Below are 56,328 nucleotides of genomic sequence, written 5' to 3'. Positions count from 1 at the left end.
TATACTAGTATAGTTAGATGAAAAATTCTGAAAATTTAAGAATAGAAAAGAGAACAAATCTTATGGCAAAAGATATTCGTGTCTTACTTTACTACCTTTACACTCCAATTGAAAATGCAGAGCAATTTGCTGCAGACCACTTGGCTTTCTGTAAATCAATCGGCCTTAAAGGCCGTATCCTAGTCGCTGACGAGGGCATTAACGGAACAGTTTCAGGGGATTATGAAACAACTCAAAAATACATGGACTACGTTCACAGCCTCCCAGGCATGGAAGACCTCTGGTTCAAGATTGACGAAGAAAGTGAACAAGCCTTCAAGAAGATGTTTGTTCGCTACAAGAAAGAGATTGTCCACCTTGGTTTGGAAGACAACGACTTTGACAACGACATCAACCCACTTGAAACAACAGGTGCTTACTTGTCTCCAAAAGAGTTTAAGGAAGCTCTTCTTGACGAAGATACCGTTGTCCTTGACACACGTAACGACTATGAGTATGACCTAGGACATTTCCGTGGAGCTATCCGCCCAGACATCCGCAACTTCCGTGAGTTACCACAATGGGTCCGTGACAACAAGGAAAAATTCATGGACAAACGTGTCGTAGTTTATTGTACAGGTGGCGTTCGCTGTGAGAAATTCTCAGGTTGGATGGTCCGTGAAGGCTACAAAGATGTCGGCCAATTGCACGGAGGAATTGCAACTTACGGTAAAGACCCAGAAGTCCAAGGTGAACTTTGGGATGGGAAAATGTACGTCTTTGACGAGCGTATCGCCGTTGATGTCAACCATGTCAACCCAACCATCGTAGGGAAAGACTGGTTTGACGGAACACCATGTGAACGTTATGTCAACTGTGGAAATCCATTCTGTAACCGTCGTATCTTGACATCAGAAGAAAATGAAGACAAGTACCTTCGTGGATGCTCACACGAGTGCCGTGTTCACCCGCGTAACCGCTATGTTTTAGAAAATGAATTGACACAAGCAGAAGTTGTCGAGCGCCTAGCCGCTATTGGTGAAATCTTGGATCAAGCAGTTACTGTATAATATCAAACAGTCCTCAGGGGCTGTTTTTCTATGCTTTGTACTCAAAAATCTAAAGTTTGTTTCTGTATCTTTCAGAAAAATAAGGTATACTGTATGTAAACGATTTCAAATGAGTCCAGTTATGGCGAAAACATTTTTTATTCCAAATAAACAGAGCGTTTTAGGAGAACAGGAGATTTTGACTGCCAAGTCAATCTTGGCCTTGGTAGATGGTTTGGAGTCGCATAGTTATGATGCAGTCTATCTTCGTCAGCCTCTTAACCGTCTTGAGTATATCGAGTGTGCGATAGTGGGGCAATCACAATTTCTTTTTAAGGTTAGTTATGCTGATGGTCAAAAGGCTTACCGTGTCGATCTTCCTGAGCTACTAACAAAGACAGACTGGCAGATTATCAAAGCATTTTTAGATGCCCTGCTTGCTTATACAGGGACTGATATTGAAGGACTAGATGGCTTTGACTTTGAAGCTTATTTCCAAGCAAGTATTCAAGCCTATCTGACAGACACTGCAGCCCGTTTTACGATTTGCCAAGGAATTTTTAATCCTGTTTTCTTTAGTCATGAGGACTTAAAAAGCTTTTTAGAGGAAGACGGCTTGGCTCAATTTGAAGCGTGTGTGCGTGCGGTTCAAGAGACAGACGCCTACTTTGCAAGAGTTTCCTTCTATCAGGATGGAGAAGGAAAAGTGCATGGCGTTTACCATCTGGCTCAAGGAGTCAAGACTATTTTGCCGAGAGAACCGTTTGTTCCTGCAGTCTATATGGAGCAATTGGTGGATAAGGAAGTGCAGTGGGAGATTGACTTGGTTCAAATTACAGGAGATGGCTCTAAACCAGAAGACTATGAAGCCATTGCCCGCTTGGACTATGCAAAATTCCTAGAGTCACTACCATCAGCATCTTACCACCAACTAGATGCCAATCAATTAGAAGTGCAACCCATCTTAGACAAATATTTTAAAGCATTAGCACAAGAAAAGTAAAGCAGAAGCAGGTCAATCGACTTGCTTTTTTGGCATAGAAAAATCCTGCCATGAAAGACAGGATTGCTACTCAATGAAAATCAAAGAGCAAACTAGGAAGCTAGCCGCAGGCTGCTCAAAACACTGTTTTGAGGTTGTAGATAAGACTGACAAAGTCAGGAACATATATCTACGGTAAGGCGAAGCTGACGTGGTTTGAAGAGATTTTCGAAGAGTATGAAGTTTAAAGAAGGGCCAAGATACGAAGGTAATCTCCAATCAGTGCCACTTCAGCTACAAAGAAGAGGAGGATAATGACTCCGTTCACAAGGACAGATAAGAATAACTGATAGAAGGAGTCGGTTTCACTTGCTTGACTAGGTCTCGTAATGATATGGAGGCTAGCGAGCAGAATGATTCCAATGCTAATCACACACAAGAGGGCTGAAAATCGTAGGCTGTCAAAGAAGGCAAAGAAACTAGCAATAGCAGTTAGGAAGATTGGAATTGCCAAGAGTTGACTATATTGTTGGAGAACCTTTTCCAGCGTCCAGTCCTTTTCTTGGTAGATAAATCGTCTCACGACGAAACTACCCAAGAGGAATGAAAAGAAGAAGAGTGTTGTCGCTACTAGGATAGAGATGATAGAAAAGAGAGTTAAAGGTGCTAGTTGCTCAGGGAAGTGGCTGTTTATAGTTGCTATATGTCCATAGTAAGCATGTTTGATGTGGTAGATACTAAAGAAAAAGGAAGACGCAGAAAATAGAATGAGCAAGAGAAAGGCTGTGTAGCTGTGTGTGCTACTTGTTTCAAGCTTGCTTGTAGGAGATTTGATTGCTTCCACTAGCCAAGACCAAAAATCAAGCACTTGCTCTTTCCATTTATCCGTCGATTTTGGAGCTTGGTCGGGGATATAGGGACTTTCTAAGGATTTACTGAGAAGAAGCGGCTCTTTCATGGTTGTTTTTTGCTGAGGAAGAGCTTCTTGGCTTTCTTCAGCCATAGTGACTTTTTCTGTTTCTTTAGGAAGGTCTGGCTCTTCTTCAGTAGAATTAGATGCCTTCTTTTCTTCTATTTCTGTTCTCGCTTCACCGTCTTCAGGAGTTTCAATTTTTTCTTCTTGCTGGCTTTCCAATTCGACTGCAGCTTGAGAGACTTCCTCCTCTACTTGAGTATTTTTTTCAATTGGTGTATCGAGATCAGCTATCATTTCTTCAGTCTTGTCTGCAACCTCTTGAGCTTGCTCTTCAGGCTTGTTCTTGCTTGTTGTTTTTACAAAATCATTACTTTCAAACCATTCTTGTTTCATGGTAGAACCTCCTTTTGGTTAGATAAATATGCTTCTATAGTAGCAGATGTAAGCGCTTTTGTCAACGTCTGCTTGGTGTGGATATTAGCTCAATATCATCATCAGATCTCGCAATGAGTTGATCCTTGACATCGGTTTTTTCAGTTTTGTAAGGGTTGCTTAATTCCGTACCTCTTGATTCAGGCTCTTCTCTTGTGAATTGGAAGATAGACCCATAGTTACTTGAGACATCCCAATTAATTCGTTGGCTCTCTTTCTGGTCTAGGATGATTCGGAGATAATCTTTGGCAGTCAGTTCAACCTTACCATGGACTTGGATATTTTCAGCGTGGAAGTGATGTTCTGTTGACTCTAGCTGACTATCTGTAAGGTCTGTATCAAAGATATTGACGATATTGGGAGTTGTGAGTTTACTGTTTTTGATACGACTTCCTTCAATTCGGAGGATATAGCCGTTTGTATTGAGGGTCGCATTTTCAAGGCTAGCATTTATGATGGTGGTTTGTCCGCGATTGGCTGAGATGTTGATCCCTTTTAGAGTTCTCCCTTTCGGTAGTCCGATGATGACATCATTAAAACGATTAGATGAACTACTTACAATATGGAGAATCCCATCAATTCCAGAAGAGATAAATGGACTTTCAGATAGTTTCTTATCAGTGAGACTCAGAGTTCTATCGTTCTGATTGGTGATAAGATCATGGTGAGCAGAAAGTGATGGATGATAGGAAATGTGGATTTGATCATCGAAAGAGTCTGTGATGGTCAGCGCGTGTTGGTGGAGAGTAATTTCTAGGTTTTCGACTTCCTTGCCAAAGGTTAGCTCTTCCGTACGGCTATCATAGACAGGTTCTTTGGACATGGAAAGTAGGCTCTTAATCCCATCAGATTGGATACCTACAAAGAGCAGGATAAAGCCGATAACGGTAGTCACCACACCAAAAATGAGAAATCCTTTTGTCAATTTACGCATGCTGGTCACCTCTCTTTCCTTTTTTAAGAACAAATTGCACCAAGCGAACAATGAGTAGACCGAAGAAGCGAGCTACATAGGAAATGCCTAGTAAAACTAGCGAAGAAGCACCGATGGCTAGTAAACCAGAACCGAAAATCAAGATAAAGGCTGATTTGGCTTGGGCTAGGACAGTGAAACTTTCAACTAAAAATAGGAATCCGCCGATGATACCAAGTATGGAAACCGCAAAGAAAGCCAAGATGACAGTCAAGGCTGCCACAAGGATTGCGAACAGGGTCACTAGGATGGCGATTCCCAGAGGAATACCGATGGGTGCTGCAAGGAGGGCTAACAAGGCGATATGTAAAATTTGTCGGTTATTTTTTTGAGCAGGTGCTTCATTGATTTTTTTATCGAGAAGATTGGAGAGAACCTCGTGGGCTGCTTCTTTGGGAGTTCCCAAACTAGCGATGAGTTCTTCTTCTCCTTCGACTCCAGCATCGTCAAAGAGCTCTCTGAAATAGTCCATGGCTTCGATACGGTCAGCTTCAGGTAGTTTCTTGAGATAGAGTTCTAGCTGAGTCAGGTATTCAGTTCTTGTCATGGCGGATACTCCCTTCTATGATGCCATTGATGGTGTCTGTATAGAGTGCCCATTCATCTTTTAGGGTCAAGAGCTGTTCTATACCACCATTTGTCAAGGAGTAGTATTTGCGCATGCGACCTTGGAACTCTCTAGAATAGGTTGTCAGAAAGCTATTGCCTTCCAATTTTTTGAGAATGGGATAGAGTGTGGATTCTTTGATATTAGCGATCAGCTTAATGGTTTGGCTAATCTCATAACCATAAGAATCCCCTTTTTCCAGTACGGCCAAGATGAGAAATTCAATCAAGGCAGAGGATGTTGGAAAGTACATGGGAAACCTCCTTTTCTAATGTGTAGGATTTTTATATATAATTTTTCTACACATATATTGTACATCTAAAAGAAAGCCCTGTCAAGAGAAATGTGTAAAATTTTTATATATAAAAAAACTTCTAGGAAAAACTAGAAGTTTAGAGAATTTTATCAGCTCTGTCTACTGTAAAGAGGGCTACAGTCATCAGAATATCGACGAGCAAGAGGGCAGCTACAGCTGGTACCCAAGAGTGGAAAAGGTCAAAACTGTAACCAAAGAGGGTTGGCCCAAAGGCTGCTAGGATATAGCCTCCTGTTTGAGATAGGCCGGACAATTGGGCTGTCTTTTCAGGAGCGCTTGTCTTGAGTGAAAAGTTGACCATGAGATAAGGGAAGAGGGCGCTGGTTGCGGTTCCGATGAGGAGATGGATGGCAAGCCAGTAAATGAAATGATTGATTGGGAAAAAGAGCATGGAAATGCCGACCACGCCAGCTAGTGAGACCAAAGTGAGCATGAGCTGACGGTTGCGAGTTGACAAGCTTGTTGTCAGGCTTGGGATGGTCATTGAAAAAGGAATGCTAATCAGAGAGAAGATAGAAGTCAGCAAGCCAGCTTCGTGACTGGATAGGCCTGCATGGATGGCCATGGTAGGTAGCCAGGTCATAGCGGTGTAAAAGAGCAAGGATTGAAAACCGGCAAAGACAATCACTGCCCAGACCTGTTTATTATGCATGACCTTTGTTTTGCTTTTTTGTTTGGTTTGCGGAGCCAGTCTGTGATTATAGCGGTGATTTGGGAGCCAGAGCAAAAAAGTTGCTAGGCAGAGCAGGGTGAGGAGGATGATAAGTCCTTTCCAAGAACTGGCCTGTGTAATAGGCACAGCCAGATAGGAGGCCAGAGCCGTTGCAATCCCCATAGAGGTTACATATAAGGTGGTCAGAAAACTAATCTTCTTTGGTTGATTGGCTTGGATAAGACTAGGAAGCAGCACATTGATGACTGCGATACTTGCCCCAACCATCAAGGTTCCTAGATAGAGCAGGGGCAGATTGATTAGTCGAATAAGTGAGCCAATGGTCAAGAAGAAGAGGCTGTAGGTGAAGAGATGCTCCAAGCCGATTTTCTGAGCCAGTCGGGTAGAAAATGGTGAAAAGAGGGTAAACATAAGGAGAGGCAGGCTGGTCAAGACACCAAGCGAACTAACTTCTACCCCCAGACCTTGCGAAATATCTCCCAAAATAATGGGTAAAACAGTAAAAGGAGTCCGTAAGGAAACACCAATCAGGATAATACCTGGAACAAAAAAGAGTGATTGCTTTTTCATAAAATACCTCTTCTAGCTGATTTTAATAACAGCTTATTTTAAGGCTTTTTCACTATAATGTCAAGTAAGGTTTCTGGCTTTCAAGATAAAAATGGGAAAGTCTTGAAAATTATGATAAAATAGTGGAAGGAAATCTATACATTGGAGAAAAACTGTGTCTGAAAAGCAAAAAATCAGCGTATTGATGTCGGTCTATATCAAGGAAAATCCGACATTTTTAAAGGATGCTATTGAGAGTGTTCAAAATCAGACCCTGAAACCGAGCGAATTGGTTCTGGTTGAGGATGGGCCTTTGACACCTGAGCTCTATCAGGTATTAGACCAGCTTGAAGCTGAGTCTGATATTCCAGTGAAACGTTGCCCCTTAGAAGAAAATCAAGGTTTGGGTCTGGCTCTTCGATACGGTGTTTTACAGTGCCAGTATGATATTATTGCCCGTATGGATACGGATGATATAGCTGTTCCAGATCGTTTTGAGAAACAGGTTCAGTTAATGGAGAAGGACAATCTTGACCTATTAGGTGGCCATATTGCAGAATTTATTGATAATCCTGATGAGATTGTTTCTTACCGTCGTGTTCCAACCCAGCATGCAGATATTGTAGCTTATCAAAGGATGAGAAGTGCCTTTAACCACATGACTGTTATGTTCAAGAAGAATATGGTTCTCAAGGCAGGCAATTATGAAGATGGCCTTTATATGGAGGATGACCTCCTCTGGCTCAACATGATTGCTGCAGGAGCCAAGACTGGAAATCTGGATCAAATCTTGTGTAAGGTTCGTGTCGGAGCAGGGATGTTTGAGCGTCGTGGGGGACTGCGTTACCTCAAACTCTATCGTCAGGCTCGTCAACGGATGCTGAAGAGAGGACAAATTTCTTACATGGAATATGCCAAGAGTGTTGCCATTCAGATGATTGTTGCCCTTTGTCCAGGATTTGTCAGACAGTTTATTTTTATGAAACTGTTAAGAAAAAGCAATTAAAAGATTGTAGCAAATCGTAAACTAGAGAAAAAGTGTTATAATAACAATATAATGCTCTTCGAAAATCAAATTCAAACCGCGTCAACGTCGCCTTGCCGTACTCAAGTACAGCCTGCGGCTAGTTTCCTAGTTTGCTCTTTGATTTTCATTGAGCATAATCATCCGGCTCTTTTAAGGAGGAGTAAATTTCTATGAATAAAAAACTCACAGATTATGTGATTGATCTGGTGGAAATTTTAAATAAACAACAAAAACAGGTTTTCTGGGGAATATTTGATATTTTCAGTATGGTGGTTTCCATCATTGTATCTTATATCTTATTCTACGGATTGATTAATCCAGCACCTGTTGACTACATTATCTATACGAGTTTGGCCTTCCTGTTCTATCAATTGATGATTGCATTTTGGGGATTGAATGCGAGTATTAGTCGTTACAGCAAGATTACGGATTTCATGAAAATCTTTTTTGGTGTGACTGCGAGCAGTGTCTTGTCATATAGTATCTGCTATGCCTTCTTGCCACTCTTCTCCATCCGTTTTATCATTCTCTTTATCTTGTTGAGTACCTTCTTGATTTTATTGCCACGGATTACTTGGCAGTTAATCTACTCCAGACGCAAAAAAGGAAGTGGTGATGGAGAACACCGCCGTACTTTCTTGATTGGTGCCGGTGATGGTGGAGCTCTCTTTATGGATAGTTACCAACATCCAACTAGTGAATTAGAACTTGTCGGTATTTTGGACAAGGATGCTAAGAAAAAGGGCCAAAAACTTGGTGGAATCCCTGTTTTGGGTTCATATGATGATCTGCCTGAATTAGCTAAACGTCATCAAATCGAGCGTGTTATCGTTGCGATTCCGTCACTTGATCCGTCAGAATATGAGCGTATCTTGCAGATGTGTAATAAGCTGGATGTCAAATGTTACAAGATGCCTAATGTTGAAACTGTTGTTCAAGGACTTCACCAAGCAGGTACTGGGTTCCAAAAAATTGATATCATAGACCTTTTGGGCCGTCAGGAAATTCGTCTTGACGAATCGCGTCTGGGAGCAGAACTGACAGGTAAGACAATCTTGGTTACAGGTGCTGGTGGCTCAATCGGTTCTGAAATCTGTCGCCAAGTTAGCCGTTTCAATCCTGAACGCATTGTCTTGCTCGGTCACGGGGAAAATTCAATCTACCTTGTGTATCATGAATTGATTCGTAAGTTCCAAGGGATTGATTATGTGCCAGTTATCGCAGATATTCAAGACTACGACCGTCTGTTGCAAGTCTTTAAGCAGTACAAGCCAGCTATTGTTTATCATGCAGCTGCCCACAAGCACGTTCCTATGATGGAGCGCAATCCAAAAGAAGCCTTCAAAAACAATATCCGTGGAACTTACAACGTTGCTAAGGCTGTTGATGAAGCCAAAGTACCTAAGATGGTTATGATTTCGACAGATAAGGCGGTTAATCCACCAAATGTTATGGGAGCAACCAAGCGCGTGGCTGAGTTGATTGTCACTGGCTTTAACCAACGTAGCCAATCAACCTACTGTGCAGTTCGTTTTGGGAATGTTCTTGGTAGCCGTGGTAGTGTCATTCCAGTCTTTGAACGCCAGATTGCTGAAGGCGGGCCTGTAACGGTCACAGACTTCCGCATGACTCGTTACTTTATGACCATTCCAGAAGCTAGCCGTTTGGTTATTCACGCTGGTGCTTATGCCAAGGATGGGGAAGTCTTTATCCTTGATATGGGCAAACCAGTCAAGATTTATGACTTGGCCAAGAAAATGGTCCTTCTAAGTGGACATACCGAAAGCGAAATTCCAATCGTTGAAGTTGGAATCCGCCCAGGTGAAAAACTCTACGAAGAACTCTTGGTGTCAACAGAACTGGTTGATAATCAGGTTATGGATAAGATTTTCGTTGGTAAGGTTAATGTCATGCCTCTAGAAGCCATCGATCAAAAGATTGAAGAGTTCCGCACTCTCAGTGGAGATGAGTTGAAGCAAGCCATTATCGCCTTTGCCAATCAAACCACCCACGTTGAATAAAAAAGAAAAGCGCATATTATCAAGTTGTTCATAAGAACCTTGGTAATATGCGTTTTGTTATGTAGAGACTTGCTCCATTTTCTTCTGAAATAGAGTCGTTACCCAGTCTATGTTATTGAAAATACTCTAAAACCTCTAAGGGGGTATGGGCGATATAATCAGGCTGATAGTTTAGTAGATCTGCTTGTTCTCCAAATCCCCAAGTGACGGCCAACTTCTGAATGCCTGTTTCTTGAGCTCCAAGCATATCAAACTTGGTATCTCCGATGATGATGGCTTGTTCTGGTGCTAGTTGATGTGTCTGCAAGGCTTGGCGAATGACATCTGCCTTATGGGGTGCTTCAGGGCTGGAACCATAAATGCCATCAAAGAAATGATAGATTCCCAAGTTCTTAGTCATGTCTTGAGCGGTTGGGGTGTTTTTTGTAGTGGTGATGTAGAGAGGGTAATTCTTAGATAGTTCTTGAAGCAATTCTACAATTTGAGGGAAAAGTTGAGCTTCATGGATGCCTTTTGACTTGTAGTAAGAACGGTATATCTGCACGGCTTCAGAAATTTGTTCTTTAGGCAGGCAGGTCGCAAAACTACTTTCGAGGGGCGGTCCCATAAAACCACGAATAGTTCTGGCATCAGGACTAGGCACCCCCAGTTCCTTAAAGGTATGGGTAAAGGCATTGTGAATCCCGATAGAACTGTCAACGAGGGTTCCATCCAGATCGAAAAAAATCGCTGTGATAGAGGTCATGGTTTCTCCTATTTGATAAGCTTATTCTCCGAAAATTTCTTTTTGGAGGCGACGACCAGTAGGGGTGGTAGCGAGTCCACCTTCAGCTGTTTCACGAAAGGCAGTTGGCATGCTTGAACCCACTTGGTACATGGCATCGATAACTTCATCCACAGGGATTTTAGATTCGATACCTGCCAAGGCCATGTCTGCTGCGATAAATGCAAAGCTAGCTCCCATGGCATTGCGTTTGACACAGGGAACTTCGACCAAACCTGCAACAGGGTCACAGATGAGGCCCAGCATATTTTTAATGACAAAGGCAATGGCCTGACTGGCCTGATAAGGTGTTCCACCGGCAGCCAGAGTCAAAGCTGCAGCACTCATAGCAGAGGCAGAGCCGACTTCGGCCTGGCAACCGCCCTCAGCACCTGAGATAGAGGCATTGTTTGCGATGACTAGTCCAAAGGCACCGGCAGCAAAGAGGAAATCCAGCTGTTGCTCGTGGCTGAGGTCTAATTTTTCAATAGCAGCAGTGAGAACGGAAGGGAGACAGCCAGCACTTCCTGCGGTCGGAGTAGCGCAGACCAAGCCCATTTTGGCATTGTGTTCATTGACAGCGATAGCATTGCGGGCAGCAGAGAGAATTGTATAATCTGATAAAGTTTTTCCGTTTTTGATGTAGTGATCCAGCTTGGCAGCATCTCCACCTGTCAGGCCACTACGAGATTTATTTTCATTGAGGCCAAGTTGGACAGAGGCTTTCATGACTTCCAGATTGCGTTCCATGAGAAGGAGGACTTCTTCACGTTCGCGACCGGTCAATTCAAACTCAGTTGTAATCATAAGTTCTGCGACATTTCCTTGAAAGTCCAGATCTGCTTGCTCGACCAATTCTTTGATAAAATAAAACATGCTTCCTCCTATTTAAAGAAATTGACATTGTGGAGATGAGGGATTTTTCGAATTTCTTCGATAGCCTCATCACAGTTGCGACTGTCAACTTCGATAATCATAATGGCTTTTTCACCAGCTTTTTCACGAGTAACATTCATCTGGGCGATATTGATACCATAGCGTGAAAGAGCCTCTGTTACGAGGGCAATCATACCTGGAATATCTTGATGAACGATAATGATAGTCGGTGTATTCATATTGAGAGAGACGGCAAAGCCATTGAGTTCGGTGACCTGAATATTCCCTCCACCGATAGAAATACCAGTTACGCTGATGGTCTTGTGAGCATTTTTGACGGTAATTTTAGTGGTGTTTGGGTGAGGAGCATTGCTGTCTTTCTGAATGGTCCAGACAATCTTGATGCCACGCTTGTGGGCAATTTCCAGGCTGTTTGGGATTTCAGGATCATCTGTATCCATGCCCAAAATACCTGCAACAAGGGCTAGGTCTGTTCCGTGACCACGATAGGTTTTGGCAAATGAGTTAAATAGTTGGAATTCGACTTCTGTCGGAGTATCATCAAAAATGGAAGAGACAATCTTCCCAATACGAACAGCACCAGCTGTATGGCTACTAGATGGGCCAATCATAACTGGTCCGATGATATCAAAGACAGATTGAAAACGAAGTGATTTCATCAGTTTCCCCTTATAAAAATTCTTATCTCTATTATATCAAAGAATAAAGGTCTTGACTTTAATTGTGGATGAAAACCTTTCTAATACCTCAAATAGCATAAAAATAGTATCTTTTATGACAAAAAACACATTATTTAGGGAAATAAAAAATAATTTTGTAATATTTCTACATAAAAGTGTCAAGAAACGGTAATATTTAAAGGGTATGATAGAACTATAGAAAGAAGGAGAATTTTCAAATATGAAATCAACAACTAAAAAGATTAAAACAACTCTTGCAGGAGTAGCTGCCTTGTTTGCAGTATTTGCTCCATCATTTGTATCTGCTCAAGAATCATCAACTTACACTGTTAAAGAAGGTGATACACTTTCAGAAATCGCTGAAACTCACAACACAACAGTTGAGAAATTGGCAGAAAACAACCACATTGACAACATCCATATGATTTATGTTGGTCAAGAGTTGGTTATCGATGGTCCAGCAGCGCCAGTAGCATCAGCTTCAACGACTTATGAAGCTCCAGCTGCCCAAGATGAGGCTGTTTCAGCTCCAGTAGCAGAAACTACAGAGGTAGAGGAGGAAACTCCAGTAGCAAGCGAAACAGTAGCAGAAGAAACTGTTGCTTCAACTGTAGGCGGATCTGAAGCAGAAGCCAAAGAATGGATCGCTCAAAAAGAATCAGGTGGTAGCTATACAGCTACAAACGGACGTTATATCGGACGTTACCAATTGACAGATTCATACTTGAACGGTGACTACTCAGCTGAAAACCAAGAACGTGTAGCAGATGCCTATGTTGCAGGACGTTACGGTTCATGGACAGCCGCTAAAAACTTCTGGCTTAATAACGGCTGGTATTAAGAAATAACGAACAGAATAATATGAAAAGGTCGAGGAAATCCCTCGACTTTTTATATTTCTTTCGGTTGATAATAGGTCTCCACTTCTTTTTTGAGATGAGACAGCATAGAAGTTTCCTCGATCAGCTCTAGAAGTGAGAAACCTTTTTGAATAAGTTTAGCATCATCCCTACAAATTCCAATACGGACATAGCAGATAGCAAGCCTATCGTAGCTTTTCTTGTTCTTGGCGTCCTCTAGTAAAGTATAGCAGATTTGTTGACACATGTTTTTGTCTTGATGGTATAAGTAAATGGTGGACAGATTGAGTAGGATTGCCATTCGTAAGTCATATAAATGTTGGTAGTTTTTATAGACTTCCAAGCGTTGCAAGATTTTTCCAGTGATGAGATGGAGGTGTTCAATAGGAAAGCTGAAAAGGATGGTATTGAGGATTTTTAGGTCATTTTCATACCATGTATCTTGTTTTTCAATTTTTTCCCAAAGTTTTTTGACAATCTGTTTCACTTGGTCTGACAGTTGCTCTGTACCATGTTGACGGATATGAATGACAATTTCCAGCATATCCCTTATTTCTTCTATAGGCAGGTCGTGGTGGGTCTTGAGGTAGTCTTGGCATGTTTCAAAAAAATCAACTAGACTACTGCTGCCAATGATAGAGCTCATATTGAGATAGGTTTGCATGATTTCTGTTCGTTGGCTCGGTTGATAGAGGTGGCAGATATAGTCAAACTCTTCAAAACTCATATTGATTTGCCGGAGAAGAAACTCCATATTTTCATATTTGGGAGTTGCTTTACCACTTTCAATTTTTGATAAGCTGGTTCTTGAGAGAACCTCCCCACAGACCTCTTCTTGGGTCAATCCTTTTGATTCACGTATTTCTTTATAGACTTTTCCGAAATCATAACGCATGGGTTTTCTCCTTTTTGTGAAAAAAGTTAACAAATAATAAAATTCAATTAAAAATATTGTATCATAGTAATATAAAAAGTAGAAAATAAAAGTAAAATAAGCTTGATGTAATTTTAGAATGAGCTTAATGACTATAATGATGTAGCTAGAAAAGGGGTGGAAAAATGTTTAAAAATAAGGAACTTTTTCGAGTAGTCATGATATTTGTGATAGGAATTATCCTAATTTTAATGACACCCGTCTTATTTAAAGTTGTTATGGAACTATTTTCAAAATAGATAGGCCTCTGTTTTAGGCGGAAAAGTTAATCAGGAGGTTAAGTAATGAACTACAATTTAAAATATCTTTTATCAGGAATATTTGTCCTAGCCTTTATAAGCTTCCTAGTATGGATGCGTTATTTTAATCAGAGGAAGGAAGAAGAGCATTCGGATGTGTCTTTTGAAGCGAGATTAGACAGTGAGGTCAAGACATTATATAAACAACTAGGATTGGGTGAGGAGCCTCACTATTTCTTAGCTTATCGCTACCTACATCCCTGGTTTAATTTGGCGATTTTACCACCAACAGTTGAAATTTTCTTAACTAAAATAGCGCTGGTGATGGTAACTCCAGATGAACTGCTGATAAGAAATCTTGGGAATGGGATGACTTTCACAAGTGAGCATCATCGTGATTTGCGGCAAGGACTTATCCGCATTCCAAAATCAGAGATGAAAGAATTTGAGATTCGTAACTGGAAAAAATTTTTTGTATTTGGCGATTTTTTGACAATTAAAACAAGCCAACATAGCTATTATTTGCAGGTTAGAGATGATGGACTTCAAAAAGGAAGTCTTTCTACCAAACATTTCTCAGACCTAAAGAGACAAGATTTTCTCGGATTATTGACAGATAAACGGACATTTTGATTGACAATTGCCCTAGTTGTTTATTGTAAACTTTACAAATGAGCTGTAAACACTAGAATCCATTCAGAAAGGCAATTCCTATGAAAAATAAAATTTTAATCATTGTTTATATTTTAGCCTCGCTGTTCATCAGTTTTATAATCTTTTCACTTTTGCATATTGATTTTAAATGGTGGACAACTTTGGCTATAAGTGCAGGATTTATTTACACCTATTTAAAATTTAGTAAAAAATAAAAAGTACCTGCACCTATCTCGCTTTCGTCTCTTCACGGGAGGTATCTCTATGAAAAAAATCAGTCATCTTTGTATGCTCCTGCTTTTGCTGTGTACTACGTTTTTTGTCCTGAATGTAAATGTTACACGTGAAATAGTGCGGATTCAGGAGATGGGCAAGACAACTTATTCATTTGACTTGTACTTGAAAGATGTCATTAAACCGACAGAAACGATTCTCCAGTTTTTTGAAGAGGTTGCAAGCCAAGACAAGGTCTCTATTATCAAAGTAGATAATGGCGATGAAGCCGTCAAGGCTGGTGTTTTTAATAAGGAAACCTTCCCCTATCAGGAGTTCGGTCTGACTTCTCTTGATTTTTCAAAGAATGAGAAGGGGGTCTACAGCAACCAGGATCTTCCCAATAATCTAGGAACCATTCCCACCTTGTTAAAGGTGAAACTCATTCGACTCCAGACCTTCCAATCCTATATTGAGGATAAATCCCATACTGTAAATGGGCGCTACATGATTACCTCCAGCAAAGAGATAGATCGCGATACCATTCTACAAAAGTGGAGTGATTTTTTCCAGATAGATAAGACGATTTTATTAGAACCCACTTACCGAAGTCAGGTTGGAGTGCTAAATCAAGAGTTGTTACTATCTATCATTATCTTTATCTTGGCAATCTTGTTTGTGATTTTAATGACAGTTTATCAGCCGATGATGGAGATGAAACGAGTGGGGGTTCAAAAGTTACTTGGTTTCCAAAGCAGGGCGATTTTAGCTGGTTTTGTAAAGACTAATTTTTATCTTCTCTTGGGTGGAAGTCTTATCATTGACTTGGGACTATTTTTAGTGCTGGACTACAGACCAAAACTTCTGTTCCCAAGTTTACTCTTATCCCAATTTCTACTTTTACAGTTGTATTTGTTCATCAGTTGGCTGACCTACCTGATGATTCAGAAAATGACAGTCAGTTCCATGTTGAAAGGTTTTTCATCTGTCAAACTTGGTCTCATCTTCAATTATGTGATGAAAATAGGGACAACTATTTTACTGACGGCCTTACTGATTGGGGTGGGCAGAAGTTTAGAACAAGAAAACAAAGAACTTGCTTATCAGCAACAGTGGGTAAGCCAAGGTAATTACCTGACCTTAGAAACCTTCAAACTCAATGATAATCTGTGGCAAGAAGAGCTAGCAGGGTCAGGGAAATCTACAGATTATTTCTACCAATTTTATCAAGACTTGCTAGCAAAAACACAAGTAAACTATGTGCGAAGTGCGAGTCTTCCCATCAAACCAGTCATCAAAGCTGAACAAGTGCAGAACTACCAACTGCCTGATAAGGTAGATGTTTACTATGCTAATAGCAATTTTCTAAAGAGCAAGGGATTCAAGTTACCAGATACCGGTACTAAAAAGGTGATTTTGTTGCCAGCCAGTGACAAAGGACAAGAAGTCAAGAATCAGTTCTTGGGAAAATCCATCGCCTATCTTTCTATGAGGTATGAAGATCAGCAAAAGCAAAGGGTAGAAGATATGGATGTAGAAATTGCCTACTATGAAGGAGATTGGTCTTTCTTCCCTTATAATAATGAGCGAAAGGAAAATCTCCACAATCCAATCATTAGTCTGGTAAATGATCAAGACATGATGTGGGAAGAAAAGACTCACTTGTCAACGACAGGTTTAAACAATCCGATGAAAGTTGAAAATACAGAACAAAATCAAAAAGTGATTACGGAGTTAGTCGATAACTTATCTGATGGTAGCTATTTAAAATTTTCATCGATTCAAGCAATTCAAGAGGAGATAGTTGATACCTATCGGGATTCTGTTCGTAATTTTAACGTTCTTTTTGCCTTATTTGCTCTTCTCAGTATGATTGTCTCCTACTTTTTACTCGTTACCACTTTCCTGTTGAAGCGCAGGGATATCATTACCAAGAAGTTTATGGGGTGGAAACTGGTCGATCGCTACCGTCCTCTCCTCGTTCTGCTCTTGCTGGGCTATAGTCTGCCTCTTCTAGTCTTGATTTTCTTTGCCCGTGCGCTCCTGCCACTTCTACTGTTTGCAGGTTTTACATGTTTAGATATACTATTTGTGTTAGCCTTGGCTTCTAGGATGGAGAAAAAAAGTCTAGTAGAGTTATTGAAAGGGGGCATCTTATGATTGAGTTGAAAAATATTACCAAAACCATTGGGGGAAAAGTGATTTTGGATCACTTGTCTCTCAGGATTGATCAGGGAGATTTGGTTGCCATCGTTGGAAAAAGTGGTAGTGGTAAGTCGACCTTGTTAAATTTATTAGGTTTAATAGATGGTGAATATAGCGGACGGTATGAGATTTTTGGTCAGACAAATCTAGCAGTCAATTCTGCTAAGTCACAAACAATAATCCGTGAACATATCTCTTATCTTTTTCAAAATTTTGCCCTGATTGATGATGAAACGGTCGAGTACAATCTCATGCTGGCACTGAAATATGTGAAATTGTCCAAGAAAGACAAGCTCAAAAAGGTGGAAGAGATTTTAGAGAGAGTAGGTTTGTCAGCTACTTTGCATCAAAAGGTTTCCGAGTTGTCTGGTGGGGAGCAACAACGAATTGCAGTTGCTAGAGCCATCTTAAAACCCAGCCAGCTGATTTTAGCCGATGAACCAACAGGTTCTCTGGATCCTGAAAATAGAGATTTGGTCTTGAAGTTTCTCTTAGAGATGAATCGCGAGGGGAAAACAGTTATTATTGTGACCCACGATGCTTATGTAGCCCAACAATGTCATCGTATCATTGAATTGGGCGAGGGGAAATGAGTTCGTTCGGCTTCTTTTGACTGGCTGAATACTCATGTTTTCCAGAGAGAAATAGCATAAATACGCCTAGGAATGACATTTTTATGTAGTATTTCTAGGTTTTTTTGTTTCAAATTGAAAATTTTTTCAATTTAGGCTTGACAAACGATGAGTATAGGAGTATTATTTATACAACAAAAAAGAATAAACATAAAGGAGGCTTTGTTATGAATAAGATGAAGAAGGTGTTGATGACGATGTTTGGTTTAGTGATGCTCCCCCTACTATTTGCTTGTAGTAACAATCAATCGGCTGGAATTGAAGCCATCAAGTCCAAAGGAAAATTGGTTGTAGCCCTCAATCCAGATTTTGCTCCATTTGAATACCAAAAAGTGGTTGATGGGAAAAATCAGATTGTGGGTTCAGATATCGAATTAGCCAAGGCTATCGCAACAGAACTAGGTGTCGAATTGGAACTATCTCCCATGAGTTTTGACAATGTACTGGCTAGTGTTCAATCAGGAAAAGCCGATCTTGCCATATCTGGTGTTTCTAAGACAGATGAACGGAGCAAGGTGTTTGACTTTTCCATTCCCTACTATACTTCAAAAAATAAGCTCATTGTCAAAAAATCTGACTTGGCTACTTATCAGTCTGTAAACGACTTGGCGCAGAAAAAGGTCGGAGCGCAGAAAGGTTCGATTCAAGAGACAATGGCGAAAGATTTGCTACAAAATTCTTCCCTCGTATCTCTGCCTAAAAATGGGAATTTAATCACAGATTTAAAATCAGGGCAAGTGGATGCCGTTATTTTTGAAGAACCAGTTGCCAAGGGATTTGTGGAAAATAATCCTGATTTAGCAATCGCAGACCTCAATTTTGAAAAAGAGCAAGATGATTCCTACGCGGTCGCCATGAAAAAAGATAGTAAGGAATTGAAAGAGGCAGTCGATAAAACCATTCAAAAGTTGAAGGAGTCTGGGGAATTAGACAAACTCATTGAGGATGCCTTTAAAGCATCCATTGAAAAATAGAAAGAAGGAAAAGAATATGAGTAAAGAAAAAGTAATTTTGGCCTATTCTGGCGGTTTGGACACATCAGTTGCTATTACATGGTTAAAGAAAGATTATGATGTTGTTGCAGTTTGTATGGATGTGGGTGAAGGGAAAGACTTAGATTTCATCCATGATAAGGCTCTCAAGGTTGGGGCAGTCGAATCTTATGTCATTGATGTTAAGGACGAATTTGCTACAGATTATGTGCTAGTGGCTCTTCAGTCACATGCCTACTATGAACAAAAGTACCCCTTGGTATCTGCCTTGAGCCGCCCTCTGATTTCTAAAAAATTGGTTGAAATAGCGCATCAGACAGGAGCGACTACAATTGCTCATGGTTGTACAGGTAAGGGGAATGACCAAGTGCGTTTTGAAGTATCGATTGCAGCCTTGGATCCCAATTTAAAAGTGGTTGCGCCAGTTCGTGAATGGAAATGGTCTCGGGAGGAAGAAATTCATTATGCTAAGGAAAATGGGGTACCTGTTCCTGCTAACCTTGACAATCCCTACTCTGTCGACCAAAATCTTTGGGGACGTGCCAATGAGTGTGGTATTTTGGAAAATCCATGGAATCAGGCTCCAGAAGAAGCCTTTGGCATCACAACTTCTCCAGAGCAAGCTCCAGATACGCCAGAATACATTGAGATTGAGTTTAGTGAAGGTGTTCCAGTTTCCCTCAATGGAGAAGAGATAAAATTGGCAGATTTAATTCAAAAACTCAATGAAATAGCTGGAAAACATGGGGTCGGACGGATTGACCACGTGGAAAATCGTTTGGTTGGGATTAAATCAAGAGAGATCTATGAGTGTCCAGGTGCAGTGACCTTGCTGACAGCTCATAAGGAAATTGAGGATTTGACGCTTGTGAGAGAAGTGGCTCATTTTAAACCAATTATAGAAAATGAATTATCAAATCTCATTTATAATGCTTTGTGGTTTAGTCCGGCTACGCAAGCCTTGATTGCTTATATTAAAGAGACTCAAAAAGTTGTCAATGGGACTGCAAAAGTTAAACTCTATAAGGGAAGCGCTCAGGTCGTGGCTCGGAAATCACCAAATTCTCTTTACGATGAAAATTTGGCGACGTATACTAGTGCGGATACCTTTGACCAAGATGCGGCTGTTGGCTTTATTAAGTTGTGGGGACTTCCAACCAAGGTTCATTCTGAGGTTCAAAAAAGCGCCAAATAGGGCGATTGACTAGAGAGGTGGATGTGATATGGCTAAGAATACAAAATTATGGGGTGGTCGCTTTGAAGGTACTGTCGAAGACTGGGTAGAGCGCTTTGGTGCGAGTATATCTTTTGACCAGAAATTAGCTAAATTTGATGTGATTGGTTCCTTAGCCCACGTTCAGATGTTGGGTCAGACGGGTATTTTGAGTTTGAATGAGTCAGAAAAGATTCAAGAAGGTTTGAAAGAGCTTTTAGAAGAGCTAGAGGCAGGCCAACTTGACTTTGATATCGCAAACGAAGATATTCATATGAATATGGAAGTGTTGTTGACAGAAAAAATTGGTCCCCTTGCAGGGAAGCTACATACAGCTCGTTCTCGAAATGACCAAGTTGCGACAGATATGCACTTATATCTCAAGGAACAACTAGGTCATGTCCTAGATAAACTAGCTCATCTCAAAGGTGTTTTATTAGACTTGGCGGAAAATCATGTGGAGACAATCATGCCGGGCTATACCCATCTGCAACATGCCCAACCTATTAGTTTTGCCCACCACCTGATGGCTTACTACAATATGTTTCAAAGAGACAGTGAACGTTTTGGATTTAACCAGAAGCATACAGACCTATGCCCTCTAGGTGCGGCGGCTTTGGCGGGAACGACTTTCCCCATTGATCGCCAATTGTCTAGCGATTTGCTGGAGTTTAAGCAACCTTATACAAATTCTTTGGATGCTGTTAGTGACCGCGATTTTATCTTAGAATTTCTATCCAACGCCAGCATACTCATGATGCATATGAGCCGTTTTTGCGAAGAAATGATCAATTGGTGTAGTTTTGAGTACCAATTCATTACCTTGTCAGATACGTTTACAACAGGTTCCTCTATTATGCCACAAAAGAAAAATCCAGATATGGCTGAGTTGATTCGAGGAAAGACTGGTAGAGTTTATGGGAATCTGTTTGGACTATTGACAGTCATGAAGTCCTTGCCTTTAGCTTATAATAAGGATTTGCAAGAGGATAAGGAAGGAATGTTTGACACGGTCGAAACGATTTTAAATTCCCTTGATGTGTTGGCAGGTATGTTATCTAGCTTGCAGGTAAATAAGGAAAAAATGCAAGAGTCTACAGAGAAGGATTTTTCAAATGCGACTGAGTTGGCAGATTATTTGGCAGGAAAAGGCTTGCCATTTAGAGAAGCTCATGAGGTTGTAGGAAGATTAGTGCTAGACTCTATCAAGTCTGCTAAAAATATTCAAGATTGGACTTTGGAGGAATTGCAAACCTATCATTCCCTCATTGCCGAGGATATCTATGTCTACTTGCAACCTAAAACTGCTGTTCAAAGACGAAATTCCTTGGGAGGTACAGGATTTGACCAAGTGAAATACCAGATTGCAGTTGCTAAGAAAGCGAATGAAGCTAGAAAGTGATAGATTGATAGGTTCAGAATAAGAGGTTGGTCGATTGACAGCCTCTTTCTTATCGTTAAAAAAGTGAGAGATATTGACTTTTGAAAAAAGATGTCATAATTGAGTTGGGATAAACGTAAAAGTCATACTTTCTCGTTAAATCGTTCGGCGATTCATGGTGACATGGACACATAGTAGTAAGCACACCATGTGGCTTGGCAGAGCTAAAAACTTCTGGCTTAACAACGGATGGTATTAAGAAATAACGAACAGAATAATATGAAAAGGTCGAGGAACCCCCTCGACTTTTTTATAATTTCTTTGGTTGATAATAGGTCTCTACTTCTTTTTTGAGATGAGACAGCATAGAAGTTTCCTCGGTCAGCTCTAGAAGTGAGAAACCTTTTTGGATAAGTTTAGCATCATCCGTACAAATCCCGATACGGACATAGCAGATAGCAAGCCTATCGTAGCTTTTCTTGTTCTTGGCATCTTCTAGTAAAGTGTAGCAGATTTGCTTACACATGTTTTTGTCTTGATTGTATAAGTAAATGGTGGAAAGGTTGAGTAGGATTGCCATTCGTAAGTCATATAAATGTTGGTAGTTTTTATAGACTTCCAAGCGTTGCAGGATTTTTCCAGTAATGAGATGGAGGTGATCAATGGAAAAACTGAAAAGAATGGTGTTGAGGATTTTCAGATCACTCTCATACCATGTATCTTGTTTTTCAATTTTCCTCCAAAGTTTCTTGACAACCTGTTCTGCGTGATCTGATAGTTCCCCTGTCCCGTGTTGACGGATATAAATGACAACTTCAAGCATGTCTCTGATTTCTTCTACAGGGAGATCGTGGTGGGTCTTGAGGTAGTCTTGGCATTTTTGAATTAAATTGACAAGATCGCTGGTCCCGATAATGGAACGCATATTGAGATAGGTTTGCATAATCTCTGTGCGTTGACTTGGTTGATAAAGTTGACAGATATATTCAAACTCTTCAAAACTCATATTGATTTGACGGAGAAGAAATTCCATATTTTCATATTTTGGGGTTGTCTTGCCACTTTCGATTTTTGATAAGCTAGTTCTTGAGAGAACACCCCCACAGACCTCTTCTTGGGTCAGCCCCTTTGACTCACGTATTTCTTTATAGACCTTTCCGAAATCATAACGCATGATTTACTCCTTTTCGTGAAAAAAGTTAACAAATAATAAAATCCTATTAAAAATATTGTATCATAGCAATGTAAAAAGTAAAAAAGAAAGTCGAAATAAATTCGTGAAAAAGGTTGACATAGTTTAAAAATGGAACCAAGGATAAGAGGAAGAAGCATGAGTAATCTAGAGTCAATTCGTAAAGCGCATATCATCGTGTGGGGGGCCTATCTATTTTTATCATTAAGGGCGCCGCTAATTAGCAGCACTGAGTATTTCTTGCTTATTTTTTTAGCGTTTCTCTATGCGATAGTATCGCTCCCTATATATTCAGTGAAAAATAAAATAGTATCTATCTGTCTAGCCATAAACTCAATTCTGTTAATGATTTTCCCGATTTTAATCAATAAATATTTCCCAGGAAAGGTTTCTACTTATATCGTATTAATCAGTATTTTTATCCTGGAGTTCTTAATCTTTAATATAATTGGTAAAGATTTTGATACTAGATTAGCTAGCGAGTATAGGAAAATCAGTCAGTTTAAAAGTAAGATGTCTCAATCTCCTTGGATAAAATATTTAGAGATTTCTAGTTTTATATTAACTATATTTCCATTTATTCTTCATGGTACAGTTGATAATCGTGTATTGGCTCTTATCTTTTTGATAAAAATTTGTGTAGATACTACGATAAAGCTTCTATTAAACGGAATTTTTAAGACAAGTAAGGTAATGAAAAGGAGGATATTTTCTCTTTTTGTACTAGATTTGATTATCTATATATTTTTAGGTTATGTTTTAGTGATACAAAAAGACGAATATCTGTTTTCAATTCTACTAATTTTTTCTAATTTCTCACTTCCCTTTATCAGAGAAAAAGAGTACGAATTATTTAAAAATAAGAAATGAGATAGATATGGTATCTTTATTAAAACTGAGAATAAATTTTGGGAAATACTTTTATTTATATTAGGTGTATTGCTAATTGGAATTGCGTTACTAAGTCCCCCAAAAATGAAATTTTGGAAATAGAGTTAGTGAGAAGGACAGGATAATAGTATTATGATGGTTGTTTTAATTGCAGTGGTTGTGGCATTTCTGTATTATGTAATTACAGAGTATTTTCAGAATAGTTATATTGACTGTATACTATTTCTAACATTGCTGATTTCTCATTTGATATGGGATTACTATTTTTTGCCTATTGAAATTTTAGTGGCATTAAGTGGAGCAAATTTGCTATCAAGATTTTTCAAAAAAAAGAGAAGTCAATAGAGTTGTTAATGGATTATTAAGACGAAAGGTAAAATTGGGATATTTAAAATGAAACATTTTTTTGCAGGAATTGGTGAAATTCATTTTTTGTTATTTTTATTATATCTAAGCATGTCTACTAGTCCAATTATTGGACTAGTGATTGGATATACTAAAATAAATCTAATAAATTCTATTATTATAGCTCTTGGTATGATATTGGCATTAATTTTGGTATTATCAAGAGTGTATAGAAAATATTTTTATAGAGACGATGATGACTAAAGTTTTTATCAATAAAAACCAGTGGTTCGTTGATTATCACCCTCTTTCTTGTCTTCTCTAATCAAGCATGTTATAATGAATACTGCTCAAGCGACCTTCAATCGTGAAGCACACACGACCTTCAATCGTGAATAAACGAATAGATGGGAGACTTACCATGAGTGATAACTCTAAAACACGTGTTGTCGTGGGGATGAGTGGTGGTGTTGATTCGTCGGTGACGGCTCTTCTTCTCAAGGAGCAGGGCTACGATGTGATCGGTATCTTCATGAAGAACTGGGATGACACAGATGAAAACGGCGTCTGTACGGCGACCGAAGATTACAAGGATGTGGCTGCGGTGGCAGACCAGATTGGCATTCCTTACTACTCTGTCAATTTTGAAAAAGAGTACTGGGACCGCGTTTTCGAGTATTTCCTAGCGGAATACCGTGCAGGACGTACGCCAAATCCAGATGTTATGTGTAACAAGGAAATCAAGTTTAAGGCCTTTTTGGACTATGCCATGACCTTGGGGGCAGACTATGTAGCGACTGGGCATTATGCCCGAGTGGCGCGTGATGAGGATGGAACAGTTCACATGCTTCGTGGTGTGGACAATGGCAAGGACCAGACCTATTTCCTTAGCCAACTTTCGCAAGAACAACTCCAAAAAACCATGTTCCCACTGGGGCATTTGGAAAAGCCTGAAGTTCGCAGACTAGCAGAAGAAGCAGGCCTTGCGACTGCTAAGAAGAAAGACTCGACAGGGATTTGCTTTATCGGAGAAAAGAACTTTAAAAACTTTCTCAGCAACTACCTGCCAGCTCAGCCAGGTCGCATGATGACTGTAGATGGTCGCGATATGGGCGAGCATGCAGGTCTTATGTACTATACGATTGGTCAGCGTGGAGGTCTCGGTATCGGTGGGCAACACGGAGGTGACAATGCCCCTTGGTTCGTTGTCGGAAAAGACCTAAGTAAGAACATTCTCTATGTCGGGCAAGGTTTCTACCATGACTCGCTCATGTCAACCAGTCTAGAAGCCAGTCAAGTCCACTTTACTCGTGATATGCCAGAAGAATTTACGCTAGAATGCACAGCTAAATTCCGTTATCGTCAGCCGGATTCTAAAGTGACAGTGCATGTCAAAGGAGACAAGGCAGAGGTCATCTTTGCGGAACCGCAACGCGCCATCACACCAGGACAGGCAGTTGTCTTTTACGATGGCGAAGAGTGTCTCGGTGGTGGTTTGATTGACAATGCCTACCGCGATGGACAAGTTTGTCAGTACATTTAGATTGACAAATTTTCTCAATTTGCTACAATAATAAAAGCAATAGAAATGATGGTCAAAGCTCATGGATGTTGCAGGCTTTTTTGTCCTGCACTTCTTTGGAGTTTTGACTGTTTTTGTGTCGTTTAAGGGAAAGGACAAGAATGACTCAGCAAGACTTTCGGACAAAAGTAGGAAATACAGTTTTTGGTGTTCGGGCGACAGCCTTGATTGTCCAAAATCGCAAGCTCCTAGTTACCAAAGACAAGGGAAAGTATTACACAATTGGAGGTGCGATTCAAGTCAATGAAAGAACGGAAGAAGCGGTAGTCCGCGAAGTGAGGGAAGAACTGGGTGTTAAAGCTCAAGCTGGGCAGCTAGCTTTTGTGGTTGAAAATCGTTTTGAACAAGACGGTGTTTCCTATCACAACATTGAGTTTCATTATCTGGTGGACTTGCTTGAAGATGCCCCATTGACCATGCAGGAAGATGAGAAAAGTCAGCCCTGTGAGTGGATTGATTTGGACCAGCTCCAGAATATCCAGCTAGTTCCAGCCTTTTTAAAAACAGCCCTGCCAGATTGGGACGGCCAACTAAGACACATTCATCTTGAGAAATAGGAGAGAAAAGGATGGTTAAGCTTATTGCCCATGTACTTGTTCATAGTGGTGGTGATTATTTGCTCATTCAGCGTTCGGAAATTAAAAGAGGACAACCCAACGTTTATCCAACTTACTGGGATATTCCTGGTGGCGGGGTTGAAAAGGGTGAACTTCCGCGAGATGGTGCTCTTAGAGAATGCATTGAAGAAGCGGGAGTTAGGCTAGATAGCAGTTCGCTCAAACTTCTTCACGAAGATAGTCAACTGGATACCTCTAAGGATACTGTCTTTACTCGCTTAGTTTATAAAGCAGAGTGGGTTGGGGAGAAGCCAATTATCCGATTAGATCCTGAAGAGCATACGCATTTTAAATGGGTTACTATGGCTCAAGCTCTAGAGGAGGAGAAGTTAGTTCCTTATTTACGAGAAATTTTTGAAAGGTTAAGAAATGACATATAATTTTACTGAAGAATACGATATTATTGTAATTGGTGCGGGACACGCTGGGGTTGAGGCTTCCTTGGCCGCTAGCCGTATGGGCTGTAAGGTCCTGCTTGCGACTATCAACATTGAAATGCTGGCTTTCATGCCTTGTAACCCCTCTATCGGTGGTTCTGCCAAGGGGATCGTTGTGCGTGAAGTTGATGCCCTCGGTGGCGAGATGGCCAAAACCATTGATAAGACTTACATTCAGATGAAGATGCTTAACACAGGGAAGGGGCCAGCTGTCCGTGCCCTTCGTGCGCAGGCTGACAAGGAGCTTTACTCCAAGGAAATGCGCAAGACGGTTGAAAATCAAGAAAATCTGACCCTTCGTCAGACCATGATTGATGAGATTTTGGTTGAAGATGGCAAAGTTGTCGGTGTTCGTACAGCGACCCATCAAGAGTATGCTGCTAAGGCTGTTATCGTGACTACAGGGACGGCCCTCCGTGGGGAAATTATCATTGGAGATCTTAAGTATTCATCAGGTCCTAACCACAGCTTGGCTTCTATTAACCTAGCTGACAATCTCAAGGAACTGGGCCTCGAAATTGGTCGTTTCAAGACAGGAACACCTCCACGTGTCAAGGCTTCTTCTATCAACTACGATGTGACAGAGATTCAGCCAGGAGACGAAGCGCCTAATCACTTCTCATACACTTCGCGTGATGAGGATTATGTCAAAGACCAAGTGCCATGCTGGTTGACCTATACCAATGGTACCAGTCATGAGATTATCCAAAATAACCTCCACCGTGCGCCTATGTTTACAGGTGTGGTCAAGGGAGTGGGACCTCGTTACTGCCCATCAATTGAAGACAAGATTGTGCGCTTTGCGGACAAGGAACGCCACCAACTCTTCCTTGAGCCAGAAGGGCGCAATACAGAGGAAGTCTATGTCCAAGGCCTCTCAACCAGTCTACCTGAGGATGTCCAGCGTGACTTGGTTCATTCCATCAAAGGTTTGGAAAATGCAGAGATGATGAGAACAGGTTATGCCATTGAGTATGACATGGTCTTACCTCACCAGTTGCGTGCGACTTTGGAAACCAAGAAAATCTCAGGACTTTTCACTGCTGGTCAGACAAATGGAACATCAGGTTATGAAGAAGCAGCAGGTCAAGGGATTATCGCGGGTATCAATGCGGCTTTGAAAGTCCAAGGCAAGCCTGAGTTGATTTTGAAGCGTAGTGACGGTTATATTGGGGTCATGATTGATGACTTGGTGACCAAGGGAACTATTGAACCCTATCGTCTCTTGACAAGTCGTGCTGAATACCGTCTCATTCTTCGCCATGACAATGCTGATATGCGTTTGACAGAGATGGGACGCGAGATTGGCCTTGTGGATGATGAACGCTGGGCTCGCTTTGAAATCAAGAAAAATCAATTTGAAAATGAGATGAAGCGTCTCGACAGTATCAAACTCAAGCCAGTCAAGGAAACCAATGCTAAGGTTGAGGAGATGGGCTTCAAGCCGTTGACAGATGCAGTGACAGCCAAGGAATTCCTTCGCCGTCCAGAAGTTTCTTATCAAGATGTGGTGGCTTTCATCGGACCAGCTGCAGAGGACTTGGATGACAAGATTATCGAATTGATTGAAACAGAAATCAAGTACGAAGGCTATATTTCCAAAGCCATGGATCAGGTTGCTAAGATGAAACGCATGGAAGAAAAACGCATTCCAGCCAATATTGACTGGGATGATATTGATTCTATCGCGACAGAAGCCCGTCAGAAGTTCAAACTCATCAATCCAGAAACCATCGGCCAAGCCAGCCGTATTTCGGGTGTAAACCCAGCAGATATTTCTATTTTGATGGTGTATTTGGAAGGTAAAAATCGTAGTATTTCTAAAACTCTTCAAAAATCAAAATAATACGTCGTCGGCTTCGGCTCACCTAACTCAAGTTATGCTTTCGCCTAGCCTTCTAGTCTGATTTCGATTTTTATTGAGTTTCAATCTCAAAAGAAAGCATAGAGAAAAACAGCTCCGAAAATCGGGGCTGTTTTATGATTTATTCTTCATCTGGTGTGAGGATCATTGGGATGATAATCGGTTCACGTTCTGTATTTTCATAAAGGAAGGGGCGAATGGCGTTGACAATGGCACCATTGACAGATTGAACGCTAGCATCCTTGTTTTTCAGTGCGATACGAATGGCATTGAAGAGGATACGCTGGCTTTGGCGAATCAAGTCTCCGGACTCTCTCATGTAGACAAAGCCTCGGCTGAGGATGTCTGGACCAGACAGAATCATCTGCGATTTGAAGTCAACAGTTGCGACTGCTAGAACGACACCGTCTTCAGATAGATCACGACGATCTTTGAGGACAGCAGCACCGATTTCACCGATACGATTTCCATCGACATAGATGTCTTGGGCATTGAAATGGCCTGCGATACGAGCTGAGTCAGCAGTAAGGGCAAGCACATCACCATTGCTCATGATAAAGATATTGTCCTTCTCGACACCAGTATCCACCGCTAGTCCAGCATGGACTTTCTGCATGCGGTATTCACCGTGGACAGGCATGAAGTATTTTGGCTTAATCAAGCGGAGCATAAGTTTTTGCTCTTGCTGACCACCGTGTCCAGATGTATGGATATTGTTCACTTTACCGTGGATAACTTCGACACCAGCTTCAGAAATGATGTTAATCAGTTTGTTGACGCTAGTCGTGTTTCCAGGGATTGGACTTGAAGAGAAGATAACGGTATCACCTGGTTGGAGTTGCACCTGACGGTGGGTTCCGTTGGCGATACGAGAGAGGGCTGCCATAGGTTCACCCTGACTACCTGTACAGAGGATCAGAACCTCGCCTGCAGGATAATCTTTGATTTCATTTGGCTCGATAAAGGTTCCCTTAGGAGCTTTGATGTAGCCAAGCTCAATTCCGTTGACAATGGCCTTTTCCATAGAGCGACCAAAGACCGCAATCTTACGTCCAGTCTTAACAGCGGCTTCTGTTGCTTGTTGGAGACGGAAGATATTTGAGGCAAAAGATGCAAAGATGATACGTCCTTCAATGCCTTGGATAATCTTCATGATGGATTGGCCAACGACTTTTTCAGAGTTGGTAAAGGTTGGAATTTCTGCATTTGTCGAGTCAGACAGGAGACAGAGTACACCTTCTTCACCAAGCGCAGCCATACGGTGCAAATCTGCTGGTTCACCAACTGGTGTTAAGTCAAACTTGAAGTCACCCGTACAGACAATTTTCCCTTGAGGAGTATGAATGACAATCCCCAAAGGCTCTGGAATAGAGTGAGTAGTTCTAAAGAAAGTTGCCTTGAGATTTTTAAAGGTCAACTCTGTGTTATGGTTGATTTCGTAAAGTTTGGCGTTGCGCAGGAGGCCGTGTTCTTCGAGTTTCCCACGGATCAAAGCCAAGGCAAGTGGTCCAGCATAGATTGGGACATTTGCTTGCTTGAGCAGGAATGGAATCCCACCGATGTGGTCCTCGTGTCCGTGGGTAATCAAAATAGCCTTGACGCGGTCGATGTTGTCTACGATGTAAGAGTAGTCAGGAATGACATAGTCGATACCCAGCAAGTCATCTTCTGGGAATTTAATCCCAGCATCGACGATGATAATCTCGTCTTGGTATTCAATTCCGTATGTGTTTTTCCCGATTTCTCCCAGACCACCGATGGCAAAAACGCCAACTTCTTCAGGTTTAAGAGTATAGGCCATATTAGAACTCCGTAATTTCGAAGGCGCCAGTTTCTTTTTCGTAATCTAGCAATTTGTCAGACAAGAGTTCGATATACTCGATATTGTACTCTGGGCGATTTTCTTCGACAAGTTGGCGAGCAGCGATACGACCCTCAAGTTCTGAGCTGGCATCGATGTCTAGGTAAAGTGCGCGTGTTGTTTCACGGCGTGGGCTACGTTCTTTTGTTTCTTGATAAAAAACTTTGTAAATCATATAGTTCCTTTCTATTTACAGGTCAGCTTATTCCAAACTTTTAGCATAGATTTGCTTGATTTCATTCCATTTTGTGTTTAGATTGACCTTGATTCGTTACAATTATTTCAATTATACCACAAAATGAAAAATTAGTAAAAGACGGAAACGAGAAAGTCACAGCTCGGCTTCTTTAGTAAGCGCTTGCAAAAACGAAGAAAATGTGTTATATTGATAACGGAAGTGAAATTTATTGCTTGTCATAATTCCATATAGTTTTTAAGTCAAGGAGGTTGCCCTATGTATAACTTATTTGCTTTTGCTATCGGAGCTCGCTTGGTAGCTTTTATTGTTTTTGTTGCTTGCGTTTATGGAGGGAATCTTCTATTTGCCAAACTGGAACGACGACAAAGCAAGTTCTTTGGAAAATTACCTTTGTGACTCTCTACTCGATTTTTCTCCTCCTCGTAACCTATGTCGTTTGGTTTGTATTTTACTTTGGATTAAATGCTTAGATGCCCTGCCTATGTTGGGGCATTTTTGTTTGGGGATAAAGAAAATTCCCATGTGCCAGCTTTTGTAGTATAATAGTAAGCAGACCAAAAGATAGGAATATGTTATGAAAGTATTAGCTTTTGATACGTCCAGCAAGGCTCTTTCTCTCGCTATTTTAGAGGACAAGCAGGTTCTTGCCGAGACGACGATTAATATTAAGAAAAATCACAGTATTACCCTCATGCCAGCCATCGATTTTTTGATGGCAAGTTTGGATTGGACGCCCAAGGATTTGGACCGAATCGTGGTGGCGGAAGGGCCAGGTAGCTACACAGGTTTACGAATCGCGGTAGCCACTGCTAAGACGCTGGCTCATACTCTGAACATTGAGTTAGTTGGTATGTCTAGCCTCTTGGCTCTGGTGCCCTACCAACAAGAAGGCTTGTTCGTTCCTTTGATGGATGCGCGTCGCAACAATGTTTACGCAGGATTCTATGAAAATGCTCAGCCTGTTATGCCAGAAGGGCACCTGCCATTTGAGCGAGTCATCGAGCTAATCAAGGGTGCTAGTCAGGTAACCTTTGTCGGAGAAGTTGACCCCTTTGTGGAGCAGATTCAAGAACACTTGCCAAGGAATAATTACAAAGAAACCTTGCCTAATGCAGCCAATCTTGCTCTTTTGGCTTGGGACAAGGAAGCAGACTCCTTGCATGATTTTGTGCCGAACTACCTCAAGCGTGTCGAGGCTGAGGAAAACTGGCTCAAGAATCACACCGAATCTGGCGAGTCTTACATTAAACGCCTATGATAGAAATCAAACGAACTCAACAGCAACCTGACTTGGCTCAAGACATCTACGCTGTCATGGCAGCTGTTTACCCAGTCAGTCCTTGGACTCTGGAACAAATCCAAGCAGACCTAGCTCAAGATCAGACTTGGTATGCTCTGGCTTATGATGGGACCGAAGTGATTGGATTTCTAGCTGTGCAGGAAAATATCTTTGAGGCAGAAGTCTTGCAAATCGCTGTTAAAGGAGCCTATCAGGGTAAGGGGATTGCGTCAGCCTTGTTTGCTCAATTGCCGACAGACAAGGAGATTTTCCTCGAAGTTAGAAAGTCAAATCAACGAGCGCAAGCATTTTACAAGAAAGAAAAGATGGCAGTCATCGCTGAGCGAAAGGCCTACTACCATGACCCAGTCGAGGACGCCATTATCATGAAGAGAGAAATAGATGAAGGATAGATATATTTTAGCATTTGAGACATCCTGTGATGAGACCAGTGTCGCCGTCTTGAAAAACGACGACCAGCTCTTGTCCAATGTCATTGCTAGTCAAATTGAGAGCCACAAACGTTTTGGGGGCGTAGTGCCTGAAGTAGCCAGTCGTCACCATGTCGAGGTCATTACAGCCTGTATCGAGGAGGCACTAGCAGAAGCAGGGATTACCGAAGAGGACGTGACAGCTGTTGCGGTTACCTATGGACCGGGCTTGGTCGGAGCCTTACTAGTTGGTTTGTCAGCTGCCAAGGCCTTTGCTTGGGCTCATGGACTTCCACTTATCCCTGTTAACCACATGGCTGGTCACCTCATGGCAGCTCAAAATGTAGAGCCTTTGGAGTTTCCCTTGTTAGCCCTCTTGGTTAGCGGTGGACACACAGAGTTGGTTTATGTTTCTGAGGCTGGTGACTACAAGATTGTTGGGGAAACGCGAGATGACGCGGTTGGCGAGGCCTATGATAAGGTTGGCCGTGTCATGGGCTTGACCTATCCTGCTGGTCGTGAGATTGACGAGCTAGCTCATCAGGGGCAGGATATTTATGATTTCCCTCGTGCCATGATTAAGGAAGATAATCTGGAGTTTTCATTCTCAGGTTTGAAATCGGCCTTTATCAATCTTCACCATAATGCCGAGCAAAAGGGAGAAAGCTTGTCCACAGAGGATTTGTGTACTTCCTTCCAAGCAGCTGTCTTGGATATTCTTATGGCAAAAACTAAGAAGGCTTTGGAGAAATACCCTGTTAAAACCCTTGTCGTGGCAGGTGGTGTGGCAGCCAATAAAGGTCTCAGAGAACGCCTAGCAGCTGAAATCACAGATGTCAAGGTTATCATCCCACCACTGCGCCTCTGCGGAGACAATGCAGGTATGATTGCCTACGCCAGCGTCAGCGAGTGGAACAAAGAAAACTTTGCAAGCTTGGATCTCAATGCAAAACCAAGTCTCGCTTTTGATACCATAGAATAAGGAGTCAGCTTAAAGCTGGCTGTTTTCCTTTTTTAACTGTCAGAATATTTTGACAAATGAGTGTAAATAATGATATACTATATAAAAAATAGGAGGTGGCAAGATGATTGAGAGAATGGAATTGGGGGAATTTTACAAGGAATTACGTTTGGCTAGAAAACTCAAGCAGTCAGATGTGGCTTGTACTGGACTAACAGCCTCTCAGTTGTCAAAGTTTGAGCTAGGGCAGTCTATGCTATCTGCGGATAAGTTGATCCTAGCCATCCAAGGGATCAATATGAATTTTGATGAGTTTGGTCATAAGCTCAACAATTATCAAGAATCCCTACATATGCAAATTGGTAGAAAGGTTGTGGATCGCTTTGCCCACCAAGATATAGCTGGTTTAGAGCAACTATTAGAGGAGGTCAAGCAAGAACAGATGGCAGAGACCTATCGTCGTTTGAATGCTATTGTAATCAAAGATGCCATCCATTCCTTAGATAAAAGCTATCCGCTAGCAGAGGAGGATAGCGAATTTTTGACCACCTACCTCTATGCTATTGAGTCTTGGACCTGGTTTGAACTCTATCTCTTTTGCAATACCATGCCCTTCTTGAGCAACCAAGATTTGATATTTTTATCAACCTCGTTACTTGAAAAATCCAAGGAATTTAAAGAGTTAGTACATAATAGACTGTATATGAAAAGTGGATTTCTGAATATTATATCAGAACTCATGGAGCGTAAGCTATTTTCTTATATTCCAATCTTTGAGGCCGAGTTGGAGAGCATGCTTCGTCCATACGATGTTTTTGAAAAAGTATCGTGGCAGTTTTTAAAGAAGATGAGTGTCTTTCTTCAAACCAAAGGAAGCAATCAAAAAGAGATTGAATACTTTATCCAATCTCTGCAAGTATTAGAAAATCCACAATTGATAGCCCTTTTTGAATTGCGTTTGCAGCAATACAAAGAGCTTATCAATTAGTTAGAAATGGGAAGACGATAATCCATTCGGTAATGAGTAGAAGTATTAGTTGAATTTTTCTTTTTTTCATATTATTAGCCTCCTTGTCAGTAGTAACTTTATTATACCAGGGAAATAATCAAATCTACCAAAATCACAAATAAGAAATTGCTACAAGAAAAAATATCAAATATGCGATTTTCTAAAATAAGCCAATTTCCGTGTTATACTGTCCTTGTAAAACATTTGAAGCAAATCCTAGGTCGCAGAAGTGGTTTACAAATGAAGATAATTGAAGGAGTGTAAAAGATGTTAAATTTACAATTTGCAGAAACAATGGAATTGACAGAAGCTGAGTTGCAAGATGTTAGAGGAGGAAATATCACTTCGGTTTGCGTGGGTGAAAATATTGGTTGTGGTGGCAGTGCTTTGCCTGCTTGGGGAGGTAGAGGTATTAGTCCCAGACCTTATGGGGCATTTGATTGGACTAATGGGCTGATTGAAGGACTGTTTGGAAAACGCCGTAACTAATATTTAGGAGAAGAAACTATGAAAAGGGGAGAAACGAAATTTTACCTAGGAACCATTTTGGTACTTATGTCTTATTACTTGATTTTTAGTTTAGTAGTGAGATTAGAGTTTGTGGATCAATTATCAGATTTTGGATTTTATGGGATTCAAATTTTATTGATAGTAATTGAAGGAATTGCTAGTACTGTGCTTCTTGTTAAGAGTCAACGTTGGAAAGATTACGGTCGATTTCAGTTTCGTTGGTCCTATCTGGGTATCTTCTTTCTTTCCTTTATATTGATGTTTTTGTGGGTAAATATAACGACTAGGATCTTTCCCAGCACACAAAATAGTAGTGCTATAAAAGAAGCCGTAGCCAATTTGACGGGAATTAGTTATTTTGTGACACGTATTCTCTATGGCAGTCTTATTGCTCCGATAGTTGAGGAGTTAGTTTTCCGTGGCCTTCTGATGACAGCCCTATCTAAATTTAAAAAATACTATATTGATGCCATTATTTCTTCCGCACTCTTTAGTCTCATCCATGTTTTACAATATGGATGGGTGTTAACAGACTTCATCGTTTATGCAGGAGCAGGTCTGCTACTCTGTATTCTTTTTCGTTATACACGTTCAATTTATTGGTCAATGACACTTCACATCTTGTGGAATACCTTTTTAATTATCGTGAGCTTATTGGTGTTTGGATATTAGAAAGATGAAATATGAAAAAGATAATTTCTAAATACTATTTTATTGTAGTTGTTCTGCTTATCATGGCTGACCAGAAGTTCAGTAGTCTAGTTTTACGCAGCGACCTTGTTATTGGTCTATCTAACTTTGGCCTATCTAACTTTGGCCTATCTAACTTTGGCTATTATTTATCAGATATGATGTTGCACTTTCTTGTGGTTCTATTTGCACTTATTGCTATGATTTGGTCAGGTAAATGGCAGAAAATCAACAGTAGAAAGTTTAAAAAATCTTATCTTTTCTATTCCTTCCTAGCTCTGCTTGCTTTTGTTGTTTGGAATTTTGTCACCTTTTTTCTTTTCCCACCTACTCGCAATGAAATTTCTTATCAACATGCTGCTCCTACTTTTACAGGAGCTACGGCATTTTTGATGTATTTTTTTATCCTGTAATTGCAGGTCCCATTTTTGAAGACATGATTTATCGTGGATTAGTGATGACTGCTCTGGAAAAAGGGAAAAAATGGGGACTGGATGTACTTGGTTCTGCTGCTTTGTTTGGAATATTGCATATTAGTAATCATGGTTGGGTATTGACAGACTTTGTCTTCTATATGGGTGGAGGTCTTATATTTGCAGTCTTATTTAGAATGACAAAGTCAATTTATTGGCCTATTGGACTGCATATAGTCTACAATGGTATTGGTCAGCTTTTGATGTTACTGTAATTTTGGTTGTTAGTAGTATCGCGGTCTATTCTTGGGGAAAGATTCCCATTTGAATTTAAAAAGGAGTTGTAATGAAAGTATTTCTTCAAAATAGAGATTTTAGGCAATTAACTATCAACCAGTGGATTTCAACGCTTGGGGATACGATTTTTTATCTGGCCTTCCTGAATTATGTGGCAGATGCCTCTTTTGCCCCTTTGGCGATTTTACTTATCACGATTTCAGAAACCCTTCCCCAAGTTCTACAAATCTTTCTGGGAGTTTTGGCGGATTTTCAACATCATCGTGTCCTAAAATATACAATTATTAGTTTTGCAAAATTTTTGCTTTACTCTATAGTGTCCCTATCGCTTTCAGGGCAGTCTTTCTCCTTGTTGATAGTAGCATTTATTTGTCTGATTAACCTCTTGTCTGACACATTGAGTTATTTTTCAGGCGCCATGCTCACTCCGATTTTCATTAGAATTATTGGGCAAGATCATCTGGCAGAAGCTATTGGATTTAAATAGTCAACTGTTAGTTTGGTGAAAACAATCAGTAATATTTTAGGAGGAGTCTTATTAGGTATTCTATCCATCCAGTTTATTTCCTTGCTGAACGCTCTTACCTTTTTAATCGCATTTTTAGGTATCCTCTTCATAAAAAATGATCTCTTGAAAGTAGAAAAAACGATTAGCTATCAAGAAGGACTCTCTGTAAAATCCTTTTGCCAGCATTTGCTCCAATCATCGAAATTGATATGGAATATGAATCAGGTGCTCTTGGTTTTGTTTATTATTTCTATTAGTCAAGCAGTGATAAATGTTACAGTTCCTGTTTCTACTCTATTTTTGAGGAATCAGCCCTTTTTGAATTTACAAACAGGTCAATCTCTTGCCTTGTTATCCACTCTTGAATTAGCAGCCCTTATTGTCGGAAGTCTTGTGAGTAGCTATTTGAAAAATACGATTTCTATAAAAACAGCTCTCTATGCCTCACTTGTCATCCAGTTGCTTCTTCTAGTAGGATTTGCCACAGTTCGTTTTGACTGGATTCTTATCTTTAGTGCCTTGGATGCCTTTTTCGCAGGTGTCCTCTCTCCTAGATTACAGGAACTCATTTTTAAACAAATACCTGAGGAGTCAATGGGAGCAGTTCAATCCTCTATCGGTGCTATTACGGTTGTTTTACCGAGCTTATTTACAATAGCTTTGGTAACCATTGCTACTAGCTTTGGAACTCTGGCAGTTAGCTTTGTTTTATTGCTATTTCTTCTAGTTGCCTTTGCCATGCTCTTGAATATTCGTGAAAGTATCTAGCGGAGAATTTCTATAATATATGTTTGAGACTGGATTGCCAGTCTTTTTATGATAGCTACAATCAGCAGACTTTTTTCTCTTTCCTGAATGTGTTATAATAGTCCATGCTGTGGCTGGAGCCTTTTCAGCCCATTTATTAAGACAATATGAGGAGAAAGATGAAAGAAAAAGGATTTTGGGAGGGGGCGCAGGCAGCCATGCCAACGGCCCTAGGTTATGTTAGTATCGGGCTGGCCTGTGGGATTATTGGTGCACCCTATGTGACACCTGTTGAGATGGCCTTGATGAGCCTCTTTGTTTATGCTGGGAGTGCCCAGTTTGCCATGTTGGCCTTGATTGCAGTGCAGGCGCCTGTGGCTGCCATTGCTATGACGGTTTTTTTGATTAATTTGCGTCTCTTTTTGTTGAGTTTACACGCATCGACTTATTTCCGCCATACCAGTCTTTGGCACAATATCGGTATGTCTAGTATCTTGACGGATGAGACTTATGGTGTTTTAATGGGAGAATTGGCCCATACAGATAGGGTCAATCCTATGTGGATGCATGGGAATAATCTCAACAGCTATGTGGCTTGGTTTATTGGGACGGTTGTTGGGACAGCTCTAGGTGGTCTTCTGCCAAATCCCGAAATCTTTGGTCTTGACTTTGCTCTGGTAGGCATGTTTATCGGGATTTTTGCCTCGCAATTCCAGATTATGCAAAGACGGATTCCTGTCCGCAATCTGCTCATTATCCTAGCAGTTGTTGCGGTGTCCTTCTTTTTGCTCTTGACAGTGGTGTCTCAGTCACTAGCTGTTCTGTTTGCGACGCTACTTGGTTGTACAATGGGGGTGGTTTTAGATGGTCAGTAAGTATCTTTTATTAGCAGTTATTTTCTCTGGCTTGGTGACCTGGATTCCCCGTATGATTCCCTTCATCTTAGTCAAGTATAAGGGCCTGCCTGCGATCGTTGAACGTTTTTTGAAGTTCTTGCCCGTCTCTATTATCTTTGCTTTGATTCTTTCAAGCGTAGTGACAGGCAAGGTTGGGAACCTTCCTCAAATCAAATGGCTGGACTTTTTAGCAGTCTTTCCAACAGCTTGGGTAGCCTTTCGCTACCGCAATCTAGTCGGAACAGTTCTCTTCGGAGTGGTCTTGATTGCCGTCTTGCGTTTGTTTTTTTAAATCAGCCATAAAGAAAACCTATCACAGAGATAGATATCATATAATGGCGTAAATGGTCTTTTTCTGTTAAGATTATAAGGTATTCTATTTTGGAGGAAATGACATGAAAAAAATCGTTAAATACTCATCTCTTGCTGCCCTAGGGCTTATTGCTGCAGGTGTGCTAGCAGCTTGCTCAGGGGGTGCTAAGAAAGAAGGAGAAGCAGCTAGCAAGAAAGAAATCATCGTTGCAACCAATGGTTCGCCAAAACCATTTATCTATGAAGAAAATGGCGAATTGACTGGTTACGAGATTGAAGTCGTTCGCGCTATCTTTAAAGATTCTGACAAGTATGATGTCAAGTTTGAAAAGACAGAATGGTCAGGTGTCTTTGCTGGTCTTGACGCTGATCGTTACAATATGGCTGTCAACAATCTTAGCTACACTAAAGAACGTGCGGAGAAATACCTCTATGCCGCACCAATTGCTCAAAACCCTAATGTCCTTGTAGTGAAGAAAGATGACTCTAGCATCAAGTCTCTCGCTGATATCGGTGGAAAATCGACGGAAGTCGTTCAAGCTACTACATCAGCTAAGCAGTTAGAAGCATACAACGCTGAACACCCGGACAACCCAACTATCCTTAACTATACTAAGGCAGACTTCCAACAAATCATGGTACGTTTGAGCGATGGTCAGTTTGACTACAAGATTTTTGATAAAATCGGTGTTGAAACAGTCATCAAGAACCAAGGCTTGGACAACTTGAAAGTCATTGAACTTCCAAGCGACCAACAACCTTACGTTTACCCACTTCTTGCTAAAGGTCAAGATGAGTTGAAATCATTTGTAGACAAACGTATCCAAGAACTCTACAAAGACGGAACTCTTGAAAAATTGTCTAAACAATTCTTCGGAGACACTTATCTACCAGCAGAAGCTGATATTAAATAATTTCTTGAAATCATCCATTCTGAATAAGATGGGTGATTTCTCAGTTTTTAGGGATATAGTTTTAAACTATATATCTGACTATCTAATAACAATTTGTGGAATCAAATAAATTGTGAGATACTAGTACGGTATTATTTTTAAGGAGAAAGAATCATGAAAATCAAAAAATGGCTTGGTGTAGCAGCCCTTGCTACAGTCGCAGGTTTGGCTCTTGTCGCTTGCGGAAACTCAGAAAAGAAAGCAGACAATGCAACAACTATCAAAATCGCAACTGTTAACCGTAGCGGTTCTGAAGAAAAACGTTGGGACAAAATCCAAGAATTGGTTAAAAAAGACGGTATCACTTTGGAATTTACAGAGTTCACAGACTACTCACAACCAAACAAGGCAACTGCTGATGGTGAAGTAGACTTGAACGCTTTCCAACACTACAACTTCTTGAACAACTGGAACAAAGAAAACGGGAAAGACCTTGTAGCGATTGCAGATACTTACATCTCTCCAATTCGCCTTTACTCAGGTTTGAATGGAAGTGACAACAAGTACACTAAAGTAGAAGACATCCCAGCAAACGGAGAAATTGCTGTACCAAACGACGCTACAAACGAAAGCCGTGCGCTTTACTTGCTTCAATCAGCTGGCTTGATTAAATTGGATGTTTCTGGAACTGCTCTTGCAACAGTTGCTAACATCAAAGAAAATCCAAAGAACTTGAAAATCACTGAATTGGACGCTAGCCAAACAGCTCGTTCATTGTCATCAGTTGATGCTGCCGTTGTAAACAATACCTTCGTTACAGAAGCAAAATTGGACTACAAGAAAGCACTTTTCAAAGAACAAGCTGATGAAAACTCAAAACAATGGTACAACATCATCGTTGCGAAAAAAGATTGGGAATCATCACCAAAAGCTGATGCTATCAAGAAAGTGATCGCAGCTTACCACACAGATGACGTGAAAAAAGTTATCGAAGAAACATCAGACGGTTTGGATCAACCAGTTTGGTAATAAGAAACAGGGAGGTGGGAGAGAAAATTCCACCTCTTGCTTTTGTAATGAGCATGGATTGTAAAGAAGACTATAGGTTCATAGAAAGGTAGAGAGAATATGGTTTTTCCTAGCGAACAAGAACAGATTGAAAAATTTGAAAAGGATCATGTGGCCCAGCATTATTTTGAGGTTTTGCGTACCTTGATTTCTAAGAAGTCGGTCTTTGCCCAACAGGTGGGTCTCAAAGAAGTTGCCAACTATCTGGGTGAGATTTTCAAGCGTGTGGGGGCTGAAGTGGAGATTGATGAGACTTATACGGCTCCCTTTGTCATGGCGCATTTCAAGAGTTCGCGTCCAGATGCCAAGACCTTGATTTTCTATAACCACTATGACACTGTGCCAGCGGATGGGGATCAAGTCTGGACAGAGGATCCTTTTACTCTTTCAGTCCGCAATGGTTTCATGTATGGGCGTGGGGTTGATGACGACAAGGGTCATATCACGGCTCGTTTGAGTGCTTTGAGAAAATATATGCAGCACCATGATGATTTGCCTGTCAATATCAGTTTTATCATGGAGGGAGCGGAGGAATCAGCTTCGACAGACCTGGATAAGTATCTGGAAAAACATGCGGACAAACTCCGTGGTGCAGATTTGTTGGTCTGGGAACAAGGAACCAAAAATGCTTTGGAACAGTTGGAAATTTCTGGTGGAAATAAAGGAATCGTGACCTTTGATGCCAAGGTGAAAAGTGCTGATGTGGATATCCATTCTAGTTATGGTGGGGTTGTGGAATCAGCTCCTTGGTATCTCCTTCAAGCCTTACAGTCTCTTCGCGCTGCAGATGGCCGTATCTTGGTTGAAGGTTTGTACGAAGAAGTACAAGAGCCAAATGAACGTGAATTGGCCTTGGTGGACACTTACGCCCAACGAAATCCAGGGGAAATCAGCCAGATTTATGGTTTGGAATTGCCTCTCTTACAAGAGGACCGTGCAGCCTTTCTAAAACGTTTCTTTTTCGAGCCAGCCCTTAATATAGAAGGGATTCAGTCAGGTTATCAAGGACAAGGGGTTAAAACGATTTTGCCTGCAGAAGCTAGTGCTAAGTTAGAAGTTCGTTTGGTTCCTGGCCTAGAACCGCATGATGTTCTGGAAAAAATTCGGAAACAGCTAGACAAAAATGGCTTTGATAAGGTAGAATTATACTATACCTTGGGAGAGATGAGCTATCGAAGCGATATGAGCGCGCCAGCCATTCTCAATGTGATCGAGTTGGCCAAGAAATTCTATCCACAGGGCGTTTCAGTCTTGCCGACGACAGCTGGGACAGGGCCTATGCATACGGTATTTGACGCCCTAGAGGTGCCAATGGTGGCCTTCGGTCTAGGAAATGCCAATAGTCGAGACCACGGTGGAGATGAAAACGTACGAATCGCCGATTACTACACCCATATTGAATTAGTAGAGGAGCTGATTAGAAGCTATGAGTAGAGATATTATCAAGTTAGATCAGATCGATGTGACTTTTCATCAAAAGAAGAGAACCATCACAGCGGTCAAGGATGTGACAATTCACATCCAAGAAGGGGATATCTACGGAATCGTTGGATATTCTGGAGCAGGGAAATCAACCCTTGTACGGGTGATTAACCTCTTGCAAAAACCATCTGCAGGGAAAATTACCATTGACGACGATGTGATTTTTGATGGTAAGGTGACCTTGACAGCAGAGCAGTTGCGTCGTAAACGTCAGGATATCGGGATGATTTTCCAGCATTTCAATCTGATGAGCCAAAAGACAGCAGAGGAGAATGTAGCCTTTGCCCTTAAACATTCTGGACTCAGCAAGGAAGAAAAGAAGGCTAAAGTAGCTAAGTTGTTGGACTTGGTCGGCTTGGCAGATCGTGCTGAAAACTACCCTTCACAATTATCTGGAGGGCAAAAACAGCGTGTAGCCATTGCGCGTGCCTTGGCCAATGATCCAAAAATCTTGATTTCAGACGAGTCAACTTCTGCCCTTGATCCGAAGACAACCAAGCAGATTTTGGCCTTGTTGCAAGATTTGAACCAAAAATTAGGCTTGACTGTTGTCTTGATTACGCATGAAATGCAGATTGTCAAAGATATTGCCAATCGTGTGGCAGTTATGCAGGATGGGCATTTGATTGAAGAGGGTAGTGTTCTTGAAATCTTCTCAGACCCTAAACAACCCTTGACCCAGGACTTTATCTCAACAGCTACAGGTATTGACGAAGCCATGGTCAAGATTGAGAAGCAAGAAATCGTGGAACATCTATCTGAAAACAGTCTTTTAGTGCAACTCAAGTATGCAGGTGCTTCGACAGACGAGCCACTTTTGAATGAATTGTACAAGCATTACCAAGTAACAGCTAATATCCTCTATGGAAATATCGAAATTCTCGATGGTACTCCTGTTGGAGAATTGGTGGTGGTCTTGTCAGGTGAAAAAGCAGCGTTGGCAGGTGCTCAAGATGCCATTCATCATGCAGGCGTACAACTAAAAGTATTGAAGGGAGGACAGTAAGATGGAGTCATTGATTCAAACCTATTTGCCAAATGTCTATAAGATGGGCTGGGCTGGTCAGGCAGGCTGGGGAACAGCCATCTACCTAACCCTCTATATGACAGTTCTTTCCTTCATCATCGGAGGTTTCTTGGGGCTTGTTGCAGGTCTCTTCCTTGTCTTGACAGCGCCAGGTGGTGTCTTGGAAAATAAAGTCGTTTTCTGGATTTTGGATAAAATCACCTCTATTTTCCGTGCGGTGCCATTTATCATTCTCTTGGCAGTCTTGTCACCCTTCTCACACCTAATCGTAGGGACAAGTATCGGGCCAAATGCGGCTATCGTACCGCTATCTTTTGCAGTCTTTGCCTTCTTTGCCCGTCAAGTACAGGTGGTATTGGCTGAGCTAGATGGTGGTGTTATTGAGGCGGCTCAAGCGAGCGGAGCGACATTCTGGGATATCGTAGGTGTTTACCTATCAGAAGGTCTTCCAGATTTGATCCGTGTGACAACTGTGACCTTGATTTCTCTTGTTGGAGAAACAGCTATGGCCGGTGCGGTTGGAGCTGGTGGTATTGGTAACGTGGCCATCGCTTATGGATTTAACCGCTACAATCACGATGTGACTATCTTGGCAACTATCATTATCATTTTGATTATCTTTGCAATCCAATTCTTGGGAGACTTCTTGACCAAGAAATTGAGCCATAAATAAAAAAGAGCCGTATGGCTCTTTTTTATTTATCAGATTTTCTGTGCCAATTTTTTACTCAAGGCTTGTCCAATCAAGGCACCCACTAGGGCTCCGATGACAATACTTGCGATAAATAGAAGGACGGTTCCAGGGTTTGGTGCGACCATGATACGGTCGATATATTCTTGGGATTTTCCTCTTGCCAGAAGGGTAGCCATATAGGCTTTGGGAGTAATCCACATAAGTAAGATTGGTCCTGATGTGCTAAAGGCAAAGAGAATAAAAGAAAGGAAGTTCTTTGTTTGGTTCTTGTATTTTCCGAGGCTAGCTACGGCATCTGCTAGCAGACCACAGATAATTCCAGGAAGGAAGGCACCGGCACCGTGTTTAGTTCCTAAGAAAAAGAGGGCAATGACAAGGCCGATAGTGGTAATGGCTCCAAAGCGCGGAACTTTTGCGATTAGAATCATATAGACGCCACCGCCGACAAGGGCAGTAAAGGCAGGCGCATAAAACATGTTTCCAGCTTGGTCAAAGAGATTGCCCAAAAGGACACCAATCCCCATGCAGAGGAAGTAAAGAACTGCAAAAAGCAGTGTAGTTAAGATAGATTTCTTCATGAATTGTCTCCTGATAATTTTTTCACAATTCTCATTTTACCATGGTTTGATGGGATTGTAAATGGATACTAGAAGTTTTTGAAAACGCTTGAAATATGATATAATAGTTTCATAGTTATTTTTAGGAGGATATCATGGGGAGATTTTTAGACTTTGTCTTTAATCGTTTCTTTTTAGGGATGATTGCGACAGCCTTCTTTTGGTTATTAACTTTAGCAGGAGGGATTATCCTTGGTCTAGCGCCGGCTAGTGCTACCTTGATGAGCCTGTATGCAGAACATGGTTATAGCTTTCGGGAATACAGTTTGAAGGAGGCGTGGTCTCTTTATAAGCAAAATTTCGTCTCAAGCAACCTGATTTTCTATAGCTTTTTAGGGGTGGATCTAGTTTTGGTCTATGGCCTGTATCTCTTGGTGCAATTGCCTCATCAGACTATTATTCATTTGATTACGACCTTTTTGAATGTCCTAGTAGTTGCCTTAATCTTTTTGGCTTATACAGTATCTTTGAAATTACAAGTTTATTTTGATTTGTCCTATCGAAATAGTCTCAAACTATCCTTGATTGGCATCTTTATGAGCTTAGCGGCTGTGGCCAAGGTTCTCCTTGGGACAGTGCTACTTGTGGCAATTGGTTACTATATGCCTGCCCTACTTTTCTTTGTAGGAATTGGGATGTGGCATTTCTTTATCAGTGATATGTTGGAACCGGTCTATGAAAGTATCCATGAAAAATTGGCGACAAAATAGAATGAAGCAGTTTTGGCTACATACGCTTCTAAGAACCTATAGTTCAGTCATGATGATTATTATTGCGAGTTTTGCAATCTTACTCTCTTACGCTGACTGGGATTCACGGGAAAAGGAAGCTCAAAGAGTAGCTCAACGTGTAACCACTCGAACAGTTGATGAGGTGGAGTATTATTATAGAGAATCAGCCCAACTGGCGCAAGATTTAGTAGCCAATCAAGACCGGATACAAGGGGTTTATAAGTACTTTAGCTTGTCAACTTCTGAGTATTTTTATTGGCTGTTGGAGCATCAAGCAGCTTCGTCAACTTCTATTTCTCTGTATGAAAACATTGATGATCTTTATGTCCAAAATGACTCTATAACGGGTGTTGCAATCGTCTTGCAGGATTTTAAAGAAGTTTATGTTTCAACAAGGGATAAAAGAAGTGGTCATATCTTGCCTGCTGAGGCCTTTAAACCAGAGGCCAATAGTTTTGGCATTCCAGTTCTGGACCCAGCAACGGATCAATCTATAGGAGTGATTTACATCTCCTTGGATCCAGAAGTCTTATATCATGCCGTTGACAATACCCGAGGTCATATCCCGATGGCTGTGACTGTGACATCACCATTTGATACGGAGATTTTTCATATTGGTGAGAGGGTCAATAGGGAACATGAGAACTGGTTTGTCGGTTTTACCTCTCATGGATATCAGGTTCAGGTGGCAGTTCCTAAAAACTTTGTTTTACAAGGAACAGTGGCTAGCTCTGCTTTGATTGTGGGCTTGAGCCTTCTCTTTATTGTCATTCTCTATCTGACTTTGAGGAAGACTTTTGCTAATTATCAAAAGCAGGTAGTGGACCTGGTGGATTCCATCCAAGCTATTGCCAAAGGACAAGAAGGTCTTCGCATTGATACGCTTGAAAAGGATCAGGAATTGCTCCTAATCGCGGAGACGACCAATGATATGTTGGATCGCTTGGAAAAGAATATCCATGATATTTATCAGTTAGAGCTTAGTCAAAAAGATGCCAATATGCGGGCCTTGCAGGCGCAAATCAATCCTCATTTTATGTATAATACGCTGGAGTTTTTGCGTATGTATGCAGTCATGCAGAGTCAAGATGAGTTGGCAGATATCATTTATGAGTTCAGTAGTCTCTTGCGTAACAATATTTCCGACGAAAGAGAAACTCTTCTCAAACAGGAATTAGAATTTTGCCGTAAATACAGCTATCTCTGCATGGTTCGCTATCCCAAGTCCATTGCCTATGGTTTCAAGATAGACCCAGGGTTAGAGAATATGAAAATTCCCAAGTTTACCTTGCAACCGCTGGTAGAAAATTATTTCGCGCATGGTGTTGACCATAGACGAACAGATAATGTGATTAGTATCAAGGCGCTTAAACAGGATGGTTTTGTAGAAATTTTGGTGGTCGATAATGGCCGTGGGATGTCGGTTGAAAAGCTGGCAAGTATTCGAGAAAAATTAAGTCAGAGACATTTTGAACACCAAGCCAGTTACAGTGATCAAAAGCAATCTATCGGGATTGTCAATGTCCATGAGCGTTTTGTGCTCTATTTTGGGGACCGCTATGCTATTACTATAGATTCTGCAGAGCAAGCAGGTGTTCAGTATCGTATTACAATTCAAGATGAGTAGAAAGGGAGAAAATGTATAAAGTATTATTAGTAGATGATGAGTACATGGTGACAGAAGGTCTGAAACGTTTGATTCCCTTTGATAAGTGGGATATGGAGGTCGTCGCAACAGCCAGTCATGCCGATGAAGCCCTAGAATATGTTCAGGAAAATCCTGTCGATGTGGTCATTTCCGATGTCAATATGCCCGACAAAACAGGGCTTGATATGATTCGGGAGATGAAAGAAATCTTACCAGATGCAGCCTATATCCTACTTTCGGGTTATCAGGAGTTTGATTATGTAAAAAGAGCAATGAACCTTAGTGTGGTGGACTATCTGGTCAAACCTGTTGATAAGGTAGAGTTGGGAAATCTGCTGGAGAAGATTGCAGGTCAGCTCGGCGAGAGAGGAAAGAAAAGTCAGACCCTCAGTCAAGATTTAGATGAGGCTGGATTTGTTAGTTATTTAGGAGGTGGGGAGAATTGGTGGATAGGTCTATCCAAGGAGAAACAAGGCTCCTTCACCATTCCCTACTATGTCTTGGGTCAAGACTGGCAGATTTTCATTTCTGACCAACCCCTAGATGGTTTAGTCGTTACTCCCTTTGAAGCTCCTTTTCAAGAACACTTTGAACGTTGGAAGCTGAATGCTGAGAAAGCCCTCTTTTACGGATCTGTAAATCTACAGCAGTCGGAGAGCCTCTTTGCCTACTATGAACCGATTTATCGGGTTATCATTCAGGGAAATCTCAATCAAATCGTGGAAGAGTTGAACCTCTTGGAGAAAGTGGTTCTTGAAAATACACCCCGTGTTCCGATTACCAAACAGCTTTTTATCCAGTTTGTCATGGATGTCTTCCACTTGTTTGAGCATCTCAAAGCTGATGATATGACGGATATCGTCAAAACCATTCATGCTATTCAATCATTCGATGAATTGGTTCCTTATATCAAGGAAACTCTGACTCGATTCTTTGGCCAATATCGTATGAATGAAAATGTGGTCAGTGTGCTGGAAGTGATTGGGCGTGATTATCAAAAAGAACTCTCCCTCAAGGATATCAGTAAGGATCTCTTTATCAATCCTGTCTATCTAGGTCAGTTGATTAAGCGAGAAACCAATTCGACCTTCGCAGAATTACTAAACAAACAACGCATTAAGGCCGCCCAGCAACTCTTACTTTCAACTAGTGACAGTATCGAAGACATCTGTTATGCGGTTGGTTACAGTAACGTTGGATATTTCTATAAAGTTTTCCGAAAATTGTGCGGAAAATCACCAAAAGCCTACCGAAAACAGGTAGAAACGATACTATAAAATTTGTATCCCTGTACAAAAAGTGCTATAATATCAATAATAACATCAGGAGGTTCTATCATGAAAAAGAAACCGATTTATCTATGGGTCTTGCTAATCTTGTCTGCTCTTATTTCAGCTACGTCTCTGTTTGGAATGTTGAGTCCCTTGCCTAGCAAAGAAGCCCTTCGTGCCGCTGCCGCTCAGAAACAAGTTGCAGGGGTCAGTGCTCAGCAATTAGAAGACCAGCTTAATTATACCTATAGAGTAGCAGAATCAACTCATTCTATTTTTAATATGGCCTTGATTGTGCTATCTGCTATTTTAGTTGCAGTAGCGATTGTGTTCCTTGTTCGTAAGAATTTGCAATATGCAAACTACACTTATGTCGGCTATGTTTTGCTAGCCATTATTGGTTCGATTTATAGCTATGTGACTTTACAAGACGCTGTGCAGTTAGTTCACGATGAGACCATGCGTTTAGGGATAAGTGTTATTTCACAAGCCGCTAGCATTTTCTCTATCGTCATCAATGTTCTCTTCCTGGCTCTTGTCTTCTACAAGATGTGGCGTCAGCAGAAAGCCTTGGCAGAAGAAGAAACAGAAGAACTTGCTTAAGTATTGACAAAAAAGAACTATCAAGATACAATCTTGGTAGTTCTTTTTCGATGAAAAATAAAATCATGGAGGTACATATGAAGACAATTTCTTTAGTTTATATCAGTCTGAGTGGGAATACTGAGAGTTTTGTGACACGCTTGAAAGACTATCTCTTGTCCCAGTATGAGGGGATTGAAGTTCAAAAGATTCATATTAAGGATTTGGTCAAGGAAGGCCAAGATTTTTATGAGATGGACCATCCTTATGTCGCTTTTTTGCCGACCTATCTCGAAGGTGGGAATGGCGTGGATAACGGAGATGTAGAGATTTTGACGACACCCGTTGGGGATTTTATAGCCTATGGCGATAATGCTAGTAAGTGTTTTGGCGTAGTTGGTTCAGGAAATCGTAACTTTAATAACCAATACTGCCTGACAGCCAAGCAATACAGTCAACGTTTTGGCTTTCCTGTCTTGGCTGACTTTGAAATGCGAGGCATGCTGGAAGATATCAAACGTGTCGCAGCGATTATCGCAGATTTGTATGAGTTGGAAAGGGAGAATTAATACTCAATGAAAATCAAAGAGCAAACTAGGAAGCTAGTCGCAGGTTGCTCAAAGCACAGCTTTGAGGTTGCAGATAGAGCTGACGTGGTTTGAAGAGATTTTCGAATAGTATAAAGTTCTTATAAGAGGCGGTTGGAGTTTTTCAACTGCTCTTTGAGTATAAACAGTCTTTAAGAACGTAAAAAAGCATAAGTTCAGGTATTCAAAACCTTGTTCTTATGCTTTTTATTATAGAAATATTTGCTGAATTTTCTCTTGAAATGAAACCTTATCTTCATCTAGAGCTTGTTAGTTATCCTGCTTTTCCGATTGCGAGTGCGTAGATAAAGAAGATGGCGAAGCCAAAGAGGAAAATCAATCCTGCAATGGCAAGGTGTTTGAGCCAAGAAGGAAGATTTTTGTTTTCACGCGTTACCAAGGCGTAGTTTAAAAGAGCGAAGAATGGTGTTGTCAGGAAAGAACCAATCATGGCAAAGCGGAGCATGGTTGAAACCTGACCAGCGAAGAACTTGATAATGATGATACCGATGATAGCAGTGATGGTCATCCAGATGTTCAAAGATTTACGATTGTCTTCTTTTTGACTGATTAGCAGTCGGAGAGATTCCTGATTGACGCGAGAATAGCCATCAATAACAGTGATAACTGTTCCAAAGATACACAGGAAGGCAATAAAGGTAATCAAGTAACGGGACCATTCGCCAAGAACAGAGGCATACATGCCCACGAATTGAGAGATGTATTTGGCTGAAGCGGCTTCAACTGCTTGCCCTGTAGGATATTGAATCAATGCTCCCAGTGCTACAAAGAACACAGCTAGGATAGCTGTTCCAATGTAACCAACGTTAAAGTCAAATAGAGCGTCCTCGGTGTTAAAGTTGACGGTCTTTTTCTTTTCAGCAGACCAAAGTGAATTGATAGCTGAAATTTCAATAGGAGCCGGCATCCACCCTAAGAGGGAAACGATGAAGGGTAGAGCTGCCATTTGCCAAGGTGTTTTCTCGACAAAATCAGAGCTGTATTCGGGATGCTTGATCGCCGCGATGATAACTGCAAGAACAGTTGCAATGGTCAAAGCTGACATGATCCATTTTGCCATGCCGTCTAAGAGTTTGTAGCCTCCAAAGAGTAACATAGCCCAAATGATTGCAACGAGAATGAGGGACCACTGAGTGATGCTAAGACCGATCATTGGGAAGGCACTGGCGATGATAGCTGAGCACAGAATGGCGACACCAGCTGTGTTGACCATAGCCGAAAAGACATTTAGGATAAAGAAAATCCAGAGATAGAGTTTTCCTTTTTCGGCATAACCTTCAACCAAAGTCTTTCCAGTATCAGCGGTGTATTCAGCACCAAAACGGAAAAATGGATATTTAAAGACATTGGCTAAGATGACCAAGAGGAGTAGCGACCACCCATAAGAACCACCAGCTTGAGTAGAAGATACAATGTGAGAACCTCCAACAGCGGCAGAAGCCATTAGGATTCCAGGTCCCATTGCTTTTAGTTTACTTGTCCAGGTTGATTGATTTAACGAAATAGCTTGCGACATGATAGATGCTCCTTTTTGAATTTTCAGAATAATCTGGATATGTAATCTATATTCTACAAAAAACTTTGGGAAAATGCAAGATGATTTTGAAAAAAGATAGAAAATTTACAAAGAAGATCTGAAAATAACTGCTATGATAGTAAGGTGTAGCAGGATAAAAAAACCGAGAAGTTTCTTTCTCGGATTTGCTTATTATGAGGTTCTTACTTTCTATGCTCCAAGAGTTGATTGATATGGTCCACTTTTTTTGATGCTCTTTTATAGGAAATAGCCCAAATGATGAGGTAAACAATCGCAAACTCGATAATGAGCTGGAGATAGAAGAACCAGTGGAAAGGAAACCAACCTGCTAGAGTTGCTAGTGGGACAAAGCCAGCCAGCATAAGGAAGAAATGAGTCAGAGTGGCACGAAGCATGCTCCAGTCACGGCTGAATAATCGCTTGCCAAAGTTGAAGAGAATACCAATGGCTGCCCAGATAAGAGTACAGTAGAGCAAGACCAGGGCACCGTGAACCTGATGTTGAGTCATCACTTGTCCGATGAGAGAGTCGGGACTTAACGGGGCGTAGGTATTTGGTGCATAAATGAGTGAAAAGATGATAGAGAGGATGAGGCCGATGAGGATACCAGCAGCTGCGTCGTGAAATACTTGTTTTTTCATAGTTCTAATTTCTCCTTGATGGTTTTTAGGTAACGGCGTGAAGAGTAGGTGAAGTTTTCATTTTTTAGAAAGATTTCTACTAGGCCGTTGGGGGTGAGCTTGAGATGGGAGATGGAGTCGATATTGATGATTTCTGATTGGGAAATTTGGATAAAATTGGTTGGCAGAATTTCAAGGACCTGATAGAGTCGCAAATCAATGCTGTAGGTCTGACTCGCGGTTTCTGCTAGAACCTTCCGATTCTCGATATAGAAGCGTTGTATCTTACCAATCTCAACGAGATAGACCTGATTATCAATCTTTCCTTTGATTGTTTCTTTTTGGTCAAGATTTTCTGCGAACTCGATGACTTTCTGGACTTTATCTGTCGGCTGAGGTGCTTGGACAATCAGCTTTTCCTCTTCGTAAGTTTCACTAATCTGTAGTTCTACTTTCATAAATTTCTCTCCTTTTTAGTTATACAAGGTTGTGATCACTTCCTGTATATCTTTATTAAACACTATTTTCCAGACCCTTGCAAGGGACTTTGTCTATGTGGCGGGATTTGGCTTCTATGTGGTGGAGCTTTTCTGTCCTATCTGAAATATGGTATAATAGCACTAATCAATTTCTAGGAAAACAGGTACAGAAAGGGGCTGAAAGATGTCTCATATTATTGAATTGCCAGAGGTGCTGGCAAACCAGATTGCAGCTGGAGAGGTTATCGAGCGTCCAGCTAGCGTTGTTAAGGAGCTGGTAGAAAATGCCATTGACGCTGGCTCTAACCAGATTATCATTGAGATTGAGGAAGCTGGTCTCAAGAAGATTCAAATCACAGATAATGGTCATGGAATTGCCCACGATGAGGTAGAGCTGGCTCTGCGTCGTCATGCGACCAGTAAGATAAAAAATCAGGCAGATCTCTTTCGGATTCGGACGCTTGGTTTTCGTGGTGAAGCTCTGCCTTCTATCGCTTCTGTTAGTGTTCTGACCCTTTTGACGGCGATGGATGGTGCAAGTCATGGAACCAAGCTCGTCGCTCGTGGAGGAGAAGTAGAAGAAATCATTCCAGCGACTAGTCCTGTGGGAACCAAGGTTTGTGTGGAAGACCTCTTTTTCAACACGCCTGCCCGTCTCAAGTATATGAAGAGTCAGCAGGCGGAGTTGTCTCATATTATTGATATTGTCAATCGTCTGGGTTTGGCCCATCCTGAGATTTCTTTTAGCTTGATTAGTGATGGCAAGGAAATGACGCGAACAGCGGGAACAGGTCAATTGCGCCAAGCTATCGCAGGGATTTACGGTTTGGCGAGTGCCAAGAAGATGATTGAAATTGAGAATTCTGACCTTGATTTCGAAATTTCAGGCTTTGTGTCCTTGCCTGAGTTAACTAGAGCCAACCGCAACTATATCAGCCTCTTCATCAATGGCCGTTATATCAAGAACTTTTTACTCAATCGTGCTATTCTTGATGGTTACGGAAGTAAGCTCATGGTGGGACGCTTTCCGTTGGCTGTCATTCACATCCATATCGACCCTTATCTAGCGGATGTCAATGTTCATCCAACCAAGCAAGAGGTGCGGATTTCCAAGGAAAAAGAACTTATGGCCCTGGTTTCAGAAGCTATTGCAAATAGTCTCAAGGAACAAACCTTGATTCCAGATGCCTTGGAAAATCTTGCCAAATCGACCGTGCGCAATCGTGAGAAGGTGGAGCAAACTATTCTCCCACTCAAAGAAAATACGCTCTACTATGAGAAAGCTGAGGTGGCTGATTATCAGGTAGAATTGACTGAGGAAGGGCAGGATTTAACCCTATTTGCCAAGGAAACCTTGGATCAGCTGACCAAGCCAGCAAAACTGCATTTTGCAGAGAGAAAGCCTGCTAACTACGACCAGCTAGATCACCCAGAGCTAGATTTAACCAGTCTGGATAAGGCTTATGACAAGCTGGAGCGAGAAGAATCATCAAGATTCCCAGAGTTGGAATTTTTCGGGCAAATGCATGGGACTTATCTCTTTGCCCAAGGGAGAGATGGGCTCTACATCATAGACCAACATGCGGCTCAGGAACGGGTCAAGTATGAGGAGTATCGTGAAAGCATTGGCGATGTTGACCAGAGTCAACAACAACTCCTAGTGCCTTACATTTTTGAATTTCCTGCGGATGATGCCCTTCGTCTCAAGGAAAGAATGGCGCTTTTGGAGGAAGTGGGTGTCTTTCTAGCAGAGTACGGAGAAAATCAATTTATCCTGCGTGAACATCCTATTTGGATGGCAGAAGAAGAGATTGAATCAGGCATCTATGAAATGTGTGACATGCTGCTCTTGACCAAGGAAGTTTCTATCAAGAAATACCGAGCAGAGCTGGCTATCATGATGTCCTGCAAGCGGTCCATCAAGGCCAACCATCGTATTGACGATCATTCGGCTAGACAGCTCCTCTATCAGCTCTCTCAATGTGACAATCCCTACAACTGTCCCCACGGGCGTCCTGTTTTGGTGCATTTTACCAAGTCGGATATGGAAAAGATGTTCCGACGCATTCAGGAAAATCACACCAGTCTCCGTGAGCTGGGGAAATATTAAACTAAAAGGAAAACTATGTACGAATATTTAAAAGGAATCATTACCAAAATCACTGCTAAATACATTGTTCTTGAAACCAACGGTATCGGTTATATCCTGTATGTGGCTAATCCCTATGCCTACTCAGGTCAGGTTAACCAAGAAGCTCAAATTTATGTGCATCAGGTCGTGCGTGAGGACGCCCATCTGCTTTATGGATTTCGCTCAGAAGATGAGAAAAAGCTCTTTCTCAGTCTGATTTCGGTCTCTGGGATTGGTCCTGTATCAGCTCTTGCTATTATTGCTGCTGATGACAATGCTGGCTTGGTTCAAGCCATCGAAACAAAGAACATCACCTACTTGACCAAGTTCCCTAAAATTGGCAAGAAAACAGCCCAGCAGATGGTGCTGGACTTGGAAGGCAAGGTAGTAGTTTCAGGAGACGACCTTCCTGCTAAGGTGGCAGTTCAAGCAAGTGCTGAAAACCAAGAATTGGAAGAAGCTATGGAAGCCATGTTGGCACTGGGCTACAAGGCAACCGAGCTCAAGAAAATCAAGAAATTCTTTGAAGGAACGACAGATACAGCTGAGAACTATATCAAGTCGGCCCTTAAGATGTTGGTCAAATAGGAGCAGAACATGACAAAACGTTGTTCGTGGGTCAAGATGACCAATCCGCTCTACATCGCCTATCATGATGAGGAGTGGGGGCATCCTCTCCATGATGACCAAGCATTGTTTGAGTTGTTGTGTATGGAAACCTATCAAGCGGGCCTGTCTTGGGAAACGGTACTCAACAAACGCCAAGCTTTCCGAGAAGCCTTTCATAGCTATCAAATTCAAGCGGTCGCAGAGATGACCGACACCGAACTGGAAGACCTGCTGGAGAATCCAGCCATCATCCGAAATAGAGCCAAGATTTTTGCTACACGCGCTAACGCCCAAGCCTTTCTACGACTACAGGCAGAGTACGGCTCTTTTGATGCCTATCTTTGGTCTTTTGTTGAGGGGAAAACGATCGTTAACGATGTTCCCGATTACCGCCAAGCCCCAGCTAAAACACCTCTGTCTGAGAAGTTAGCCAAAGATCTCAAAAAACGAGGCTTCAAGTTCACAGGCCCAGTCGCCGTCTTGTCTTTTCTACAGGCTGCAGGGCTAGTTGATGACCATGAGAATGATTGTGAGTGGAAAAGCGGTCGTTAGTATGTACAGGTAACTAGCATATCTGAGAATATAGAAAAAAGCTGAGAAATTTTTCCCAGCTTTTTATATATACTATTAGATTTGTTAGAGTGAAGTCAAAAAAGTGATTCCACCTAAAATAACACCAGCTGAATTTGGAATGATTAGTATCCAATCCTTCTTAGGTTCCTTTGTCCATCCATAAATAACCCAGATTAAGCAAGATATAGCAGCTGATAAAGGTTGAAATGGTTGAGCTTTATTTCCCTGTAAATTAGCGATAATTTGAGGTATGTAGGCAATAAATACTATGATTCCAATAAAGGCACCAATAGAACCTACGATTCGATTAATTTTTTGTTTTGTCATATACACCTCCTTCAAAAGGATATCATAGAAATTAGCGAAATGCAATAAATTCAGATACAAATTGTAACGAAAACGAATACAAAAGCACAAAAATAGAGACACTATTTATTTTTTGTTATAGTCAAAGCGAATGACTTGCTCCTGTGCATCTACATAGGCATGGACTCCGAAGGGGACAATTGCTCTCGGAGTTGCGTGGCCGACATTCAGATTATAGACAATTGGAATATTGCTGTCAATGATATCCAATAGTGCCTCTTTATAGTCGTCATAGAAAGTTTCATCCATAGGTTTCCCGACCAAGAGTCCGCTGATGACCTTGAATATACCAGTGTTCTTTAAAGTTTGTAACATCTTTTTGAAGTCTTCCGGCTCAGGCTTTTCTTCGCTTGTTTCTAGTAAGAGGATCTTTCCTTCCCAGTCTGACAAGTCAGGGAAAAGTTTGTATTCTTGGCAGAGCTCCGTGCTGTCTGCGTATCGAGAGTTGTCAAAGATATCGTAGAGGGATTCGAGGCAACCACCGAGGATTTTTCCCTCGAACTGGGCATTTCCTTGCAACAACTCAAAACCAGTATTTTCATGACTGACACGAGGTGTCCCCAGAGCCTTGGGAGTAAAATCAGTTCGTTCCTCATACCAAACATTGCTAGGGCGGATTTCTGAGATTCTTCCCGTCTCAATCAATTCTTTAAAGTAGTGAAGGCTATAGGCTAGCATTTCTTTGTCTAATTCACAAATGTCTGCTAAGAAGGATTGACCATAAAAAGTCTTGATTCCTAGTTTATGCAACATGAGATGGTTCATGGTTGTATCTGAGAAGCCAAGAAAAATCTTTTGTTTGATAACTTTTTCTAGTTGCTCATTTTCAAAAAGGTAGGGCAACAAACGATAGGTATCGTCTCCACCGATGGCACATAGGATCATATCGATGCTATCATCGGAAAAGGCTTGCATCAAATCTTTCGCACGCGCTTCGGGGTGGTCCTTGATAAAGTCTAAGCCTTTTAACGAATGGGGCAAAAAGATAGGATTGAGTCCCAAATCCCTGAGACGTTGGACCCCCAAGTCCACTTCATGTTTGACAAAGTCTTCTCCGATAATGCCACTAGATAAACTAACAATACCAATAGTAGAAACCATATCTCATCCTCCTAGAAATAGATTGATACTCTTCGAAAATCAAATTCAAACCACGTCAGCTTT

57 protein-coding genes and 3 pseudogenes are annotated in these 56,328 nt (G+C 41.2%); 42 read left to right on the top strand and 18 right to left on the bottom strand.

What is annotated here, in order from left to right:
- Positions 1-62: 62 nt before the first annotated feature.
- A complete protein-coding gene (gene trhO, locus SMSK564_RS10495) occupies positions 63-1,049 on the top strand; it encodes an oxygen-dependent tRNA uridine(34) hydroxylase TrhO (protein ID WP_001030019.1) in 987 nt (328 codons plus the stop codon).
- Between the two features lie 121 nt (positions 1,050-1,170).
- Complete coding sequence (locus SMSK564_RS10490; protein ID WP_001140376.1) at positions 1,171-2,031, top strand: DUF4299 family protein; 861 nt, start codon at positions 1,171-1,173, stop codon at positions 2,029-2,031.
- A gap of 223 nt (positions 2,032-2,254) precedes the next feature.
- Here the strand turns inward: SMSK564_RS10490 and SMSK564_RS10485 are convergent, their stop codons facing one another.
- The 5 genes from SMSK564_RS10485 to SMSK564_RS10465 all read right to left on the bottom strand — a co-directional run bounded on the left by SMSK564_RS10485 (position 2,255) and on the right by SMSK564_RS10465 (position 6,497).
- Positions 2,255-3,319, bottom strand: a complete 1,065-nt coding sequence (locus SMSK564_RS10485; RefSeq protein WP_000808468.1) for a DUF6574 domain-containing protein — start codon at positions 3,317-3,319, stop codon at positions 2,255-2,257.
- Between the two features lie 61 nt (positions 3,320-3,380).
- Positions 3,381-4,292: a DUF4097 domain-containing protein gene (locus SMSK564_RS10480; RefSeq protein ID WP_001229061.1), complete on the bottom strand. Its 912-nt coding sequence runs from the start codon at positions 4,290-4,292 to the stop codon at positions 3,381-3,383.
- Positions 4,285-4,878: a DUF1700 domain-containing protein gene (locus tag SMSK564_RS10475; protein WP_000198690.1), complete on the bottom strand. Its 594-nt coding sequence runs from the start codon at positions 4,876-4,878 to the stop codon at positions 4,285-4,287. Before SMSK564_RS10475 ends, SMSK564_RS10480 begins: the two co-directional genes overlap by 8 nt.
- Positions 4,865-5,191, bottom strand: coding sequence for a PadR family transcriptional regulator (locus SMSK564_RS10470; RefSeq protein ID WP_000273854.1), 327 nt, complete (start codon positions 5,189-5,191; stop codon positions 4,865-4,867). Before SMSK564_RS10470 ends, SMSK564_RS10475 begins: the two co-directional genes overlap by 14 nt.
- A 139-nt stretch (positions 5,192-5,330) precedes the next feature.
- A complete protein-coding gene (locus tag SMSK564_RS10465) occupies positions 5,331-6,497 on the bottom strand; it encodes a CynX/NimT family MFS transporter (RefSeq protein ID WP_000744888.1) in 1,167 nt (388 codons plus the stop codon).
- A gap of 154 nt (positions 6,498-6,651) precedes the next feature.
- Between SMSK564_RS10465 and SMSK564_RS10460 the strand changes: the two genes are divergently transcribed.
- Both SMSK564_RS10460 and SMSK564_RS10455 read left to right on the top strand, forming a co-directional pair.
- Entirely contained in the window at positions 6,652-7,482 is an 831-nt protein-coding gene (locus SMSK564_RS10460) for a glycosyltransferase (RefSeq protein WP_001291456.1), read from the top strand.
- 191 nt (positions 7,483-7,673) lie between these two features.
- A complete protein-coding gene (locus SMSK564_RS10455; RefSeq protein ID WP_001035690.1) occupies positions 7,674-9,524 on the top strand; it encodes a polysaccharide biosynthesis protein in 1,851 nt (616 codons plus the stop codon).
- 112 nt (positions 9,525-9,636) lie between these two features.
- Here SMSK564_RS10455 and SMSK564_RS10450 read toward each other — a convergent pair whose 3' ends face one another.
- From SMSK564_RS10450 to sdaAB, 3 genes are read right to left on the bottom strand one after another with little or no spacing between them, the layout of a single operon-like run.
- Positions 9,637-10,269 (bottom strand): HAD family hydrolase, encoded by a 633-nt coding sequence (locus SMSK564_RS10450; protein WP_000200885.1) that lies wholly within the window; start codon positions 10,267-10,269, stop codon positions 9,637-9,639.
- Positions 10,270-10,290: 21 nt separating this feature from the next.
- Positions 10,291-11,163 carry an L-serine ammonia-lyase, iron-sulfur-dependent, subunit alpha gene (sdaAA, locus tag SMSK564_RS10445; protein WP_000499143.1) on the bottom strand — a complete coding sequence of 291 codons (873 nt, stop codon included), beginning with the start codon at positions 11,161-11,163 and terminating at the stop codon, positions 10,291-10,293.
- Between the two features lie 8 nt (positions 11,164-11,171).
- Entirely contained in the window at positions 11,172-11,843 is a 672-nt protein-coding gene (gene sdaAB / locus SMSK564_RS10440; protein WP_000838912.1) for an L-serine ammonia-lyase, iron-sulfur-dependent subunit beta, read from the bottom strand.
- A gap of 241 nt (positions 11,844-12,084) precedes the next feature.
- On the opposite strand from sdaAB, the gene apf reads away from it, so the two are divergent.
- Positions 12,085-12,705 carry an aggregation-promoting factor gene (apf, locus tag SMSK564_RS10435; RefSeq protein ID WP_000843465.1) on the top strand — a complete coding sequence of 207 codons (621 nt, stop codon included), beginning with the start codon at positions 12,085-12,087 and terminating at the stop codon, positions 12,703-12,705.
- Positions 12,706-12,755: 50 nt separating this feature from the next.
- Here apf and SMSK564_RS0102925 read toward each other — a convergent pair whose 3' ends face one another.
- Positions 12,756-13,619, bottom strand: a complete 864-nt coding sequence (locus tag SMSK564_RS0102925; protein ID WP_001268146.1) for a helix-turn-helix domain-containing protein — start codon at positions 13,617-13,619, stop codon at positions 12,756-12,758.
- Between the two features lie 323 nt (positions 13,620-13,942).
- Here SMSK564_RS0102925 and SMSK564_RS10425 point away from each other — a divergent pair, with 323 nt between their 5' ends.
- The 6 genes from SMSK564_RS10425 (at position 13,943) to argH (ending at position 21,208) form a co-directional block, all read left to right on the top strand.
- The gene (locus SMSK564_RS10425; protein ID WP_001108791.1) at positions 13,943-14,530 is read left to right on the top strand and encodes a hypothetical protein; all 588 of its coding nucleotides are present in this window, start codon (positions 13,943-13,945) and stop codon (positions 14,528-14,530) included.
- Positions 14,531-14,815: 285 nt separating this feature from the next.
- Positions 14,816-16,924, top strand: a complete 2,109-nt coding sequence (locus SMSK564_RS10420) for an amino acid ABC transporter permease (protein ID WP_000723964.1) — start codon at positions 14,816-14,818, stop codon at positions 16,922-16,924.
- Entirely contained in the window at positions 16,921-17,562 is a 642-nt protein-coding gene (locus tag SMSK564_RS0102920) for an ABC transporter ATP-binding protein (protein ID WP_000571322.1), read from the top strand. The genes SMSK564_RS10420 and SMSK564_RS0102920 overlap by 4 nt, the downstream gene beginning before the upstream one ends.
- A 206-nt stretch (positions 17,563-17,768) precedes the next feature.
- Positions 17,769-18,575 (top strand): ABC transporter substrate-binding protein, encoded by an 807-nt coding sequence (locus SMSK564_RS10415; protein ID WP_001038472.1) that lies wholly within the window; start codon positions 17,769-17,771, stop codon positions 18,573-18,575.
- A 16-nt stretch (positions 18,576-18,591) separates the two neighbouring features.
- Positions 18,592-19,788 (top strand): argininosuccinate synthase, encoded by a 1,197-nt coding sequence (locus SMSK564_RS10410; protein WP_000031919.1) that lies wholly within the window; start codon positions 18,592-18,594, stop codon positions 19,786-19,788.
- A 28-nt stretch (positions 19,789-19,816) separates the two neighbouring features.
- Positions 19,817-21,208, top strand: coding sequence for an argininosuccinate lyase (gene argH, locus SMSK564_RS10405; protein ID WP_001107623.1), 1,392 nt, complete (start codon positions 19,817-19,819; stop codon positions 21,206-21,208).
- A 289-nt stretch (positions 21,209-21,497) separates the two neighbouring features.
- Here argH and SMSK564_RS10400 read toward each other — a convergent pair whose 3' ends face one another.
- The gene (locus SMSK564_RS10400) at positions 21,498-22,361 is read right to left on the bottom strand and encodes a helix-turn-helix domain-containing protein (RefSeq protein WP_001268176.1); all 864 of its coding nucleotides are present in this window, start codon (positions 22,359-22,361) and stop codon (positions 21,498-21,500) included.
- Between the two features lie 156 nt (positions 22,362-22,517).
- Between SMSK564_RS10400 and SMSK564_RS10395 the strand changes: the two genes are divergently transcribed.
- The 7 genes from SMSK564_RS10395 (at position 22,518) to mnmG (ending at position 28,097) form a co-directional block, all read left to right on the top strand.
- Positions 22,518-23,249 (top strand): hypothetical protein, encoded by a 732-nt coding sequence (locus SMSK564_RS10395; RefSeq protein ID WP_000067191.1) that lies wholly within the window; start codon positions 22,518-22,520, stop codon positions 23,247-23,249.
- A 153-nt stretch (positions 23,250-23,402) separates the two neighbouring features.
- Positions 23,403-23,615 carry a hypothetical protein gene (locus SMSK564_RS13765; RefSeq protein ID WP_000989848.1) on the top strand — a complete coding sequence of 71 codons (213 nt, stop codon included), beginning with the start codon at positions 23,403-23,405 and terminating at the stop codon, positions 23,613-23,615.
- Positions 23,616-23,663: 48 nt separating this feature from the next.
- Positions 23,664-23,879, top strand: a complete 216-nt coding sequence (locus tag SMSK564_RS13760; RefSeq protein ID WP_050264282.1) for a hypothetical protein — start codon at positions 23,664-23,666, stop codon at positions 23,877-23,879.
- A gap of 157 nt (positions 23,880-24,036) precedes the next feature.
- Positions 24,037-25,158, top strand: coding sequence for a tRNA 2-thiouridine(34) synthase MnmA (mnmA, locus tag SMSK564_RS10390; protein WP_001282953.1), 1,122 nt, complete (start codon positions 24,037-24,039; stop codon positions 25,156-25,158).
- 140 nt (positions 25,159-25,298) lie between these two features.
- Entirely contained in the window at positions 25,299-25,754 is a 456-nt protein-coding gene (locus tag SMSK564_RS10385) for an NUDIX hydrolase (RefSeq protein WP_000193656.1), read from the top strand.
- 11 nt (positions 25,755-25,765) lie between these two features.
- Positions 25,766-26,194, top strand: a complete 429-nt coding sequence (locus tag SMSK564_RS10380) for an NUDIX hydrolase (protein ID WP_000239794.1) — start codon at positions 25,766-25,768, stop codon at positions 26,192-26,194.
- Positions 26,184-28,097, top strand: a complete 1,914-nt coding sequence (gene mnmG, locus SMSK564_RS10375; protein WP_000221906.1) for a tRNA uridine-5-carboxymethylaminomethyl(34) synthesis enzyme MnmG — start codon at positions 26,184-26,186, stop codon at positions 28,095-28,097. The genes SMSK564_RS10380 and mnmG overlap by 11 nt, the downstream gene beginning before the upstream one ends.
- A 139-nt stretch (positions 28,098-28,236) precedes the next feature.
- Here mnmG and rnjA read toward each other — a convergent pair whose 3' ends face one another.
- Both rnjA and SMSK564_RS10365 read right to left on the bottom strand, forming a co-directional pair.
- Positions 28,237-29,916, bottom strand: a complete 1,680-nt coding sequence (rnjA, locus tag SMSK564_RS10370; protein ID WP_000331959.1) for a ribonuclease J1 — start codon at positions 29,914-29,916, stop codon at positions 28,237-28,239.
- A gap of 1 nt (position 29,917) precedes the next feature.
- Positions 29,918-30,151: a DNA-dependent RNA polymerase subunit epsilon gene (locus SMSK564_RS10365; RefSeq protein ID WP_000639572.1), complete on the bottom strand. Its 234-nt coding sequence runs from the start codon at positions 30,149-30,151 to the stop codon at positions 29,918-29,920.
- Between the two features lie 279 nt (positions 30,152-30,430).
- Here SMSK564_RS10365 and SMSK564_RS13515 point away from each other — a divergent pair.
- From SMSK564_RS13515 to SMSK564_RS10305, 16 genes and pseudogenes are all read left to right on the top strand, one after another.
- Positions 30,431-30,645, top strand: a pseudogene (locus tag SMSK564_RS13515) (hypothetical protein).
- 104 nt (positions 30,646-30,749) lie between these two features.
- Positions 30,750-31,433, top strand: a complete 684-nt coding sequence (gene tsaB / locus SMSK564_RS10360; protein WP_000865704.1) for a tRNA (adenosine(37)-N6)-threonylcarbamoyltransferase complex dimerization subunit type 1 TsaB — start codon at positions 30,750-30,752, stop codon at positions 31,431-31,433.
- Positions 31,430-31,867 carry a ribosomal protein S18-alanine N-acetyltransferase gene (rimI, locus tag SMSK564_RS0102910; RefSeq protein ID WP_000569860.1) on the top strand — a complete coding sequence of 146 codons (438 nt, stop codon included), beginning with the start codon at positions 31,430-31,432 and terminating at the stop codon, positions 31,865-31,867. Before tsaB ends, rimI begins: the two co-directional genes overlap by 4 nt.
- Positions 31,857-32,867 (top strand): tRNA (adenosine(37)-N6)-threonylcarbamoyltransferase complex transferase subunit TsaD, encoded by a 1,011-nt coding sequence (gene tsaD, locus SMSK564_RS10355; protein ID WP_000655075.1) that lies wholly within the window; start codon positions 31,857-31,859, stop codon positions 32,865-32,867. The genes rimI and tsaD overlap by 11 nt, the downstream gene beginning before the upstream one ends.
- Positions 32,868-32,970: 103 nt before the next feature.
- Positions 32,971-33,834 (top strand): XRE/MutR family transcriptional regulator, encoded by an 864-nt coding sequence (locus SMSK564_RS10350; RefSeq protein WP_000572856.1) that lies wholly within the window; start codon positions 32,971-32,973, stop codon positions 33,832-33,834.
- Positions 33,835-34,122: 288 nt separating this feature from the next.
- Positions 34,123-34,344 carry a hypothetical protein gene (locus tag SMSK564_RS10345; RefSeq protein WP_000933477.1) on the top strand — a complete coding sequence of 74 codons (222 nt, stop codon included), beginning with the start codon at positions 34,123-34,125 and terminating at the stop codon, positions 34,342-34,344.
- An 18-nt stretch (positions 34,345-34,362) separates the two neighbouring features.
- Positions 34,363-35,037 (top strand): CPBP family intramembrane glutamic endopeptidase, encoded by a 675-nt coding sequence (locus SMSK564_RS10340; RefSeq protein WP_000820071.1) that lies wholly within the window; start codon positions 34,363-34,365, stop codon positions 35,035-35,037.
- Between the two features lie 11 nt (positions 35,038-35,048).
- Positions 35,049-35,743, top strand: a pseudogene (locus SMSK564_RS10335) (lysostaphin resistance A-like protein).
- Positions 35,744-35,814: 71 nt separating this feature from the next.
- Positions 35,815-37,041 (top strand): annotated as a pseudogene (locus SMSK564_RS13350) (MFS transporter).
- 158 nt (positions 37,042-37,199) lie between these two features.
- On the top strand, positions 37,200-37,895 hold the full coding sequence (locus SMSK564_RS10325) for an AzlC family ABC transporter permease (RefSeq protein WP_000659733.1): 696 nt from the start codon (positions 37,200-37,202) through the stop codon (positions 37,893-37,895).
- The gene (locus SMSK564_RS0102895) at positions 37,885-38,208 is read left to right on the top strand and encodes an AzlD domain-containing protein (RefSeq protein WP_000253930.1); all 324 of its coding nucleotides are present in this window, start codon (positions 37,885-37,887) and stop codon (positions 38,206-38,208) included. Before SMSK564_RS10325 ends, SMSK564_RS0102895 begins: the two co-directional genes overlap by 11 nt.
- 103 nt (positions 38,209-38,311) lie before the next feature.
- A complete protein-coding gene (locus SMSK564_RS10320; protein WP_000724939.1) occupies positions 38,312-39,142 on the top strand; it encodes an amino acid ABC transporter substrate-binding protein in 831 nt (276 codons plus the stop codon).
- Positions 39,143-39,295: 153 nt separating this feature from the next.
- On the top strand, positions 39,296-40,150 hold the full coding sequence (locus SMSK564_RS10315) for a MetQ/NlpA family ABC transporter substrate-binding protein (protein ID WP_000694531.1): 855 nt from the start codon (positions 39,296-39,298) through the stop codon (positions 40,148-40,150).
- Positions 40,151-40,249: 99 nt separating this feature from the next.
- The gene (locus SMSK564_RS10310; RefSeq protein ID WP_000231807.1) at positions 40,250-41,623 is read left to right on the top strand and encodes a M20 family metallopeptidase; all 1,374 of its coding nucleotides are present in this window, start codon (positions 40,250-40,252) and stop codon (positions 41,621-41,623) included.
- Entirely contained in the window at positions 41,616-42,677 is a 1,062-nt protein-coding gene (locus SMSK564_RS0102890; RefSeq protein ID WP_000085665.1) for a methionine ABC transporter ATP-binding protein, read from the top strand. Before SMSK564_RS10310 ends, SMSK564_RS0102890 begins: the two co-directional genes overlap by 8 nt.
- Before the next feature lies 1 nt (position 42,678).
- Positions 42,679-43,371 (top strand): methionine ABC transporter permease, encoded by a 693-nt coding sequence (locus tag SMSK564_RS10305; protein WP_000444647.1) that lies wholly within the window; start codon positions 42,679-42,681, stop codon positions 43,369-43,371.
- Between the two features lie 29 nt (positions 43,372-43,400).
- Here the strand turns inward: SMSK564_RS10305 and SMSK564_RS10300 are convergent, their stop codons facing one another.
- Positions 43,401-43,970: an MptD family putative ECF transporter S component gene (locus SMSK564_RS10300; protein ID WP_000748375.1), complete on the bottom strand. Its 570-nt coding sequence runs from the start codon at positions 43,968-43,970 to the stop codon at positions 43,401-43,403.
- Positions 43,971-44,104: 134 nt separating this feature from the next.
- Here SMSK564_RS10300 and SMSK564_RS10295 point away from each other — a divergent pair, with 134 nt between their 5' ends.
- From SMSK564_RS10295 to nrdI, 5 genes are all read left to right on the top strand, one after another.
- A complete protein-coding gene (locus tag SMSK564_RS10295) occupies positions 44,105-44,719 on the top strand; it encodes a YesL family protein (RefSeq protein WP_000532351.1) in 615 nt (204 codons plus the stop codon).
- Positions 44,697-46,367: a sensor histidine kinase gene (locus SMSK564_RS0102885; protein WP_000800605.1), complete on the top strand. Its 1,671-nt coding sequence runs from the start codon at positions 44,697-44,699 to the stop codon at positions 46,365-46,367. The genes SMSK564_RS10295 and SMSK564_RS0102885 overlap by 23 nt, the downstream gene beginning before the upstream one ends.
- Positions 46,368-46,378: 11 nt before the next feature.
- Positions 46,379-47,665 (top strand): response regulator transcription factor, encoded by a 1,287-nt coding sequence (locus SMSK564_RS10290; RefSeq protein WP_000278881.1) that lies wholly within the window; start codon positions 46,379-46,381, stop codon positions 47,663-47,665.
- A gap of 60 nt (positions 47,666-47,725) precedes the next feature.
- Positions 47,726-48,262, top strand: a complete 537-nt coding sequence (locus SMSK564_RS10285) for an ABC transporter permease (protein WP_000729023.1) — start codon at positions 47,726-47,728, stop codon at positions 48,260-48,262.
- Positions 48,263-48,339: 77 nt separating this feature from the next.
- Entirely contained in the window at positions 48,340-48,810 is a 471-nt protein-coding gene (gene nrdI, locus SMSK564_RS10280) for a class Ib ribonucleoside-diphosphate reductase assembly flavoprotein NrdI (protein WP_000849610.1), read from the top strand.
- 292 nt (positions 48,811-49,102) lie between these two features.
- Here nrdI and SMSK564_RS10275 read toward each other — a convergent pair whose 3' ends face one another.
- From SMSK564_RS10275 to SMSK564_RS10265, 3 genes are all read right to left on the bottom strand, one after another.
- Positions 49,103-50,365 carry an NRAMP family divalent metal transporter gene (locus tag SMSK564_RS10275; RefSeq protein WP_000075802.1) on the bottom strand — a complete coding sequence of 421 codons (1,263 nt, stop codon included), beginning with the start codon at positions 50,363-50,365 and terminating at the stop codon, positions 49,103-49,105.
- Positions 50,366-50,568: 203 nt separating this feature from the next.
- Positions 50,569-51,027: a DUF3021 domain-containing protein gene (locus SMSK564_RS10270; RefSeq protein WP_000745051.1), complete on the bottom strand. Its 459-nt coding sequence runs from the start codon at positions 51,025-51,027 to the stop codon at positions 50,569-50,571.
- Positions 51,024-51,464 (bottom strand): LytTR family DNA-binding domain-containing protein, encoded by a 441-nt coding sequence (locus SMSK564_RS10265; protein ID WP_000861964.1) that lies wholly within the window; start codon positions 51,462-51,464, stop codon positions 51,024-51,026. The genes SMSK564_RS10270 and SMSK564_RS10265 overlap by 4 nt, the downstream gene beginning before the upstream one ends.
- Positions 51,465-51,669: 205 nt before the next feature.
- Between SMSK564_RS10265 and mutL the strand changes: the two genes are divergently transcribed.
- The 3 genes from mutL to SMSK564_RS10250 are packed head-to-tail and all read left to right on the top strand — an operon-like array spanning position 51,670 to position 54,777.
- Entirely contained in the window at positions 51,670-53,595 is a 1,926-nt protein-coding gene (gene mutL, locus SMSK564_RS10260; protein WP_000018181.1) for a DNA mismatch repair endonuclease MutL, read from the top strand.
- A gap of 15 nt (positions 53,596-53,610) precedes the next feature.
- Complete coding sequence (ruvA, locus tag SMSK564_RS10255) at positions 53,611-54,204, top strand: Holliday junction branch migration protein RuvA (protein ID WP_000273420.1); 594 nt, start codon at positions 53,611-53,613, stop codon at positions 54,202-54,204.
- Between the two features lie 9 nt (positions 54,205-54,213).
- Positions 54,214-54,777, top strand: coding sequence for a DNA-3-methyladenine glycosylase I (locus SMSK564_RS10250; RefSeq protein WP_000166576.1), 564 nt, complete (start codon positions 54,214-54,216; stop codon positions 54,775-54,777).
- An 84-nt stretch (positions 54,778-54,861) separates the two neighbouring features.
- Here SMSK564_RS10250 and SMSK564_RS10245 read toward each other — a convergent pair whose 3' ends face one another.
- Positions 54,862-55,125 carry a SemiSWEET family transporter gene (locus SMSK564_RS10245; RefSeq protein ID WP_000166114.1) on the bottom strand — a complete coding sequence of 88 codons (264 nt, stop codon included), beginning with the start codon at positions 55,123-55,125 and terminating at the stop codon, positions 54,862-54,864.
- A 105-nt stretch (positions 55,126-55,230) separates the two neighbouring features.
- A complete protein-coding gene (locus SMSK564_RS10240) occupies positions 55,231-56,265 on the bottom strand; it encodes a S66 family peptidase (protein WP_000255125.1) in 1,035 nt (344 codons plus the stop codon).
- Positions 56,266-56,328 lie beyond the last annotated feature (63 nt).

It is taken from the genome of Streptococcus mitis SK564, from assembly GCF_000148525.1.
Taxonomy (GTDB): domain Bacteria; phylum Bacillota; class Bacilli; order Lactobacillales; family Streptococcaceae; genus Streptococcus; species Streptococcus mitis_H.
Note: the sequence above shows the minus strand (reverse complement) of the source record. Positions and strands in the feature narration are given on the sequence as shown.

Excerpts from the sequence above, each read along its gene's own strand:
- trhO (WP_001030019.1), top strand. The coding sequence starts at position 63 with ATGGCAAAAGATATTCGTGTCTTACTTTACTACCTTTACACTCCAATT.
- SMSK564_RS10490 (WP_001140376.1), top strand. The coding sequence starts at position 1,171 with ATGGCGAAAACATTTTTTATTCCAAATAAACAGAGCGTTTTAGGAGAA.
- SMSK564_RS10485 (WP_000808468.1), bottom strand. The coding sequence starts at position 3,319 with ATGAAACAAGAATGGTTTGAAAGTAATGATTTTGTAAAAACAACAAGC.
- SMSK564_RS10480 (WP_001229061.1), bottom strand. The coding sequence starts at position 4,292 with ATGCGTAAATTGACAAAAGGATTTCTCATTTTTGGTGTGGTGACTACC.
- SMSK564_RS10475 (WP_000198690.1), bottom strand. The coding sequence starts at position 4,878 with ATGACAAGAACTGAATACCTGACTCAGCTAGAACTCTATCTCAAGAAA.
- SMSK564_RS10470 (WP_000273854.1), bottom strand. The coding sequence starts at position 5,191 with ATGTACTTTCCAACATCCTCTGCCTTGATTGAATTTCTCATCTTGGCC.
- SMSK564_RS10465 (WP_000744888.1), bottom strand. The coding sequence starts at position 6,497 with ATGAAAAAGCAATCACTCTTTTTTGTTCCAGGTATTATCCTGATTGGT.
- SMSK564_RS10455 (WP_001035690.1), top strand. The coding sequence starts at position 7,674 with ATGAATAAAAAACTCACAGATTATGTGATTGATCTGGTGGAAATTTTA.
- SMSK564_RS10450 (WP_000200885.1), bottom strand. The coding sequence starts at position 10,269 with ATGACCTCTATCACAGCGATTTTTTTCGATCTGGATGGAACCCTCGTT.
- sdaAA (WP_000499143.1), bottom strand. The coding sequence starts at position 11,163 with ATGTTTTATTTTATCAAAGAATTGGTCGAGCAAGCAGATCTGGACTTT.
- sdaAB (WP_000838912.1), bottom strand. The coding sequence starts at position 11,843 with ATGAAATCACTTCGTTTTCAATCTGTCTTTGATATCATCGGACCAGTT.
- apf (WP_000843465.1), top strand. The coding sequence starts at position 12,085 with ATGAAATCAACAACTAAAAAGATTAAAACAACTCTTGCAGGAGTAGCT.
- SMSK564_RS0102925 (WP_001268146.1), bottom strand. The coding sequence starts at position 13,619 with ATGCGTTATGATTTCGGAAAAGTCTATAAAGAAATACGTGAATCAAAA.
- SMSK564_RS10425 (WP_001108791.1), top strand. The coding sequence starts at position 13,943 with ATGAACTACAATTTAAAATATCTTTTATCAGGAATATTTGTCCTAGCC.
- SMSK564_RS10420 (WP_000723964.1), top strand. The coding sequence starts at position 14,816 with ATGAAAAAAATCAGTCATCTTTGTATGCTCCTGCTTTTGCTGTGTACT.
- SMSK564_RS0102920 (WP_000571322.1), top strand. The coding sequence starts at position 16,921 with ATGATTGAGTTGAAAAATATTACCAAAACCATTGGGGGAAAAGTGATT.
- SMSK564_RS10415 (WP_001038472.1), top strand. The coding sequence starts at position 17,769 with ATGAATAAGATGAAGAAGGTGTTGATGACGATGTTTGGTTTAGTGATG.
- SMSK564_RS10410 (WP_000031919.1), top strand. The coding sequence starts at position 18,592 with ATGAGTAAAGAAAAAGTAATTTTGGCCTATTCTGGCGGTTTGGACACA.
- argH (WP_001107623.1), top strand. The coding sequence starts at position 19,817 with ATGGCTAAGAATACAAAATTATGGGGTGGTCGCTTTGAAGGTACTGTC.
- SMSK564_RS10400 (WP_001268176.1), bottom strand. The coding sequence starts at position 22,361 with ATGCGTTATGATTTCGGAAAGGTCTATAAAGAAATACGTGAGTCAAAG.
- SMSK564_RS10395 (WP_000067191.1), top strand. The coding sequence starts at position 22,518 with ATGAGTAATCTAGAGTCAATTCGTAAAGCGCATATCATCGTGTGGGGG.
- SMSK564_RS13765 (WP_000989848.1), top strand. The coding sequence starts at position 23,403 with ATGATGGTTGTTTTAATTGCAGTGGTTGTGGCATTTCTGTATTATGTA.
- SMSK564_RS13760 (WP_050264282.1), top strand. The coding sequence starts at position 23,664 with ATGAAACATTTTTTTGCAGGAATTGGTGAAATTCATTTTTTGTTATTT.
- mnmA (WP_001282953.1), top strand. The coding sequence starts at position 24,037 with ATGAGTGATAACTCTAAAACACGTGTTGTCGTGGGGATGAGTGGTGGT.
- SMSK564_RS10385 (WP_000193656.1), top strand. The coding sequence starts at position 25,299 with ATGACTCAGCAAGACTTTCGGACAAAAGTAGGAAATACAGTTTTTGGT.
- SMSK564_RS10380 (WP_000239794.1), top strand. The coding sequence starts at position 25,766 with ATGGTTAAGCTTATTGCCCATGTACTTGTTCATAGTGGTGGTGATTAT.
- mnmG (WP_000221906.1), top strand. The coding sequence starts at position 26,184 with ATGACATATAATTTTACTGAAGAATACGATATTATTGTAATTGGTGCG.
- rnjA (WP_000331959.1), bottom strand. The coding sequence starts at position 29,916 with ATGGCCTATACTCTTAAACCTGAAGAAGTTGGCGTTTTTGCCATCGGT.
- SMSK564_RS10365 (WP_000639572.1), bottom strand. The coding sequence starts at position 30,151 with ATGATTTACAAAGTTTTTTATCAAGAAACAAAAGAACGTAGCCCACGC.
- tsaB (WP_000865704.1), top strand. The coding sequence starts at position 30,750 with ATGAAAGTATTAGCTTTTGATACGTCCAGCAAGGCTCTTTCTCTCGCT.
- rimI (WP_000569860.1), top strand. The coding sequence starts at position 31,430 with ATGATAGAAATCAAACGAACTCAACAGCAACCTGACTTGGCTCAAGAC.
- tsaD (WP_000655075.1), top strand. The coding sequence starts at position 31,857 with ATGAAGGATAGATATATTTTAGCATTTGAGACATCCTGTGATGAGACC.
- SMSK564_RS10350 (WP_000572856.1), top strand. The coding sequence starts at position 32,971 with ATGATTGAGAGAATGGAATTGGGGGAATTTTACAAGGAATTACGTTTG.
- SMSK564_RS10345 (WP_000933477.1), top strand. The coding sequence starts at position 34,123 with ATGTTAAATTTACAATTTGCAGAAACAATGGAATTGACAGAAGCTGAG.
- SMSK564_RS10340 (WP_000820071.1), top strand. The coding sequence starts at position 34,363 with ATGAAAAGGGGAGAAACGAAATTTTACCTAGGAACCATTTTGGTACTT.
- SMSK564_RS10325 (WP_000659733.1), top strand. The coding sequence starts at position 37,200 with ATGAAAGAAAAAGGATTTTGGGAGGGGGCGCAGGCAGCCATGCCAACG.
- SMSK564_RS0102895 (WP_000253930.1), top strand. The coding sequence starts at position 37,885 with ATGGTCAGTAAGTATCTTTTATTAGCAGTTATTTTCTCTGGCTTGGTG.
- SMSK564_RS10320 (WP_000724939.1), top strand. The coding sequence starts at position 38,312 with ATGAAAAAAATCGTTAAATACTCATCTCTTGCTGCCCTAGGGCTTATT.
- SMSK564_RS10315 (WP_000694531.1), top strand. The coding sequence starts at position 39,296 with ATGAAAATCAAAAAATGGCTTGGTGTAGCAGCCCTTGCTACAGTCGCA.
- SMSK564_RS10310 (WP_000231807.1), top strand. The coding sequence starts at position 40,250 with ATGGTTTTTCCTAGCGAACAAGAACAGATTGAAAAATTTGAAAAGGAT.
- SMSK564_RS0102890 (WP_000085665.1), top strand. The coding sequence starts at position 41,616 with ATGAGTAGAGATATTATCAAGTTAGATCAGATCGATGTGACTTTTCAT.
- SMSK564_RS10305 (WP_000444647.1), top strand. The coding sequence starts at position 42,679 with ATGGAGTCATTGATTCAAACCTATTTGCCAAATGTCTATAAGATGGGC.
- SMSK564_RS10300 (WP_000748375.1), bottom strand. The coding sequence starts at position 43,970 with ATGAAGAAATCTATCTTAACTACACTGCTTTTTGCAGTTCTTTACTTC.
- SMSK564_RS10295 (WP_000532351.1), top strand. The coding sequence starts at position 44,105 with ATGGGGAGATTTTTAGACTTTGTCTTTAATCGTTTCTTTTTAGGGATG.
- SMSK564_RS0102885 (WP_000800605.1), top strand. The coding sequence starts at position 44,697 with ATGAAAAATTGGCGACAAAATAGAATGAAGCAGTTTTGGCTACATACG.
- SMSK564_RS10290 (WP_000278881.1), top strand. The coding sequence starts at position 46,379 with ATGTATAAAGTATTATTAGTAGATGATGAGTACATGGTGACAGAAGGT.
- SMSK564_RS10285 (WP_000729023.1), top strand. The coding sequence starts at position 47,726 with ATGAAAAAGAAACCGATTTATCTATGGGTCTTGCTAATCTTGTCTGCT.
- nrdI (WP_000849610.1), top strand. The coding sequence starts at position 48,340 with ATGAAGACAATTTCTTTAGTTTATATCAGTCTGAGTGGGAATACTGAG.
- SMSK564_RS10275 (WP_000075802.1), bottom strand. The coding sequence starts at position 50,365 with ATGTCGCAAGCTATTTCGTTAAATCAATCAACCTGGACAAGTAAACTA.
- SMSK564_RS10270 (WP_000745051.1), bottom strand. The coding sequence starts at position 51,027 with ATGAAAAAACAAGTATTTCACGACGCAGCTGCTGGTATCCTCATCGGC.
- SMSK564_RS10265 (WP_000861964.1), bottom strand. The coding sequence starts at position 51,464 with ATGAAAGTAGAACTACAGATTAGTGAAACTTACGAAGAGGAAAAGCTG.
- mutL (WP_000018181.1), top strand. The coding sequence starts at position 51,670 with ATGTCTCATATTATTGAATTGCCAGAGGTGCTGGCAAACCAGATTGCA.
- ruvA (WP_000273420.1), top strand. The coding sequence starts at position 53,611 with ATGTACGAATATTTAAAAGGAATCATTACCAAAATCACTGCTAAATAC.
- SMSK564_RS10250 (WP_000166576.1), top strand. The coding sequence starts at position 54,214 with ATGACAAAACGTTGTTCGTGGGTCAAGATGACCAATCCGCTCTACATC.
- SMSK564_RS10245 (WP_000166114.1), bottom strand. The coding sequence starts at position 55,125 with ATGACAAAACAAAAAATTAATCGAATCGTAGGTTCTATTGGTGCCTTT.
- SMSK564_RS10240 (WP_000255125.1), bottom strand. The coding sequence starts at position 56,265 with ATGGTTTCTACTATTGGTATTGTTAGTTTATCTAGTGGCATTATCGGA.